Origin of the sequence: Nitratireductor sp. ZSWI3, assembly GCF_024655565.1 — a bacterium.
Classification (GTDB): Bacteria; Pseudomonadota; Alphaproteobacteria; order Rhizobiales; family Rhizobiaceae; genus Nitratireductor.
This window is the reverse complement of the sequence record NZ_JANKOF010000036.1, coordinates 1-41,003: the sequence shown is the minus strand read 5'-3', so window position 1 is coordinate 41,003 and position 41,003 is coordinate 1. Positions and strand designations below refer to the sequence as shown.

Here is a 41,003-nt window from a genome sequence, read left to right as displayed (position 1 = left end):
CGGCGGAGCTGCCGTTTCCGCTGCGCCGCTTCTCGTCGTCCGAGGGCGGTCGTGCGCCCGGCGCGCCGACCGAGCCGGCGCCGGAGATCGTCTTTCCGCCGTCGGGGGCGCGCATCGATCTCGGCCTTCGCGGCGGCGACGCCAGGATGCCGCTGGCCCTCAAGATCAACGGAGGGCGGGCGCCGTTCCGATGGCTCGCCAATGGCGAGCCGCTGCCGGAGGCCTTTCGCCGCCGCACAGCCTCCTGGACGCCGGATGGCGGCGGCGCCTCGACGCTCACGGTCATCGACGCCGCCGGGCGCACGGCGAGCGTCCGCGTGTTCCTAGAGTGATCGGCCTACCCGCCTGAACGCAGCAGCGCCTCGAGCACCTTCTCGCGCCATGGCATCGGTGCCACCGCACCATAGCCGCAGGTCGACAGGGCGGCGGCGGCATTGGCATAGCGCGCCGCCTCGAACGGGTCGCCATGGCGATGGAACTCGGCGAGGAAATTGCCGTCGAACGTATCGCCCGCTCCAGTGGCGTCCACCGCGTCGACCGTGATGCCCGGCACCCGGCGGCGCTCGTCCGCGGTCGCCACCAGGCAGCCTTCCTTGCCGAGGGTGAGCGCGACGACGCCGGCGCCGAGGCCGAGATAGTGGTCGGCGATGGCGTCGGGATCGCTGATGCCGACCAGCTGTTCGGCGTCCTCCAGCCCGGGCAGGGCAATGTCGGCCTTGCGCATCGCCGCCTCGGTCAGCGCACGGGCGCGCTCTATCGGCCACAGCTTCAAGCGCAGATTGGTGTCGAAGGAGACCTTCGTGCCGGCCGCCCGCGCGATGTCGATCGCTTCCAGCACGGCATCGCAGGCATCCACGCCGATCGCCATCGAGATGCCGGAGACATGCAGGATGTCCGCCTGCTCGATATAGGCGCGCGGCACGTCTCTCGGCGTCACGCGGCTCGCCGCCGAACCCTTGCGCAGATAGGAGAAGACATGGCCGTTTTCGCCATGCGTGACGAAGTAGACGCCGGTGTGCGCGTCGGCGTTGCGGATCACCTGCGAGGCGTCGACGCCGTTCTCGGTCCATAGCCGAACGAAGCTGTCGCCGAACTCATCCGCCCCCAGCGCGGTGAAATAGCCGACGGAAGCGCCGGCGCGGGCGGCGGCGATCGCCGTGTTCGACGTATCGCCGCCATGGCCGAAGAGATAGCGACCGCTGTCGTCGACCTGGTTGAACTCGACCATCGGTTCGCCCATGCAGATGATCTTCGGATCGGACATGACTGTGCTTCTCTCCCTTGCTCGGCCGCGTCGGCTTCTGTTTAGGCGATCCCGCGCCATTGGTGAATGGCGATCGTGCGGGCACTTCCGCCCGCCGCGTTCAGCGCGCGCCGCGGCCGAACAGGACGGTGCTGATCGTCGAGAGGATGATCAGGATGTCCAGGTCGATCGAAAGATGCTTGATGTAGTAGAGGTCGTAGGAGAGCTTGTCGATCTCCTCGCGGGTGGTCTCGGCATAGCCGGAATTGACCTGCGCCCAGCCGGTGATCCCTGGAACGACCAGCGAGCGGTGGATGAATTTGGGCTCCGCCGCCTCGCTTGCCTGCGCCACATATTCGGCCACGGGCCGCGGGCCGACAAGACTCATCTCGCCACGCCAGATGTTGAGAAGCTGCGGCAGTTCGTCGAGGCGAAGGCGCCGCAGGAAGCCGCATCCCCTGATGATCCGATCGTCGTTCTCGCGCGTCGTGCCCGTGTGGCGGCCGTGGTGCATGGTGCGGAACTTCAACATGTTGAAAGACCGGCCGGCATAGCCGCGGCGCGACTGCACGAACAGGGCGGGGCCTCCGTCGAGTGCCCGGATGTAGAACCAGATCAGGATCGCCAGAGGCACCGTCAGAGGCGCGGTGACCAGCACGGCGAAGATGTCGAGGACGCGCTTGGCCTTGGAGTAGTAGATCTGGCTCGGGCTGTAGGCCAGATGCGAGACGTCGAACGCCTCGACATCCACCCGCCCGCGCCGCATCTCGAGGAAGCTGATCCATGGCGTGATCTCGGCACCCACCATATAGGCGCGGGTCAGAAAGGCGGACCACTCGGGATGGTGATGGGTCTCGCTGTCGATCAGGATGCGATCGAACAGGCTGAGGTCGGTGTCCTTGTCGCGGATGATGACGACGTTTCCGCCGAGCAGCATGCTGGCCCGCTGCACGTCGGGAAACTGCAGGAGCGCGACGCGGTCTTCAAGGGAGCGCCGCAGCCGCAGATTGGCGAAGACCATCGCGATGGTGATGATCGGGTAGGCGCACAGGAGCCCCTTGTAGCTGATGGGGATGCGCGCCGCCGACAGCATCGCCACGGCGGCGTTGAAGAACACCAGGGTGACGAAGACGGCGACCGTGAAGGGATATTGCTGCCTGCGCAGGCCCAGAAGCGCCAGCGCGATCACCACCGGCAGCAGGAACAGGACCGTGCAGACGATGGCGAGGTTGTCCCAATCGTTCCGGCCGGCATCGAGAATAAATGCGGTATAGGCCAGCGACTGCAGGACGCCGGCGACGAGGATTTCCGGAAGCATCGGCTTGAGATAACGCAACGACCGATAGCGGCGCACCGAAGCCCCCTGACCAAGCAGATCGCCGAGGTTGGGGCTGGATTCGGTGCGGTCGGCGCGTTCGCCGGCGCTCTTTCGAGCGGCCGATCCGCCTTCCTGCTTTTTCCTTGCGTTCCTGGGGGTGTGCTTCAATGCGGTTCGGGTCCTGACCACAAGCAATCCGGGTCTTCACTTAAAGGTTGAGTTCCGGTGTTATCACAACCTTTTAGTTTCCAGATTCATAATTCCTCCGCGTAGTGCAACATGTTTTTCTGGCCCGCAGAGACAAAGTGTTCGAAACCGGATGATGACCGTGATTCGTGATCGTCCAAAGTGATGGAAACCGGAGCTTTCGACAAAAAGCAACAGTCGTGACGTCAATTTAAAGCGGCTGGCATTTACGATTCGTGCAAAAGGCTCTATCGGGCCGGCTCCGGATAGTTTCATTTGGGATCGATGTATCGCAACGCCTACACACTTCTTTGCCTGACCATGCTCTTCTGGGGCGGCAACGCGGTCGCAGGCCGCCTTGCGGTGGGGCATATCTCGCCGATGATGCTGACGACGCTGCGCTGGGTCATCGGCGTTGTGCTGATCTACGGTTTCGCCCATCCGCATCTCAAGCGCGACTGGCCGGCCATCCGGGCGAACCTGCCGCTGCTGGCGGCGCTCGGGGCTCTCGGTTTCACGGGGTTCAACGCGCTGTTCTACAGTTCGGCGCAGTACACATCGGCCATCAACATCGCGATCGAGCAGGGCGCCATCCCGATGGTCATCTTCGTGGCCAATTTCATCCTGTTCCGCGTGCATGTGACGCCGCTGCAGATCCTCGGCTTCATGCTGTCGCTGGTCGGCGTCGCGCTGGTGGCGAGCCATGGCGACATCACCCGGCTCCGGGACCTGGACGTCAATTTCGGCGACGCGCTGATGCTCGTCGCCGTGCTGCTCTATGCGGGCTATACGGTGGGATTGAGGCTCAAGCCGAACATCCACTGGCTCAGCCTGATGTTCATCCTGTCGCTTTCCGCGCTGTTCGCCTCGCTGCCGCTGCTGGCCTGGGAGACGGCGACCGACCGGCTGATCCTGCCGGACCTCCAGGGCTGGCTGGTGCTTTTCTATGCGGCTCTCTTCCCCTCGGTCCTCGCGCAGGCGCTCTACATCCGCAGCAACGAGATGATCGGCGGAAACCGCGCAGGCCTGTTCATCAACCTCGTGCCGATCTTCGGCACGCTGCTGTCGATCGTCATCCTGGGCGAGGCGTTCTACCTCTACCATGCGCTGGCGCTGACGCTGGTCCTCGGCGGCATCTGGATCGCCGAGCACAGCGGGCGCAAGATGGCGGCCCTCAACACGCGTGCCGGCGCGTAGCGCCGGCATCGTCGTTTTCCCGAACGGGGTTTCCGTCAGATCGTGACGTCGAAACGCAGCGGCTTGGCGGACAAGATCGCCTGGTTGGAGCGCAGCTCCTCGAGCACCTGCGGCGGGAACGGAGCATCGAGATAGAGCAGGGCGATCGCGTCGCCGCCCGGCCGGTTGCGGCCGAGCTGGAAGTTGGCGATGTTGACCTCGTGCTTGGCGCATATGCCGCCGAGAATGCCGATGATGCCGGGCACGTCGTAATTGGTGGTGTAGAGCATGTGCTCGCCCACCTCGGCGTCGAGATTGATGCCCTTGATCTGGATGAAGCGCGGCTTGCCGTCGGAGAAGCAGGTGCCGGCGATCGTCCGCGTCTTGGCCGAGGTCTTCACCGTCAGCTTGATGTAGCCGTCGAAGACGCCGGTCTTGTCGCGCTTGATCTCCGACAGGATGATGCCGCGTTCCTTGGCCATGATCGGCGCCGACACCATGTTGACGTCGGAGACCTGCGGGCGGATCAGGCCGGCAAGGGCGGCGCTGATGAGCGCGCGCCGGTTCATGTCGGCGGTGGCGCCGTCGAACAGGATCTCGACTTCCTCGATGGGCTCGTCCGTCACCTGGCCGACGAAAGCGCCGAGCACTTCGGCAAGCTTGATGAACGGCTTCAGGCGCGGCGCTTCCTCGGCCGTGATCGAAGGCATGTTGATGGCGTTGGTGACGGCGCCCTTGACCAGATAATCAGCCATCTGCTCGGCGACCTGCAGGGCGACGTTCTCCTGAGCCTCGGTGGTGGAGGCGCCGAGATGCGGCGTGCAGACCACGTTGGGCAGATCGAACAGCTCGTTCTGCGTCGCCGGCTCGACCTCGAACACGTCGATGCCGGCGCCGGCGACCTTGCCGGCCTTCAGCGCTTCCACAAGGTCGGCCTCGACGATCAGGCCGCCGCGCGCGCAGTTGATGATGCGCACGCCGTCCTTCATCCTGGCGATCGCGTCCTTGTTGATGACGCCGCGCGTCTTGTCGGTCAGCGGCGTGTGCAGGGTGATGAAGTCGGCACGGGCGAAGAGCTCGTCGAGCTCCACCTTCTCGACGCCGAGCTCGCCGGCGCGCTCGACCGAAAGGAACGGGTCGAAGGCGATGACGTGCATCTTCAGCCCGATGGCGCGCATGGCGACGACGGAGCCGATGTTGCCGCAGCCGATCACGCCGAGCGTCTTGCCGGTGATCTCGACGCCCATGAAGCGGTTCTTCTCCCACTTGCCGGCATGCGTGGACGCATTGGCCTCGGGGATCTGGCGCGCCACCGCGAACAGCATGGCGATGGCATGCTCGGCGGTGGTGATGGAATTGCCGAACGGCGTGTTCATGACGATGATGCCGCGCCGCGAGGCGGCCGGGATGTCGACATTGTCGACACCGATGCCGGCGCGGCCGATCACCTTCAGGTTGGTGGCGGCGGCGATCAGCTTCTCGGTGACCTTGGTCGCCGAGCGGATGGCGAGGCCGTCATACTGGTCGATGACGGAAAGCAGCTTTTCCTTGTCCTTGCCGAGGTCGGGCAGATAGTCGACCTCGACGCCGCGGTCCCTGAAGATTTCGACGGCGGTGGGCGACAGTTTGTCGGATACGAGTACGCGGGGCGCCATGGGAGCCTCCTTTGATCGGTGAAATGGGAAAGACGGCGGCTCCGGCGAACGGAGCCGCATGTTGCGTGAAAAAAGCCTAGGCGGCTGCCTTGAGCGCCGATTTCTGCGCCTCGAAGGCCCAGTCGAGCCAAGGCATGAGCGCTTCGAGATCCGCGGCCTCGACCGTGGCGCCGGCCCAGATGCGCAATCCGGGAGGCGCATCGCGGTAGTGGCCGATGTCTTGCGCCACACCCTCCTTGGCGAGCAGCGAGACCATGCCCTTGGCGAAGGCGGCCTGGCCGGCGGCATCGAGCGCCGTCACGTCGGGATCGACGATCGACAGGCAGACGGAGGTGTTGGAGCGGGTCTCGGGCACCTTGGCCAGATGGTCGAGCCACTTGCTCTCGCCGACGAAGTGGTCGATGACGGCGAAATTGGCGTCGGCGCGGCCGATCAGCCCTTGCAGCCCGCCCACGGACCGGGCCCATTCCAGCGCGTCGATGTAATCCTCGACGCACAGCATCGAGGGGGTGTTGATCGTCTCGCCCTTGAAGATGCCCTCGATGAGCTTGCCGCCCTTGGTCATGCGGAAGATCTTCGGCAGCGGCCAGGCCGGCGTGTAGCTCTCGAGGCGCGCAACGGCGCGCGGCGACAGGATGATCATGCCGTGCGCGGCCTCGCCGCCCAGCACCTTCTGCCAGGAGAAGGTGACGACGTCGAGCTTGTCGAAGGCCAGCTTCTGTGCGAATGCCGCCGAGGTGGCGTCGCAGATCGTCAGGCCCTTGCGGTCGGCAGGGATGAAATCGCCGTTCGGGACACGCACGCCGGAGGTGGTGCCGTTCCAGGTGAAGACCACGTCACGGTCGAAATCGACCTGGGCGAGATCCGGAAGATCGCCGTAGCCTGCCTCGAAGCGGCGCATGTCGGCCAGCTTCAGCTGCTTGAGCACGTCGGTCACCCAGCCGGCGCCGAAGGACTCCCAGGCAACCATGTCGACGCCGCGTTCGCCGAGCAGCGACCACAGCGCCATTTCGACGGCGCCGGTGTCGGAAGCCGGCACGATGCCGATGCGGTAATCGGCCGGCACTTCGAGCACTTCACGGGTGAGATCGATGGCCCGGGCAAGCTTTTCCTTGCCGATGGCGGCGCGATGCGAACGGCCGAGTGCGGCGTCGGAAAGCGCTTCGAGCGTCCAGCCGGGACGCTTGGTGCAGGGACCGGATGAGAATTGGGGATTGGCCGGACGCTTGTCCGGCTTCGGCAGTGTGGTCATGATGTTCCTATCCTCTCAGATAGCACGCCTCTCGGTGGGGAGAGGTGGCCCACGGACGGCGTTACGCCTTCGCGGGCCGCCAGTCAAGGCCGCGCGGCGGGAAGACGGGCGGTTTTCGCGCGACCGTGTGCCGCGCATGGTTCCCTCGCGGCGCTTCAGGCTCTATAGAGGCGTTTCGTTTTCACAGTCATCCTGGCGGAGCACCCGCCGGACGTTGTGCCGGGAAGGAAGTTTTCATGGCAAATGTGGTGGTCGTCGGTTCACAGTGGGGCGACGAGGGCAAGGGCAAGATCGTCGACTGGCTGTCGGAGCGGGCCGATGTGGTGGCGCGCTTCCAGGGCGGGCACAATGCCGGTCACACGCTGGTGATCGACGGCGTGAGCTACAAGCTCTCGCTGCTGCCTTCCGGCGTGGTGCGGCCCGGCAAGCTTTCGGTGATCGGCAACGGCGTGGTGTTCGACCCGCATGCCTTCGTCGCCGAGATGGGCCGGCTCGCCGAGCAGGGCATCACCATCACGCCGGATCGCCTGAAAATCGCCGAAAACACGGCGCTTATCCTGTCGCTGCACAGGGAGCTCGACGGGTTCCGCGAAGATGCGGCCTCCAATTCGGGCACCAAGATCGGCACAACGCGGCGCGGCATCGGACCGGCTTACGAGGACAAGGTCGGCCGTCGCGCCATCAGGGTTATGGATCTGGCAAACATCGACACGCTACCGATGAAGGTCGACCGGTTGCTGACGCATCACAATGCGCTGCGCCGCGGGCTCGGCCATGCGGAAGTGACGCATCAGGCGATCATGGACGAGCTGACCTCGGTCGCCGACAGGATCCTGCCCTTCGTCGACCGGGTCTGGAAGATCCTCGAGGAGGCGCGCCGGGCCGGTCAGCGCATCCTGTTCGAGGGCGCCCAGGGCACCATGCTTGACATCGACCACGGCACCTATCCCTTCGTCACCTCCTCCAACACCGTCGCCGGCCAGGCGGCGACCGGCGTCGGCCTCGGACCGGGCTCGGTCGATTACGTGCTCGGCATCACCAAGGCCTACACGACGCGTGTCGGCGAGGGGCCGTTCCCGACGGAGCAGGACAACGAGATCGGCGATTTTCTCGGCACGCGAGGTCATGAATTCGGCACCGTGACAGGGCGCAAGCGCCGCTGCGGCTGGTTCGACGCCGTCCTGGTGCGTCAGGCGGTGGTGACCAACGGCATGAGCGGCATCGCACTGACCAAGCTCGACGTGCTCGATGGCCTGGACGAGATCAAGATCTGCACCGGCTACCGGCTTGACGGCGAGGTGATCGACTATCTGCCCGCCGGGCAGGGCGCCCAGGCGCGGCTCGAGCCGATCTACGGGACGCTGGAAGGCTGGAAGGAAACCACCAGGGGCGCCCGCAAATGGGCGGACCTGCCGGCACAGGCGGTCAAGTATGTCCGCCACGTGGAAGAGCTGATCGGCGCGCCGGTGGCGATCTTGTCGACCAGCCCGGAGCGCGAGGACGCGATACTTGTTACGGACCCGTTTCAAGACTAGTTTCGCGGACTGACTGCTTTGCGTATCCGTCGGGCGGCTGCGCGTAAAATTGAGTGGAACGGGTTAGACAAGGCATGGCGGATTTTTCTGCGGTTCTGAAGAAGACGATCGACGCGCTGAAGGAGAACACGCCCGAAGCGCGCGAGAAGATCTATCAGAAGGCCCGGGCGACGATCGAGGCGAAGCTGGCCGCGATCAATCCGCCGCCGCCGGCCGCCGCAGCCGAGCGCCAGCGTAAGCTGCTCGAAGACGCCATCGCTGCCGTCGAGGCCGACTATGCCGAGCCCGAGGCGGAGGTCGCCCAAGAAGACGAACTCGAGCACATCTTCGCAGAGCTCGATGTCGATCCCGTGACGCCACCGCAGCCCGCGGCTTCGCCCGAGCCGGTCCAGCCCGCTTCCTTCGCGGGCTCCGATCCCGCCGAGACGGGTGACGAGGAGAACGGCGACCGGCAGGACGAGCCGGCATTCGCGACCAACGAGACGTCCTTTGGGCATCTTCCCCATGAGGATGCTCCGGAGGCGGCCGACGACGAAGCGGACCCGGGTGCGGACGCGGCCCCTCCGCCGCGGACGATCCGCCGGCGCAGCACGAAGGCGCCCCGCAGGACCGCGCCCATCATCGTCGTCGCGCTCGTCGCGCTGGCGGCGGCCGGCGTCTGGTTCTTCTGGGACGAGCTCGTCCGCGTCGCCAATTTCGAGAAGCCTCCGCAGACGGCCACGGAAACGGGCAACGGCCAGCCGGCGGAGACACCGGCCGGCGGCACGCCGCCGGATGCCGGCGAAAGCGGTGCCGCGCAGACGGCGACCGAGCCGGAGCCGCAGCGCAAGTTCACCCAGCGCCTGCTGCCGGACGGCCAGGAGGTCGACGAGGGACCGGCGGACGGCGAACCCGGGCTCGGCGAGGGCACATCGGTGGCCCAGGCGACCGTCCCGGGGTCCAATCAGGCGCCGGCGAGCGATACGCCGGCAGCCGGAAACGGCGCGGCTCCGGTGGCAGGCGGCTCGACCGAGCAGGCGCTGCCGGTGGGGCAGAAGGCAATCTATTACGAGGAACGCACCAACGTCTCGCAGGGCTCGGCCGATCCGGGCTCCGTCGTCTGGTCGGTGGTGCAGGAATCGCCCGGCAACGACCTGCCGCCGGAGCCCGCCATCCGGGCCGAGGCTACGGTTCCGGAAAAGAACCTGCAGATGAAGATGACGATCCGCCGCAACGCGGACCAGTCGCTGCCGGCCAGCCACATCGTCGAGATCATCTTCCTGACGCCCGACGATTTCGACGGCGGCGGCATCGACAACGTGCTGCGCGTGTCGATGAAGCGTTCGGAGCAGGACACCGGCAATCCGCTGCTCGGCATTCCGGCGAAGATCGCCGACGGCTTCTTCCTCGTCGCGCTGAGCGACAGCAGGGCCGACACGGAGACCAACACGCTGCTGCTGCGCCGGCAAAGCTGGATCGACATCCCCGTGGTCTACAAATCGGGCCGCCGGGCGCTGATCACCATCGAAAAGGGCATTCCCGGCGACAAGATCTTCAGCGACGTCCTGAGCGCCTGGCAGAACGCTTCCAGCGGCTAGAGCGGGATGAGGAAAAGTGTGAAGCGGTTTTCCGCCCGCATCCCGCTCTAACTCCTTGAAAACGATCGCGTTTATGATTTTGGATTGATTCAATCCAAAATCATCGCGATCTAGAGCGCCGTGCGTCTTTCGGGACGCACTAAGGAGGCTCTATCTCTTTAGTTTCGCATTTATGCGGGCGTCAGGTGTTTCCACCTGACTGCAAAATGCGACAAGCGATGAAAAAAGCCCGCCCCGGGGTTTCCCGCGGCGGGCTTATCGATTGCTGCGGCTTGTCAGCCGTTGAAGCGGCGCATCGTGCCGATGCGCCGACCCCGTGTCAGACGCCGGCCTGCCGATGCGCTTCGGCGGCCATCGCCCTGGCGGCGAGCGCCTGCTCGCGTGCCGAATTCTGCACCGCTTCCTGAACCTTTTCGAAGGCCCGCACCTCGATCTGCCGGACGCGCTCCCGGCTGATGTCGAACTCGCTCGAAAGTTCCTCGAGCGTCAGCGGGTCTTCGGCAAGCCGGCGGGCCTGGAAGATGCGCTTCTCGCGATCGTTGAGGACGGACAGGGCGTCGCCGAGCATGCGGCGGCGGGTTTCCAGCTCGTCCTGCTCGATGAGCATGTCCTCCTGGCTCTCCGAATCGTCGACGAGCCAATCCTGCCATTCGCCCGATTCGCCTTCGGTCGCGCGGATCGGGGCGTTGAGCGAGGCATCGCCCGACAGGCGCCGGTTCATCGACACCACCTCTTCCTCGCTCACGTTGAGCCGGGTGGCGATCTCCGAGACCTGCTCGGGATTGAGGTCGCCGTCGTCGAGCGCCTGGATCTTGCTCTTCACCTTGCGCAGGTTGAAGAACAGCCGCTTCTGGTTGGCCGTCGTGCCCATCTTGACGAGGCTCCACGAGCGCAGGATGTATTCCTGGATCGAGGCCTTGATCCACCACATGGCGTAGGTGGCGAGGCGAAAGCCACGCTCCGGCTCGAATTTCTTGACGGCCTGCATCAGGCCGACATTGCCTTCGGAAATGACTTCGCCGATCGGCAGGCCATAGCCTCGATAGCCCATGGCGATCTTGGCCACGAGCCGCAGATGGCTGGTGACGAGCTTGTGCGCGGCCTCTGTGTCGTCATGCTCCGAATAGCGCTTCGCGAGCATGTACTCCTCTTCAGGCTGCAGCATGGGGAAACGGCGGATTTCCTCCAGATAGCGGGTCAGCCCGCCTTCGCCCGAAGCGATGCTGGGTAATGTCTGGGCCATTAAGCACCCTCCTTTGCCGGATATGCCCTCATGCGGGGACGCCTTGAAACTGGCGTTTGCGCAGATGGAAGACAGTACGGCCAATCCAATGATGCACCGCACCATATCCCATATAGGAACTTTTTCCGACGGTTAAAGCTTCTCTAGAAGGTCAACATATCGTCACGATTGAGTGAACGATATTACTGTACCGATAATTACAAAATATCAAGCGCCCTTGTCAATGCCTTCATATCGGCGGGCGGCGGAGCCTCGAAACGCATCAATTCCCCGCTCACCGGATGGCGGAATGCCAGAAGGCGCGCATGCAGAGCCTGACGGTGAAAAGCGGCCACTGTTGGGCGAACCTCGTCGGGCAGGCGATTGACCTTGGTGCGGAAGGCACGGCCATAGTCCTGGTCGCCGATCAGCGGATGGCCGATATGGGCCATGTGGACGCGAATCTGATGCGTGCGCCCGGTTTCCAGGCGGCACTCGACCAATGCGGCGAACGCGCCGCCCCTGCCGTCGGAGCCGAAGCGCTTCTTCACCTGATAGCGCGTCACCGCGTGCCGGGCATCGCTGCGCCCCTCGGGCACGACGGCCCGCAGCGTGCGGCTCTGCGCGTGCCGGCCGAGAGGGGCGTCGATGGTTCCGGAAAGACGGTCGGGCGCTCCCCACACCAGCGCGTCGTAAGCGCGCTCCAGATCGCCGCTGCGGCCATGGTCGGCAAAGGCTTCCGAGAGGGCACGGTGCGCCAGATCCGTCTTGGCGACCACCATCACGCCGCTGGTGTCGCGGTCGAGCCGGTGCACGATGCCCGGCCGGCGCACGCCGCCGATTCCCGACAGCGTTTCGCCGCAGTGATGCAGCAGCGCGTTGACCAGCGTGCCCGACCAGTTGCCGGGCGCCGGGTGGACCACCAGCCCGGCCGGCTTGTTGACGACCACCAGATCCCGGTCCTCGTAAAGGATGTCGAGCGGGATGGGCTCGGGCAGCGGCTCGGCGGGCGCCGCCTCCGGCACCTCCAGGGCATAGCGTTCGCCGGCGGCGACCTTGTGCTTCGGCTCCGTCACCGGCGCATCGCCGCAGCGGACGGCGCCGGCCCGGATCAGTGCCTGCACGCGGCTGCGCGACACCGCCTCGCCCAGGGCCTGCGACAGCCAGCGGTCGAGCCGCTCGCCGGCGGCGGCCTCGTCGACGGTCAGCTCTTGCCAGCCGCCGGCCTGTTCCCACTGGCCCAAGCCTTCCCTTTGCTCCAGGTCTTCGCTATCAGGATCGCCCATCAGACTGCTTTCAAACGGTGAGACATGGCCAAGCCAATGCAACAGGAAGACGAGCCCCGGGAGGCGCTGGATCCAGCCGCCGAGCGCGTGCGCCGCAAGCTGGTCCGCTTTATGGGCATCAACCTGGCCATATTGTTCGCCGCGGTTATGGCCGTGGTGCTCGCTTTTGTCTACAAATCCGTATCGCCCGCCGGTCAGCCCGAACAGGCGATCCTGCTGCCGGGCGACGGACCGACGGGCACGCTCCACGTGCCGCAGGGCGCGCGCATCGTCTCGCAGGCGCTCGACGGGACGCGCGTCTCGCTGCATCTGCAGCTTGCCGGCGGCCGCGAGGAAATCCACGTCTACGACCTGCGCAACGGGCAACTCGCCGCCCGCTACGCCATTAGCCGATAGCCATGCCAGGCCGGCGCATCGCCCTGACGACGCTCGTCGTCGCCGATTATGACGAGGCGTTCGCCTGGTACCGCGACAAGCTCGGCTTCCGGGTGGTCGAGGACACGCCGCTCGGCGGCGGCAAGCGCTGGGTGGTGGTCGCCCCGCCGGGGGAGGCGGGGCATGGCCTGCTCCTGGCGCGTGCCGACGGCCCGGCGCAGCAGGCGAGCGTCGGCAACCAGACCGGTGGCCGCGTCTTCCTGTTCCTCAACACCGACGATTTCTGGCGCGATCATCGTGCCATGCTGGCCGCAGGCGTCGTTTTTGACGAGGCGCCGCGCGAGGAAAGTTACGGCATCGTCGCCGTGTTCCGCGATCTTTACGGCAACCGCTGGGATCTTTTGCAGCCAATCGCATGATCGGTTGAAAAGGGTTGTTGCAATTGCCCGAGAAGCCGACTATATCGCGGCTCTTGATGCGCTCCCATCGTCTAGCGGTCTAGGACGCCGCCCTCTCACGGCGGAAACAGGGGTTCGAGTCCCCTTGGGAGTGCCAGCGATTTTTATTTTCCATTGGGTTTCAACCTCTTGGCGCGGCGATTGTCCAACCTTGTGACGGGGTTGGACACACCGAGGAGCTTTGCCATGCCGGAGTCGCCGAGCTTGGCCCGGTTGGCGCGCTTCGTGTACGTCTTCGCTTCGGCGGGTGTCCGGTGGCCCAGGAAGGCCATTATCTCAAATTCGGAACACCCGGCATTGGCGAGCCTCGTTGCCCCGGCCTTGCGGAGTCCGTGCGGTGAGCAATGGGTCAGGCCGGCGGCAACGCACATGTCGTGAAACCAGTTGCCGAAGGTCGCGGCGTTGTAGCTTCGACCCTTTCCATGGGTGATGAACAGCATCCGGTCGGCCGGCACGCCAGCCAGAACGGCAGCAAGCTCTGGATGGATAGGTAAGTCAACCTCGCCACCGGTCTTGTGGCGGCGGTACGCGATACGACCGTTCTTGATATTCTGCCGGCCCATGGCGGCTGCGTCCTGTCGCGCCGCGCCAGTGTAGAGCATCAGGCGAAGCGCAAGCACTGCCTTGGAAGCAGTCCCATGGTGCCCCTCGAACTTGGCTATCTCGGCATCGTCCCACGTATGGTAGCCGTCTCCGCTGGCCTTGTAGCCCTTGACACCGTAGGTCGGATCGATGGCGATGTATTCCCGCTTGACGGCAAAGACGCACAGTCGGCGGATGAGTTTCAGGAGCTTGTTTGCGGCTGCCGGCGTTGCGGCCTTTCGGGCGATGAGGCCCTCGACGTGGCGAGGGCGGAGGTTGGCAAGGGTCTTATCGCCATGTTCGCGCCGGAACCGCTCTATCTCACCTTGGAGATTGCGCTTGAAGGGCTGGTTCAGGCGCTCGTATTCCGGCGCGCGCATATATTGCTCGATCAACCAGGAAAAGGTGCCGTGGTCGGCGCGGAGGGAGTGTTCAGGCGCTGGCGTCTCGCCCTTGCGGGCGCTCTCGTAAGCGACATCGAACGCCTTTGAGCCATATTCGCCGGGAATGTAGCAGGATGGCTTGCCCTTCATGCGAAACCGCCAGCGCACCTTTCCATGGCGATCGACGACGCGGGTGAGACCGGGGTAGGGATTGCGGCGCTTCATTCGCACACCTCATCCCATTCATTCTGAGGCTTGCGCGGTTTCTCGTCGCTGCAGATCACGCGCACACCTTGGACCGTCGCGATTACTTCCCGCACCGTCAGGCCGGCCGCCACCGCGCCCTTAACGGCTCGTGTCACGTCAGCCTGGGTATACGGTGCAGGACGGTTCGCCATGGCCTACCCCTGCGCCCACAATGAGGCGCGATGGAGATAGGATCTTGGGCTCGCGGCGAGAATCACCGTGTCCCCAGGACAATGCCGGGCATGAGAGGTGGGGGAAAATTGGGTGTGGAAAATCATTCTTCACCCACGTTCATGTCGGCCAACATCATCGGACTAGAACCTGGTGACGAGAACTGTATTCGCTCCGAAAGGAGCTTCAGCATCTGACCATCAATCACGGTGCGGGTAGTAATCATCGGCACTGGCAGTCCGCTCTCAAGAGTATATCGAATGCTCTTGCCGTCGCGAGTCTCAACAACAACATCCTCAAGGTCTGGTCGAAACTCGATCTTCTTGATTGTCCCGGCCAGGTTAGGAGTGCTGACAAGAACACCGAGCCGATCTTTAAACCGCTCTCCGAAGTCGGAACCAACCAGTGTTGCATACGCAAATCCCTCGCAGGCAGCACGTGGAGTGAGATTGCCTGAAGCTAGGCCAATTAGCAGGTGTGCAATGAGATTCGGGTGCGCCGCCCAGACACTGCGGCCAGAGCTTTTAGGAAGCCAAGGGTGGGGCTCCCCACCCTCCTGAAGTTCCCGATAGACTTTCTGCACTCGTGCCCACGGCAATTGGGCTGCATCAGCAACGATCTTAGCGGCCTGGAGAATTGAGTGTGGCATGACGTCCCTCGTTTTTCAATTTGCATTTCTAAATCAAAATTCCAAGTGACGTCAACCTGCTGCTCAAATGGCTCCATCAGCAACTGTGGGTTTCTCCCTTTCCCTCTCCAGGTTCTCACGGTTTGGATGTGTGAGATCGAAAAGCTCGCCCCTGAGTTCCTCAGCGTCATCGAGGCTATTCAACCCCATCATAGCAAGGCGCTGAACGACCATACCTTGTGTATTCCCCAGCGTCTCCGAGATCATCGATAGGGCCATCAGCAGATCTCGAATGGCGGTCAGCGGTTCCTCCATATCAACGACATGCCGGAACGGGCCAGTCTCGTACAGATTCACGCTCATTCCGCACCGCCTTTCACATCGTTGAGTGATTTCCGTAGATGCTCCAGATCGTCAATCACTCCGTTCAGTGCGCCCCACACAGCCCTGAGAGCTTTATCGTCGTGCCATCCGGTATTATCCGGCGACAGTGCCAGATTAATTGTCCTCAACCTGTCGAGGGCGATATCCAGAAGGTCGGCCGGAAAGACAAGGAGTTCCGGCAGCGTAATCATTGAATAATGTTCAGCGGTCGCCCGCGTGGCGTCGTTCGGCATCGAAGCTTCTCCGTTGTGGTAATGTTGCATTAATGGTATAAGGTCATACCATTTGGCAAGTCAACATTATTAGTGCAAGGTAAGTCAAAAAATGTCACTCTCGCCTGCGCAGTGTCGAGCCGCACGCGCGCTCATCGGTTGGTCACAGGAACGACTGGCAGCTGAATCGAAAGTGGCGAAAGCCACGATCGCTAATTTTGAGGCAAACCGCCGCGCGCCCTATGATAGGACGCTTGCCGATCTCCGCTCCACGCTGGAGAATGCTGGTATCGAATTCATTCCCGAGAACGGTGGCGGTGCAGGCGTCAGGCTCAGAAAATGACTGAAGGCGAAAAAGAAAAAATCAAACTGAGGGCGAATTACCTCAATGGATTATCGCTCATCTTCATGGGACTTGGTGGTCTAGGGCCGGTTTATACGGCGATGCAGACGCTTGAAACACGGAGCTTGGCTATTGCTCTGTTCTTTCTGCTAGCTGGCGGAATGTCGAGCTGGGAGCTGCATTCGATAGCTCGGAAGGAGTTGAACAAACTCGATACGACGAACGAAGACCACCCAACTGCATAGAAGGTCATGCCAGCCACGCCGGGTGGTCAACCCGGCCGCTGGCTCTCGTCGCGCCGGGAGAAAGGAGCTCGGCCACGAGCTGACGGGGTTTTCGGCATGAGCCTACCGGGCACTGTCCGTCCGATCCCAGCCTTTCGGGGTGGCTGAAAAACACCCCTGGGCGGCCAACCCTATGCCGTTCTCGTGCGGAATATCCGCACCCTTATGCGTCGTCCTTCATCTCGCCCTTCTGTTCGCGCTGCATATTAAGCGGGCTCAGATAGGCGTTCGCTTCGGCATCGTCACGCGGATTGAGGTTCTCGAACCGGCGCAGCTCGTTGGCGCTGTAGAGGCCGACCTCGCGGCCGATGCGGTAGCCCTGGAGCCGTTGCAGGAAGTCGGCGCGCACCAGCAGGTCCATGTCGAACTCGGCTTCGTGCGAGCGCCTGCCGGCTTCGGAGAACAGGTCGCGCATGATTGCCTGCTCCCAGCGCACCAGCCACGGCTGTATGGTCCCGGCCGCGAACTGGCGGCGCAGCTCGACCACGTTGGAATAATTCGCGTTGGTGAGTTCGTTGAGCAGTGGGGCCGGAACGTTGAAGATGCGGGCCACCTCGAGCACGGCCAGCCGCCGCGCTTCGCTCAGTTCGGCGTCAACCGGAGACGACGAGATTTCCTTCCAGGTCGAGCCTTCCTCGATGACGGCGATGCGGCCGGCATTCTCCGAACCGCCATAGAGCGCCTGGAGGCTCTCGCGCAGCGTCTTGGCAGCTTCCGGGCCGATCTGCTCGGGATGCTGCACGACGCCGCTCAGACGCGCCCCGTTGCGCCATATCGAGGCGGCAAAGCGCTCCGTCGCCACGGCCCCGCCCAGCGCCTCGCGGGCGCGATCGAGCCGCGAGCGCGGCGTGAAGGGGTCATCGAAGCGATCGCGGATCGTGAAGATTTCGCCCGGCAGAAGGCGACGGCTGCCAACCTCGTCGCTCACCTGGTAGCGGACGCGGCGGGTTCCGAGGATCCTCTCAATGGCGATCTGGCCGGGATGGATCGGCCATAGTGCCGTCGGCCGGCCGTTGCCGTCGCGGACGATCTCCGCATAGGCCGCGCCGTGCATCAGGCAATTCGCCATCATCATGGTGACGAGCTCGGCCGGCGTTTGCAGATCGTTCGGAGCCTCGGCAAAGAGCCTGGCGACAGGATGCGAGGTTTCGGCCTGGCGCACGCCGTCGCCGTCCCGTTTGTAGATCACCAGGGGCAGAGAGCCGACCGCCTCGGAGATGACCGTGATGGCCGCAAAGGCGGCGGCGTTGCCCTCGACCACGGCAGGGCTCACCATCTGACCGGTGAGCGTCGGCAGACCGAAGGTGCCCAGCAAGTCCCAGCTCGTCGGCTGAGACCTGCTTTCGCCCTTCCGGCCAATGAAGCGTGACCAGATACCCATTAAAGGCTCTCCATCCATTTCCGGGCGGCCGCCAGCCGCGGCGGCAGCGCAAGCCCGCGGTGGCGCGCGTGAACGATCGTGCCGTCATAGGCAGGCCAGGCCGACACGACGCTGATTTCGTGGAGCGTGACGCTGCGCAGCTCACGCCGATCGCCGCGCCATTCCTCGCCGGACGGATCGACCGTGAAGGCAAACGACATGCCGCCAACGTCACCGCGTTCGGCCAGGGCCAACACGTCCCGGCCATAGCTCGTGTCCGGAAGATCGAGGTCGAAGGCGAGGCCCCGGCTGTCTTCCGAAAGCCGAAGCGTGCCCGACCTGGTGCGGGCTAGCACGCGCCTGGCGTCGTGATCGACCAGGGCGAGGACATCCCGGCCCCGGTCGATGCTGTCACGGAACGCGCCCGGTGCGATGATCTCGGAAAAATCCTCGATCCGGGCTTCGGTGCCGAAGGTGGCGGCGTAGCCTTCCAGCCGCCGCCCCTTGGCCCGAATTTCCGCGACGAGCGCTCTTTGCTCGCGCGTCATCGCTTACACCGCCAGGTCTTCGGCGACGGCGAACGATTCGGCATGGCGCACCTGCACATCGCAGTCCCGCATGACGCGCACCATGACGCGGCCCTTGGCATACGCGGTTTCCGCGTAGGGGTTCACCAGAATGTCGGTGCCGCTCCAATAGCCGATCAGGAGCTGGGAGAACGCACCGAACAGCACGGTTGCCGGCGTCGGCGTGGCATCGCCAGGGAGAGCCGTCGAGGTGGCGACGGCATAGCCCGCCAGGTTGCCCGGCTCCATCATCAGGAAGCCGTGCTCGGGCTCGCCAGAAACCTTGTTGGTGCTGCGCAGCTTGGCGACGGCATTGGCGTTCATCGCCCAGCCCATCGAACCGATGTCGGCATCGTCCATCTGGATACCGGCAATCATGGCCAAGACTTCCGCCCAAGCCGGCGTTGCCAGCGTGCCGGCAAAGACGCCGGCCGTGTTCGCCACGCCGGTCGGCGTATTGCCGGTGCCATCACCCAGGAGGGCAGCGGCGTCGATCGCATTGGCGATGACGGCGGACAGATCGCGGCGCACGAGCTGTTCGATCGCCGGAACGGCGTTGATCATGGTGCGGCGCGAAAAGCTGGTCATGGCGCCGACCGTCTTCGGCGTCAGCTTCACGTCATCGAACGCCGCGTCGGTCTCGGCGAGCGAGCCATCTTCGGCAACCCATTGCGCGGTGGAGCTGCCCGTCTGGCGTGGAATGTCCACGTCGCCCACCAGATTGTCGAGCACCGTAGCGCCCAGGCGGCCGGTGATCAGCGCGGAGCGCAGGCGATCGATGAACAGGTCGGGACGATGCACGTTCGGAATCAGGTCCGCAGCGCTGGAGCCGGCCAGAAGCGTGCGCCTCTCGGAGAAGAACACCTCGTCGGGCACGGCGATGCCCTCGAACTTGCGGCCCGATCGCTTCGCGACCTCCTGGCTGATTTCCCGCTCGAAGCCCGCATCGACGTCATCGCCCAGGCGGGCCGAAATCGCCTTGGTGATCGAGAAGGATCGCGCCCGTTCCTCGAACTGGCCATCCTTGCCGTTGCCCTGGACGATGGCCGGCGCATGGCGCTCGGCATCCGCCAGGTCGCGGGCGCGCTCGATCTTCGCGTCAAGGTCGGTGATTTCGGCCTTGAGCGTCTTGTGCCGCTTGTTCTCGTCGTCGCTGTAGTCGCGGCTTTCCTTCTCCGCCTTGTCGGCGATGGCGCGCATGGCCGCGACGGCGGTGCTGCGCTGTTCTTGCAGTTCGTGAAGTTTCGGCATTCTCATATTCTCCGTTGGTTGCTTGGGAGGTTGCTGGAGGGTGTGCAAATTTGCAGACCCTCCCGTGCTACGCAGGTACTCATGCGCTTTGCGCCAGATCGAGGCCGAAAACCCCTCTGGTCTGGTAGACGGACGGTTTCTTGGGCGTGGTGCGCGAGGCCAGCCCGAGCGCCATGGAAGCGGCGACCAGGCCATCAATGCGGCCGTTGGCGCGGTCCTTCACCAGCTTGCGGTTGCCGGCCGGGTCGGTGATGGCGACGGCGTTGGCCACGCACATATCCATGACGGGATGACCGGCATGGCGCAGCTTCTTCTGCAGCACGGCCGTCTCGATCGCCGAGAGCGCCGGGGCGGCGTCCTTGAAGCCCTGCCCCCACTCGATCATCTCGATCTTGATGCCGGCGTCGGCGATCAGCCGGCGCACCTCGTGGATTCCCCAGCGGTCATAGGCGCAGCCCTCGACCTTGAAGTCGGCGACGAGCTTGGCGATTCGGTGCACGACAAAGCTCTTGTCGATCGCCCGCCCGGGCGTCGTCTCCAGCAAGCCTTGCCGCGCCCAGAGCTGATAGGGCACGTGGTCGCGGCGTTCGGCTTCCTCCAGCGTCTCGGCCGGCGTCCAGAACCAGGTGAGCAGGTCGCCTGTTTCCGGGAACCAGGCGGCAAGCGCGGTCAGGTCCGTTGTGCTGGACAGGTCAAGGCCGAGAAAGCAGCGATGCCCGGCCAGCATGTAGGGCGTTACGTCGCCGGCGCATGCGCGCCAGTCCGGGCCATTCAGGAAGCGGCTCGCGGGATCGACCGGCTGATTTAGGTAGAGCAGGCGAAAGCTCGGCTCACGCGCCGGCAGGCGTTGCGCCTGAGCTGCGGCCGCGCGCATTTCCTCCAGGCTGCGAAAGTCGCCCAGCGCTGGATTGCAGGCAAACCAGGTCGCCTCGTCCCACGGGTCGGCGTCCTCGGCCGCGCCGTAGATGACCGGCAGGAATGCAGGATCCTCGACAACCCCGTCGCGCACCTTCTCGCCGTAAAGCACCAACTCGGACATCACGTGCGACGAGGCGGCGGATTTCGTGGAAATGATGACGACGAGCGGTTCGGCGCGCGCGCCTGTGCCAGTGATCAGGTTGTCGTAGAGGTCGCGGCCGTGCCATTGCGCGAGCTCGTCGCAGACCACGAATGACGGGCTGAGACCGTGCGCCTTGCGAGCGTCGGAGCTCATAGCCTGGTAGACGCTGCCCGTCTCGTTGTCGGCCAGCGTCTTGTTGTGCTCCCGGATGACGATGCGATCGGCAAGCGCCTGGTCGGCCATGATCATGGCGACCATCTCGCGAAAGATGATTGCGGCCTGGTCGCGGTCGCTGGCGGCACTGTAGACTTGCCCGCGCGCCTCGGCTTCCGGGCCGACGAGGTGCGCCAGCGCCAGGGCGGCGGCGAGAGCCGTCTTGCCGTTCTTGCGAGGAATCGTAATCAGCGCCTGGCGGATCGTCCGCCGGCCGTCCTCGCCGGTCGCATAGATCGCCTCGATGATTTCGCGTTGCCACTGGCGCAGCTTGAACGGCTTGCCGGCATGGACGCCGGCCGTGATTTTCAGGCTCTCGATGAAGGCGATGACGCGCCCGGCCCGCGATAGGCCTTTGCGCTGCCAGCTAGGCCGGCGGCGCGGCTTCTTCACCTCGGCGGTCGCCCGGCTGGCCGCGATCTCGGTATGTCCTTTCGGTCCTCGCTTGCCCATTTCGTCCTAAGCCTTTGAAAATCCTGAAACTAACTGTGAATTGAGAGGGGGCGTCGGTCTGGGAAAAGGGCGTTTTGGTGATTGAACGCCCCCTCCCGTCATCGCTCCCCTGGCGGTGGCCCTGTGAACCATGGGTGATTGGGATCGCGCGGCGAGCCGTCGCTATAGGCGCCCCGATGCTTGGGCGGCGTCCACGATCGCCCTGCCTTCTCGGCGCCCGTCTTCTCGGCGTGGCACTGCCGGCAAAGGGACTGGAGGTTCGCGGCGTCGCGCATCGCACCGCCCTGCCGGATCGGCACGATGTGGTCTGCGAGGGTGGCCGGTGCGGTCTCGCAGCCCTCGCAGATCGGCTTACGTGCGAGCTGGCGCGCTGCAATCCTCTGCCAATTGGCGGTGCCATAGAACCGGTTGCTCATGCCGCCCTCCAGTCTTTCGCCTGGAGGATCAGCGACCGGACATGCATTGGCACGCGTCGGGTGAAGCCCTCGGCGTTGGTCACGCCTTCGCGTTGGTCGTACCAGTGTGCGGCCAGCCCCTTGATCGCGACCTTGATCTTATCCGGGACCGCTGCTGCATCGCCATAGCCGGCCTCGAACGTGATCACGACGGCATCCGGGCGATTGGCGGTTGCAGGCCAGGACGAGACCGGCTCGACCGTCCCGGGCTCGCCCGGCGCGACCAGGTACTCGGAAGGGTCAAGCACCTGCAATGCGCCTGACATATCGCGATAGGCGATGCTCTCAACGGATCGCAGCGGCGGTTTCGGGAGCACGAACGGCCCACGGCCAAGGCTGCGCGTCGTAAGCTCCCACGTCGCCGCGACGAACTGCTTGCCGGTCGCGGTCTCGCAGAACTCACGAGCCGCCGCGCCATTCGCTGCTATCAGCGCATCGTCGTCGTCGAAATCGACGCGGCTCCAATGCTTCAATTCCTCCAACGTCACCGGTTCACCGTCCGGCGGCGTGATCAGTTTCAGGCCCATTGCCTTGCCCTTTCTCCGTTCAGAGCCGCCAATGCGTGCGGCAGCCCGGCACCCCGCTGCGCCAGCTCGGCGTTGATCGCCTTGTCGTAGATCGCCGGTGCATCCATGAGCGCCAGCATCACCGCCTCGCTGTTCAGGGCGGCGTTCAGATCGCGGGTGAAACGTCTCTCAGCTGCGTTGCGCGCAGCCTCCGCATGGGAAATTGCCTTCCCACCTCGTAAGGCGTGGATCAGGAAGCGCTGCGGGTCCGGCTCACGCCCCTTTCCAGAGCCGTTGCGACGGTTCCGTTGCGGGGAGGGTAATGAGTTTTCGCTAGGAGAGACTTTGCCCCCCTCAACCTGCTCCGTCAGTGCTATGGGTTCTTTCGGAGGGTTCCTTCGGAGGGTTTGTGTCTCATCTTTGAGACCGTTTCTGTCGCAGTTCTGAGACTGTTTTTGTCTCACTTCTGAGACCGTTTCCTTCGCTTCACTTGGAGCTGCCCCCGTCTTCATTCGGGCGTTCCAATCGACAACAAGTGCGCGAAAGCGGTCCCAGCGAGGGCGATAGAAATTGCAGTTCGCACGACCGCCGCCGCTCACTATCTCGAAAAGGGCACCGTCGCCTTTGCAGATCTCATCAAGCGCTCGGAAGATGGTCGCGCGGCCGATTCCCAGCAGCCGCGCCAAGCGCTCGACGCTGGGATCGCACCGCCCCGTCTTCTGGTTGAAATGCTCGAGCAGAGCGCCGGCTACACGGCGCGTGTTCCCGGAAAGACCTGGCGCGAGATTGAGCGCGACGTGCGCGTTCATCATGTCGCCTTTGTCAATGACAGCAGACATCAGCGACCCGCTTCCGCTCGAATGGCATCGGCAGCCTGGATCACCTTGATGGTTTCAAGTGTGGTCAGACAGAATTGCTTGCGCAGCGTAGGCACAATTGGGCGGGTACAAACCTCGCGGTTCACTGCATACCAGAGTGCCGCTTCGTCGCAGTTGGACATTGGCGAAGAAACGTCAATGTTTTCAGAGGCCCGATTTTTGGAGGTTGGACGGGCTAAGTGCTTTGATTTTTCAGGATAAGTGGACTTCCCTTGGGAGTGCCATTCTTCCTTTTTCACCGCATCGAACGATCATACGCCGGCCCGGCTTTTTTTGGTGCAGGCTTCGGTGGCATTCATTTTCTTTCATTCTTTGGTTTCAGCCTCCGGCGTAGCCCGAAACAGCGGCCTTACAGCCGCTTTGGCGGCATCCATACGGGCCGTTGCATGACGAATCTGCCGAAAAGGTGATACTGCGCCGGTCCATATGGTGTGATCGCACCATATTTGCTCTGCGACCGTCTCACTAAAGTCATCTATTGTGGTAATCATATCGGCCATGAAACATTTCCGGACGGGCGGAAATCGACTGGTCATGGGGGGTCCCAACGAGCCCCAACAGGACCTATCCGGGTATATGCCCAGCCAGCCGATCGAGCCGTTCCAGATGGCTTTCCCCCGTCCGGCTTTTTGCTTCACCCGCTTTACAGCATCGCATCCGGGCCGCCTCGGGGGGCGGTGCGGCGTTTGAGGCCGCGCAAAATCGTTGAGCCGACGAAATTACCCCAGCGGCCGGCATGCTCCGGCCGGGCCCAAAGCCCTTTCCGGCAAGGCGATGCCGCTCGACGGGTTTCGTAACGGGCCTGACATGAAAGTGTCACGGAACTGTTACACAGAGTTGTTATGCCGCTCCCCGACGCTCTAACGGCGTCTGATCGAATTTGGAACAGGGAGCCGTCTCCAATGAAAAAATTCCTTCTTACCGCTTCGGCGGCCGCGATCGCCCTTACTGGTGCGGCCGGCACGGCTGCCGCCCGTGATCAGATCCAGATCGCCGGCTCGTCGACCGTCCTTCCCTATGCGTCGATCGTCGCCGAGGCCTTTGGCGAGAATACCGAGTTTCCGACGCCGGTCGTCGAATCCGGCGGCTCGGGTGCCGGCCGCAAGAAGCTTTGCGAAGGGGTTGGCGAGAACACCATCGACATCGCCAATTCGTCCTCGCGCATCAAGCAGTCGGACATCGACCTTTGCGCGCAGAACGGCGTGAAGGAAATCCAGGAAGTGCGGATCGGCTACGACGGCATCGTCTTTGCCTCGGACATCAACGGCCCCGAATACGCCTTCACGCCGGCGGACTGGCACAACGCGCTCGCCGCCAAGGTGCTGAAGGACGGCGAGCTGGTCGACAATCCCTACAAGAAGTGGAACGAGATCCGCGCCGACCTGCCGGACCAGGCCATCCTGGCCTTCATTCCGGGCACGAAGCACGGCACGCGCGAAGTGTTCGACGAGAAGGTGCTCGTCGACGGTTGCGAGGAAAACGGTGCCCTTGAGGCCCTCAAGGCCGCCAATGCCGGCGACGGGAAAGCCGCCGAAAAGGCCTGCATGGCGCTGCGCACCGATGGTGTGTCGGTCGACATCGACGGCGACTACACCGAGACGCTGGCCCGGGTCGACGCCAACAAGAACGGCATCGGGGTGTTCGGTCTCTCCTTCTACCAGAACAACACCGACAAGCTGCGCGTCGGCACGATGGGCGGCGTCGTTCCCTCGGTCGAGACGATCGCATCCGGCGAGTATCCGGTCTCCCGCCCGCTTTACTTCTACGTGAAGAACGCGCACCTGGACGTGATCCCGGGCATGCAGGAGTACATCGAGTTCTTCGTCTCCGACGAGATCGCCGGCCCGGACGGCCCGCTGGCGGCCTATGGCCTCGTCTCCGACCCGGAGCTCGCCAAGACCCAGGAAAAGGTCAAGAACCGCGTCCCGATGGGCGCGCTGAACTGATCATTTCATGAGACAGGGGCGGCGCCGCCGGGCGCCGCCTCATTTTCGATCAGGGCGGATGCAGGCATGACCCCAGGCATACTCGCAATCATCGTGCTGGTGCTCACCGTGGCCGGCTATGTTCTCGGCCGGCAACGCGCGCTGGCCCTGGCCAAGCGGGACGGTGTGCGCCTTCACTCCCTGCCCGGCCATTACGGCCAGGCCGTCGCGCTGTTCACGGCGGTTCCCGCCCTGTTGCTGATGGGCGCCTGGCTGTTCCTGCAGCCGCTCCTCATCGAAAGCCAGATCAGGTCGCAGATTCCGGACAGCGTTATTCCGGAAGGCGGCGCGCGAAGCCTCGTCATGGCCGATGTCCGCCGCATCGCCGACGGCCTCGACCGTCTCGTCAAAGCCGGCAGCATCGGCGAGGACGATTTGTCATCGATGCGCGCGGACTTTTCCGACATCCGTGGTCGCCTTGCCGGGGTCGGCGTGGCGCTCGGCTCCAATGTGGCGCCGGCCGTGCTCGAGGCGGCCAAGTCCTACCGCGCCATCGCCGGCACCAGTTCGGTCTTGCGAAACGTCGCGGTTCTCGCCACGGCGCTCGGCCTCGGCTTCCTGGCATGGAGGCGAATCCGGCCGGCGATGCGCGCCCGCAACGTCAGCGAAACATTCATTCGCGCCCTGTTGATCGGATCGTCGCTCGTCGCCATCCTGACGACATTCGGAATCGTCGCCTCCCTCCTGTTCGAGACGATCCACTTCTTCCGGATCTATCCGGCCAGGGAGTTCTTCTTCTCGACGGTGTGGAACCCCCAGTTCCGCGGGGGCTCCGAGCTCGGCATTCTTCCGCTGCTCTGGGGCACGTTCTACGTTTCGTTCGTCGCGTTGCTGCTGGCCGTGCCGATCGGCCTGATGATCGCGATCTATCTGGCCGAATATTCGGGCAAGGCGCTGCGCAGCTTCGCCAAGCCCGCCATCGAGATCCTCGCCGGCATCCCGACCATCGTCTACGGCCTGTTCGCGCTGATCACCGTCGGGCCTTTCCTGCGCGACTGGATTGCGCAGCCTTTCGGGTTGGGAAGCTCGTCGTCATCCGTCCTGACGGCCGGGCTGGTCATGGGAATCATGCTGATCCCGTTCGTCTCCTCACTGTCCGACGACGTCATCAATGCGGTGCCGCAGGCGATGCGCGACGGCTCCTACGGCCTTGGCGCCACGCAGTCGGAGACGATCCGGAAGGTGATCATACCGGCCGCCCTTCCGGGCGTCGTCGGCGCGATCCTGCTCGCCGCGAGCCGTGCCATCGGCGAAACCATGATCGTCGTCATGGGGGCCGGCGCGGCGGCTCGCCTCGGCCTCAATCCCCTGGAAGCGATGACCACGGTGACGGTCAAGATCGTCAGTCAGTTGACGGGCGACACCGAGTTCGCCAGTCCGGAAACGCTGGTCGCCTTTGCGCTCGGCCTGACGCTTTTCGTCTTCACGCTGGGCCTCAACATCCTTGCGCTCTACATCGTGCGCAAATACCGGGAGCAGTATGAATGACCGACCTGACAGCAACGCCTGCGCTCGCCGACGCGCAGAACCGTTCGCTTTTCAAGCGCGGTGAGCGTACGCGGCGGCGCCATGCGACGGAAAGGCGCTTCCGCGCAATCGGCCTGGCGGCGGTCATCTTCGGAATTCTCGCGCTGGTCGGTCTGCTCGGTTCGATTCTTTCGAACGGCGTCTCGTCCTTCCGGCAGACCTATGTGGCGCTCGACGTCTATCTTGATCCCGCAAAGCTGGACAAGACGGGCGATCGCGACCCGGAGGCGTTGCGGAAGCTGACGACCTTCACCTACCAGCCGCTGATCAAGACGGCCCTGGAGACGCTGATCGAAGAAAAGGGCATCAGCGTCGAAGGGCTCGGCGCCAAGGATGCGGAAGGGATCATATCGAAGGAGGCACCGGCGACGCTGCGGCATTTCGTGCTCGCCAATCCTTCGAAGATCGGGGAGGCCGTCAGGTTCGAGCTTCTCGCCGACGGGCGCATCGACGGCTACTACAAGGGCCGGGTGACGATGGAGACGGCGAAGCTGGACCGCAACGTCTCGCCAGAGCAGCTGATGCTGGCCGACAAGCTGAAGACAGCGGGTGCGCTGTCGACCCGGTTCAACTGGGCCTTTCTCACCGCGCCGGATGCATCCGACACGCGGCCGGAAGCGGCGGGCCTCGGTGTCGCCATCCTCGGCTCGGCCTATATGATGCTGATCGTTCTGGTCCTGTCGCTGCCGATCGGCGTCGCAGCCTCGATCTATCTGGAAGAATTCGCGCCGAGGAACAGGCTGACCGACATCATCGAGGTCAACATCGCCAATCTGGCGGCAGTGCCCTCGATCGTGTTCGGCATCCTCGGGCTGGCGGTCTTCATCAATTATGCGGGACTGCCCCAGTCCGCGCCGATCGTGGGCGGGCTGGTGCTGACGCTGATGACGCTGCCCACCATCATCATCGCGACGCGCGCGGCCCTGAAGGCTGTGCCGCCTTCGATCCGCGAGGCGGCGCTGGGTGTCGGCGCGTCGAAGATGCAGTCCATCTTCCACCACGTCCTGCCACTTGCCGCGCCGGGCATCCTCACCGGCACGATCATCGGTCTCGCCCAGGCGCTCGGCGAAACGGCGCCGCTTCTGCTCATCGGCATGGTGGCCTTTGTGCGCGAGTTTCCGGCGGCGCCGCCGGGAGGCTTTTTCGATCCCGCATCCGCCCTGCCGGTTCAGGTGTACAACTGGACACAGCGTGGCGACCCGGCATTCATCGAGCGGGCGTCCGGCGCGATCATTGTGCTGCTGGTCTTTCTGGTGATTATGAACCTGGGTGCCATCTTCCTGCGTCGCCGCTTCGAGCGCCGCTGGTAACGGAGTAGAAGGACCATGAACATGCTTACAGACGCTGCCGTCGAAGAGAAGCTGCAATCCGCGTCGAAGCCGACCGCCAGCAAGATGGTGGGAAAGGCCGTGACCGTTCACTACGGCGAGAAGCAGGCCCTCTTCGGTGTCGATCTGGAGGTGCCGGAGAAGCAGGTGATGGCCCTGATCGGCCCGTCGGGCTGCGGCAAGTCGACCTTCCTGCGGTGCCTCAACCGGATGAACGACACGATTGAGATCTGCCGCGTCGGCGGCTCGATCATGCTCGACGGCGAAGACATCTACGATCCGAGGATCGACGTGGTGGAGCTGCGCGCCAGGGTGGGCATGGTCTTCCAGAAACCCAACCCGTTCCCGAAGTCGATCTACGAGAACGTCGCCTACGGGCCGCGCATTCACGGGCTCGCTTCGAAGAAGTCGGAGTTCGACGAGGTCGTCGAGCAGAGCCTGCAGAAGGCCGGCCTCTTCAACGAGGTGAAGGATCGCCTGCACGAGCCCGGCACCGGCCTCTCCGGCGGCCAGCAGCAGCGCTTATGCATCGCCCGTGCAATTGCGGTCTCGCCCGAGGTGATCCTCATGGACGAGCCTTGCTCGGCGCTCGATCCCATCGCCACCGCCAAGGTGGAGGAGCTGATCGACGAGTTGCGCGAGAACTACACGATCGTCATCGTGACGCATTCGATGCAGCAGGCCGCCCGCGTCTCGCAGCGCACGGCCATGTTCCACCTCGGCAACCTCGTCGAGGAGGGACCGACGGACAAGATGTTCACCAATCCTGACGACAAGCGGACCCAGGATTACATCACAGGGCGCTTCGGCTGACGGCGGCGACGCCGGAGCCCATTCAACGAGGGACAAGACCATGGGCGAGCATACCGTCAGCTCTTTCGACGAGGAACTCGAATACATCGATCGCCTGATCCGTGACATGGGCGATCTGTCCGGCGCGATGACGCGTGCATCCACCAACGCATTGCTCGATTCCGACAATGCCCTGGCGCAGCGGGTGATCTCCGACGATGCCATCATGGACGCCAAGCAGCGCGAGCTCGACGAGCGCGCCATCACGCTGATCGCCAAGCGCCAGCCCATGGCGCAAGACCTGCGCAGCGTCGTCGGCGCCATCCGCATGGCCTCCGACCTAGAGCGCATCGGCGATCTGGCCAAGAACATCGCCAAGCGTGTCGGCGCCGTCGGCGAAAGCGCCACGCCGCGGTCGCTGGCTCATTCCATCGACGCCATGGCGGGGCTTGTCCTGAAGCAGGTCGACGCAGTGGTCGACCGCTACGTGAAGCGCGACGCCGAGGCGCTGGTTCATTTGCGCGACGAAGACGAGAAGATCGACATCCAATACACGGCGGTGTTCCGCGAGCTCCTGACCTACATGATGGAGGATCCGCGCAACATCACCGCCTGCACCCATCTTCTGTTCTGTGCCAAGAACCTCGAGCGCATCGGCGATCACGTGACCAACATCGCCGAGAATGCCTATTATGTGATGACCGGTTCGCAGCTTCCCGTGCAGAGGCCGAAGCTCGACGAAACGCAAATGACGGTCGATGCCGATCAGTGATCGACCGTTGAGACTGCCGTAGGAGAGTGCATGCCATGATTGCTCCCAAGGTCATGGTCGTTGAAGACGACGAACCCCTGTGTGTCCTCCTGAAATACAACCTGGAAGCCGAGGGCTACCAGGTGGAGGTCGTTTCACGCGGCGACGAAGCCGAGGTTCGGCTTCAGGAAAACGTTCCGGACATTCTGGTGCTCGACTGGATGGTCCCGGCCGTGTCCGGCATCGAACTGTGCCGCCGGCTGCGCATGCGCCCGGAGACCGAGCGCCTGCCGATCATCATGCTGACGGCGCGCGGCGAGGAGAGCGACCGGGTGCGCGGCCTGTCGACGGGCGCCGACGATTATCTGGTGAAGCCCTTCTCGACGCCGGAATTCGTCGCCCGCGTGCGGGCCCTGCTGAGGCGTGCCAAGCCGGAGGTGCTGTCGACGGTGCTGTCGGTCGGCGACATCGTCCTCGACCGGGAATCGCACCGCGTCTACCGGCGCAAGAACGAGATCCGCCTCGGGCCGACCGAGTTCCGCCTTCTGGAGTTCATGATGCAGCATCCCGGCCGCGTCTTCTCGCGCAGCCAGTTGCTCGACAATGTCTGGGGCGAGACGATCTACATTGACGAGCGCACGGTCGATGTGCATGTCGGGCGCCTGCGCAAGGCGGTCAATCAGGGCCGCATGCCAGATGTCATCCGCACGATCCGCGGTGCGGGATACGCCATTCGGGAGGCGTGACGGCGCCTTGCGGAAAGAAAAAAGCCCCGGCTCGACCGGGGCTTTGTTTTTTTGCCCTTTATTCTCCGTGCGTGTGACGGTCGCGCTCGACCTGCATGGCGACCGTCAGGTCGTCGGTGACCGGCTCGATGGAAGCGACCAGCTTGCCGTCGGGGGTGACGTCCCATTCGATGGTCGCGTCGTCATATTCCAGGGCGGGATCGACATAGACGCAGGTGGCGACCACATGCGGCGCCTCGCTCGAAAGCTCGCGCAGCGAGACGGGTTTTTCGGCCTCGCATTCCTCGAAGGTCTCGTAAACGGGTGTGGGCGCGGGAAGCTCGCGGCATTCTCCGAGGTTGCCGGAGCAGCCGACGATCAACAGAAGCGCAGCAATGTGTTCCATGGCCTTCTCCTTCCGGCGACCGGGCGACCGATTGCCGGGATTGTTGCTTCATCGGATGTTTGGGCCGGGCCTCGAATGCCGGCTTAACTGCCGCGGCGCAGCAGCCCCATCACCAACGAAACCGCCAGCAGAATGAGGAAGATGTAGAAGAGGATCTGCGCTATGCCTGCAGAGGCGCCGGCGATGCCGCCGAAGCCGAGCGCGCCGGCCACCAACGCGACCACGAGAAAGATCAGAGCCCAATAGAGCATCGATTTCACTCCTCTCGAGAACTGTCAGAGACAAACGCGAAACCCGCGCGGTTGGTTCCGGCGGCGGTGCCTGGCAAAAAGAAAGGCCGCCTCGGGGGCGGCCTTCCGGCAGGATGCGCAACGAGTGGGCTTCAAGCCGCTGCGCGGGCCTGATGATCGAAGAAAAGTGCCTGGCTGATCAGGGCCTTGACCATGTCTGGGCTGAATGGCTTGGTAACCAGGAAGGTCGGTTCGGGGCGCTCGCCGGTGAGCAGGCGCTCGGGGAACGCGGTTATGAAGATCACCGGGACCGGAGAGGTGGTGAGGATCTCGTTGACGGCGTCGAGGCCCGAGCTGCCGTCGGCGAGCTGGATGTCGGCCAGAACCATCTTCGGCTGGGTCCCGGCGAACATGCTGACGGCCTCATCGTGCGTCCGTGCGTTGCCGACGACGCGGTGGCCGAGGCTTTCGACCATCTCCTCGATATCCATGGCGATCAGCGGCTCGTCCTCGATGATGAGGATGTCCGTCGCCACCTGGCGGGAAATCTCCTCGCTGGCTTCGCGCAGCATGGTGCCCAGCGCGTCGAGGTCGGTGTCGAGGATTTCCGCAGCCTCCGGGGGGCTGAAGCCCTCGACGGCGACCAGCAGGAAGGCCTGGCGCGGGCGCCGGGCGAGGGCGGACAGATTGTTCAGCGCATGCCTTTCCCACGCCGACATCGAGGACGTCTCCGGCACCCGGATGTCGAGCGTCTCGAAAAGGGTGGCATAGAGCTTGAACAAGGCGATTTTGTCGGTCGAGGCGGCGGGGAAGATGCCGGTGTCGGCGATCAATGCCTCCAGCACCGCCGCCACCAGCGCATCGCCGCCGGTCTGGGAACCCGAAACGGCCCTAGAGAAGCGCCGCAGATAAGGTAGGTGCGGAGCAATTCGCGCTGACAAATTCATGGAATCCTGTCTCCCTGAGAAGTATGCAATTTCAACAAGCAGTCACATGAGTAGACTTTTTAACGCCCAAGGCCGCAAAATGTTCCACCAATGGAACGAAAACGCCCGGAAGACGTTGGGACACGGATTCTTGGCGGCCGCAGTGCCCCGCAAGGGCGTCTGCGAGCGTGTCGCACAAAGGGGGCTAAAGGCAATCATGGGCGAAGAGCAGGTATGAGTTACGGCAAATCAACCAACCGGCGGACATCGGGCCGGCGCGACGGCGGAGACGATCTGTTGGGCGTCAATTCCGAAATCGGCCGCAAACTCAAGCAATATTACGAGGATCTGGTGACCGAAGAGATTCCGGACCGGTTTGCCGAGCTTCTCAGTCAGTTGGAACAAAGTGACCGGTCAGAAAAGGCCGAACAAGAGGATTGATCCGCATGAGTGTCTACACGGGCTTTCGCGACGACTTGCTCGCGACCGTGCCCAGCCTGCGGGCCTTTGCCGTTTCCCTGGCTAAAAACGCTGACCGCGCCGACGATCTGGTCCAGGAGACCCTGGTCAAGGCGTGGGACAAGCAGAAGAGCTTCCAGCCGGGGACCAACCTGAAGGCATGGCTCTTCACCATCCTGCGCAACGAGTTCTACTCGCAGATGCGCAAGCGCAAGCGTGAGGTCGAGGACGGCGACGGCGTCATCACCGGCCATCTTTCAGTCCATCCGGCGCAAGAGGGCTCCGTCGATCTCAAGGATTTCCGCAAGGCGCTGGAGCAACTGCCCGAGGACCAGCGCGAGGCGATCATACTGATCGGTGCGTCCGGTTTTTCCTACGAGGAGGCGGCCGAGATCTGCGGTTGCGCCGTCGGCACCATCAAGAGCCGCGTCAGCCGTGCCCGGGCCCGGCTGCAGGACATTCTGGGCATCTCCGGCGAGAACGATTTCGGACCCGATCCGATCTCGGCGCAGATCACCAACACCGCATTCCTCGCCTGAGAAGGCTTCTGCTGGATCGCGTTCAAGAATCAGAGCGGGATGAGGAAAACCGCTTCACACTTATCCTCATCCCGCTCTGTCGCGCGCTGTCGGATGCAGCGCCATGGCCTGTGCCAGCGCTTCGATGAGGTCGCGCTCGTCATAGGGCTTCTCGACGACCCTGACGTCCGGGAAGGGCTCGAACACATGATGCGTCGACGGGTAGCCCGTGGCGAAGATGAACGGGATCCGCCGCGCCTGGAGGAGACGTGCGAACGCCTCCGTCGATCGGTCCGATACCTTGATGTCGAGAATCGCGCTCGAGATCTTGTGCGTGTCGAGAATTGTCGGCTCCAGCGCTTCGAAGGAACCGACGGTCACCACCTCGACTGCGCCCTGCTCCCGGCACAGCGCTTCAATGTTCATGGCGATCATGGCTTCGTCTTCGACAAGAAGGACGCGGGCACCCTTTAGCGGCTTGTTCAAACGGCCTCCTTTCGAAGCCTGCGATTTTTTGTTTCTGAATCTCATTGCACGAGACATTTGTCATCCAGAAAACGACAGGCCGCCGCATTTCAGGGCGGTGCGAGCGGGTTCGTCGACAAGGGGGCCTGCAGCGGGAAGAGGGCGGCTCCGCGTCAATCCGGCGGGTTCGGGCGGATCGGCGGGTTGGAACGCCGGGAAAGCGGCGAAGCGGCCGTTTCGATGAGCAGCCGGCGCTGCGGCCGGCGGCGCGACCTGGCGCTCGCCGGAGGCTCGATGCCGGGCAGGATGTTGCCGGCAATCGCATATATGGTCAGCAGGGCGGGAATGGCGATGAAACCGCCGATCGGCCCCCAGAACCAGAGCCAGAAGGCAATCGCCAGAAAAACGATGAACGGGTTGAGCGTCATGCGGCGGCCGATCACCGTCGGCGTCACGAACTGGGCTTCCAGGGCGTTGAGGCACAGATAGACCAGCGGCGGCATGAAGCTCGCCGTGAGCGTGTCGAATGTCGCAAGCCCGACGGCAAGAAGGACGACGGCCATCAGGGCCGGGCCGATGTAGATGACGAAGTTGAGGAGCGCCGCCATCGCGCCCCAGAGCGGGGCGGAGGGCACGCCGAGAAGCCATAGCGCCACCGTCACGGCGACGCCCAGCCCGACATTGATGATGCTGATCGACAGGAGATATTCCGACACGGCGTTTTCGACGTCGCGGAAGATATGGGCCACGCGCCAGCGCAGGCGGCGGTCGAAGCACAGCTTGAGGATTGCGATGCGCGTCTGGTGCCGGGTGGCGACGAAGAAATAGAGGCTGGCGAAGAACACCAGCAACTGCGCCAGCAGCGTCGGCGCGAGCACCGCGACATCCTGAACGGTGGAGCCTTCGTCGACGGAAACCCTGACGTTCGATCCGCCGGTGACGGCGCGGATCTCCTCCTGCAGGTTCCTCACCGTTTCGAGCGGCTGGCGCAGGCTGGAGAGCTGCAGCTGCAGCTCGTTCCAGATCTGCGGAAGCCTTTCGGTCCAGGCGGTGAGCGGCGTCGCGATGGCGATCAGGAACACGCCCACCAGGACGATGAAGACCAGCACGACGGTGATCGCCGAAAGAGACGGCGCTATGCCGCGCGCCTCCAGCCTGGTGGCGAGCGGCCCCAGCATCAGGCCGATGAAGACGGCAAGGCTGATGGGCGCAAGCAGGAACCGGGCATGGTGCAGGGCCGCGATGAAGGCCAACAGGCCGAGGAAGATGATGGAAACGCGCGCTGCCAGCGTGAGCGCCGTCGACAGATCCGTTATGGGCGCCGCGCGAGCTTGTTGCGATTGTTCTGGCGAATCCATTCGGCCGTTCCGGTGAGACAGAAAGAAGAAGACGCCGCCGCAATTTTTGTTCCTCGCAGAGTGGAACTGCATTCGCATTTGCGCGTTGGTTGCGCATTGCAGCAAAGGAGACCTGCCATGGCCACCACGGGGGCGAAGACGACGAATGCGCGCAAAACCGATGAGGTTCGTGGAAGCGATCTCGAGGAGGACATCCGCCAGCTGCGTGCCGACATGGCCCAGCTCGCGAGCCACCTGAAGGCCATGGGCGGCCAGACCGGCGAGGCCGCACGCAAGGCGGCCGGCGAGAGCGTGGACCATCTGTTCGAACAGGGCGAAGCGGCGCTGAGGAATGTCAAGGGCAACGCCCAGGAGGTCGAGCGTGAGCTGGCCCAGGCGATCCGCAACCGCCCGATCACTTCCCTTGCCCTGGCCGTCGGAGCGGGATTCCTGCTGGCCCTGGCCACCCGTCGCTAGAGCGCCATGCGTCCTTCCGGACGCACCAAGGACGCTCTTCCCTTTGGTTTTCCGCATTCATGCGGACGTCGGGTGATGCCACCTGACTGCAAAATGCTATAGGAACCTGAAATGTTGGCAAGGCTGCTTGCCTCCGTGGCGACGGGCGAGGTGTCGGACGTGCTGAAACGCTTGCGAGTCTCGGCGGCGCTTTATCTCCTGGCGGCGGTGCTCGGGCTGTTCGGCATCGGCTTCCTGGTGTTCGCCGCCTTTGTCGTGGCGGTCGACCGCTGGGGCGTCGTGACGGCGGCGCTCGGTTTCGGCATCGCATTTCTCGCGGCGGCGGGCATCGTCATCGCTTCCCTCAGGATATGGAGCAGGGTGGAGGCGCGCCGCGCCCGCCGCAGGCGCATGTCGGATGCCGGCGTTCTGGCGGGCACAGCGGCCCTGACGCTGCTGCCGACCCTGCTCGCCCGCTCGGGCGGGCTCGGCACGCTTCTGCTGCCGCTGCTGGCGGCCGCAGGCTATGCGATCTACCGCGAGAATGCGCGAACCGAGGATCCGGACAAGGACTGATCCCGCCGGCAAGGCGAAGGACGGTCACTTTCCGTTTCAGATGGAACTCCGGCCGGGCTTCACGCTTTCCCGGTAAAACCGGAAACACGAGGAGCAGTCATCATGCCGTTGAAGACGACCCCCAAGAAGGCGCGGCAGGGAAGGCGCGGATTGCCGGTCCTGCTGGTGCTCGTCTTCGGCCTGCTGCTGGCCGCGGTCGTCTGGTGGGGTGTCGAGGTCTACGGGCTGATGCTGGACAACCAGCAGACCGTCGAGACGCAGGCCTCACGCGACACGCCGGGCGGCTGACGCCGGATCAATCCATAGCGAGCCCAAGGAGAAACCCATGAGCAATGCTGCTGAAGTCCTGAAGCCGAAGATCCATGCCGACAAGATGAACATCGGCCTTTCCGATGCCGACCGCAAGGAGATTGCCGCCGGCCTGTCGGAAATCCTCGTCGGAACCTACCGCCTGCTCATCAAGACGCACATCTATCACTGGAATGTGGTCGGGCCGCTGTTCCATTCCATCCACGTGCTCACGGAAGAGCAATACAAGGCGCTGTTCGAGGCAACGGACATCATCGCCGAGCGGGTTCGGGCACTGGGCCACCATGCTCCGATCCTGTCGGGAACGGGCGTCGACACCTCGATCGAGCTCAAGGCTTCCGGTCGTTCGGCGCTCGAGATGGTGCGCGACCTGATCGGCGACCACGAGGAGGCGGTGCGCAAGATGCGCGACGTGGGCACCACCGCTGACGAGAAGGGCGATCTGGTCACCACGGACATGCTGACCGAGCGGCTGACGTTCCATGAGAAGGCCTTGTGGATGCTGCGTGCGATCATCGTCGATTGAGCGGTGATCGCCTGCGGAGGCTGAACCCGCCCCAAATGTGATTGCCTACCCGGGTCACCGGTCGTCCGGCACCAGCACCGCCAGCGCCCCGGGGAGCAGCTCGATCCGCGTCTCGGTGGCGAGCGGGCACAGTTCCCCGTCAATAGCGCAGCGAAACCGGCGCCGCTCGATGCCCACCGTGACCGTGACCTCGGTGGCCTGGTGGATCTCGACCTGGTCGTTCGCCTGCCAACGGCCGATGCCCATGTTCAGGAAATGCCAGATCAGGTCCCGCCGCTTGCGGGCGCGGGTGATGTAGATGCCGAGCTGTCCGCCGTCCGGCCGGTCGGCGAAGGGCAGGGTCCTGCCCTCGCCATAAAGATTGTTGGTGACGGCAAGGTTCGACGTGACGGCCCGCACCTGCGCTTCGCCCATGTCGAGGCGCACGTGCAGCGATGGAGGCCGGATCAGCATCGCAAGTGCGGCGCGTGTCGATGCCACCATCTTGCCGATCCGCGAGTGGAATTCCATGCGGTCGCGCAGGCCGATCAGCTTCGAGTGCATGCCGATCGAAAACTGGTGCACGAAACAGCGGCCGTTGGCGCGGGCGATGTCGACCCGGCGGATCCGTCCAGTGGACAGCGCCGCTATCGCGGCGTCGATCTGCAGCGGAATGTCGAGGCTGCGCGCGAAAAGATTCATCGTTCCGGCAGGCAGCACGCCGAGCGCCTTGTCCGTGCCGGCCACCAGGCCCGCGGCCAGGGAGATCGTGCCGTCCCCGCCGCCGGCAAGCAGCACGTCGGCGGCCGGATCTGCGGCGGCGGCGCGCATCAGGGGAACCAGATCGCCACCGTCGGCCAGTTTGACGTCGATCGAATGTCCCGCGGAACGGAAAACCGCTTCGAGCTGGCCGGCGAGCGCCGCGGTGTCGAGACCGCGCAAAGCGCCACCGTTGCGGTTCAGGACGGCCGCGACGCGCATCGGAAATCCTTTCTGGAGACGGGGTTGCGGTCCGCTCTCAAGAAGGAACGGGCAAAAAGGTTCCCTCAAAACAGCACGCATCAATGTCCGATTGCGCGGAACCACAACCGCAGAGAATCGTTTCATTGGTGCAAGCAGCCGCGCACCGATCCTCTCTGGCAAGTTCGGTTCGGTACGCGGCCTGTACAGAAACACTGCACATGGAGAGCTTATCATGATCCGCAACCTTTTGGCGACCACCGCGATCGCAACGCTCGTGGCCACCGGTGCGGTCGCACAATCGGGCACCGCACCCACTGGCGCACCCGCCGCGGCTCCCGAACAGCCCATGGTCATTCGCGCCGAAGGCCACCTGGCGACCGATCTGATCGGCAAGTCCGTTTATAACGGGACCGGCGAGGACGCCGAGAACATCGGCAAGGTGACCGACCTCGTGCTCGACGAATCGGGCGATGTCGTTGCCCTCGTCGTCGGTGTCGGAGGCTTCCTGGGCGTCGGCCAGAAAGAGGTCGCGCTTGAATACGACCTGGCCGAATGGGCCGAACAGGACGGCGACCGTTGGCTCGTGATCGCGACCACGGCCGATGCCTTGAAGGCACAGCAAGACTTCGACCGCTCGGCCTATCGTCCGATGCCGGCCGATGCCGACGTGACGGAAACCAAGCCGGCGACGAAGGACGACCTCGCCAGTGCTCCAGCTCCGACCGAGAATGGCGATGACACCACCGCCATGGCCCCGGCTCCGGGCGCTGACGGAACGGGCGCTGCAGGCGACACGGCCACCGCACCTGCTCCTGAGACAGATCAGCAGGCCGCAGACGCCGAGACCCCTGCTACGGACGAGCAGAGTGCAGAGACCGCGGCACCGGCACCGTCCGACAGCGAGACCGCTCAGGCTCCCGCCGACGAGGCGCCGATGACGGACGATACCACGACATCGGCCATCGACCGCTCGACCCTCGAAGAGATGCCGGCCGATCAGATCCGTGCCGAGGATATGACGGGAACGACCGTCTACGGCGCCAATGACGAAAACATCGGCGAGATCGGCGACATCATCCTGACGCCTGAAGGCCAGGTCGATGCCGTGCTGGTCGATGTCGGCGGTTTCCTCGGCATCGGCGAGAAAGAGGTCGCGATCGGCATGGACAATCTGGCGTTCATGACCGACGGCGAAGGCTCGCTGTATCTGTACACCAACTTCTCCAAGGAGGAGCTGGAGCAGCAGCCCGCTTATGACGAGGCGACCTACTCCGAGAATCGCGACGAAATGCGGATGCAGGTGGAATAGCTTGTACTGCTGACGTTGTGAGAAGGGCCCCGCGTCTTCGGACGCGGGGTCTTTTATTGTGCATTATTTGTTTACAATATGTCTTCCTTGGCAGACTTTCATTGACGAAGGATCGCTGCCATTTTCCGTGCTAGTGGTGCGATCCCAACAGATGGGTACCATCTGTTGGGAAAAATCGCCCCACCAGAGCAATACCTTGTGGGCTGACTTGTCGAAACAGATGGTACCATCTGTTTCGGTCAGACCACTGGTTTCGGCGGCTGAAAAGTCGCGCAACCGAGAAAGGGGCACGTCATGCTTACCCAGATCGAAGGCATTCATCACGTCACGTCGATGGCGCGCGACGCGCAGGTCACTGACCGATTCATCACCGGCACGCTCGGCTTGAGGCGTGTCAAGAAGACGGTCAATTTCGACGCGCCGGACGTCTACCATCTCTACTATGCCAACGGCATCGGCCAGCCCGGCACGGTGATGACCTATTTTCCCTTCCCTCAGATCGTTCCCGGCAGACGGGGTGCCGGGGAGGTGGGCACGACGGTCTTTTCCGTGCCCGAAGGCAGCCTCGGCTATTGGGCGAAGCGGCTCGAGGATCAGGGCGTCGGCGGGCTGAAGCCGGAGGCGCGTTTCGGCGAGCAGCGCCTGCGTTTCGACGGTGCCGACGGCGACGGTTTCGCGCTGGTGGAAACCAAGGGCGATCCCCGCGCGCCGTGGGATAGCGCGGATGTCGCGCCGGAGGCGGCGATCCGCGGCTTCCATTCGGCTTCGCTGGTGCTGCACGACCGCGGCGGCACCCAGGCGCTTCTCGAGCTGATGGGCTATCGCCCGGATGCCGAGGAAGACGGCGTGCTGCGCCTGTCGCGCGCGGATGCCAACGGCGCCGGTGTCATCGACCTGGAAACGCGGCCCGACGCGCCGATGGCGCGGCAGGGGGCGGGATCCGTTCATCACATCGCCTTCGCGGTGGCGGACGATGCCGCCCAGCTCGCCGTTCGCCAGAGGCTGATCGAGGAAGGGTTCCAGATCACCCCGGTGATCGACCGGGATTACTTCCACTCGATCTATTTCCGCTCTCCCGGCGGCGTGCTGTTCGAGATCGCCACGAACCAGCCCGGCTTTGCCAATGACGAGGACATGGCGCATCTGGGCGAGGCGTTGAAGCTGCCGAGGCAGCACGCGCATCTGCGCGAGCGGCTCGAGCGGACGCTGCCGGAGATCGGAGCATAGGCATGGCGACGGAATCCTATCCCTACCACCTCACCTCCGCCGGTCCCGGCAAGCCGCTGCTCTTCCTGTTTCACGGAACGGGCGGTACGGAGGAGCAGCTCCTGCACCTCGGTGCGGAGCTGGCGCCGGGCGCCGGCCTCGTCGCTCCGCGCGGCGATGTCAGCGAGCACGGCGCGGCGCGCTTCTTCCGCCGCACGGGCGAGGGCGTCTACGACATGGACGACCTGGCGCGCGCCACCGCCAAGATGACGGCGTTCGTCAGGGCGCATGTGGCGGTCGAGAAGCCGAGCGCCGTTCTGGGGCTGGGTTACTCCAACGGTGCCAACATCCTCGCCTCCGTCGTTTTCGACGCACCCTCGCTGTTCGACGCGGCGGTGCTGATGCATCCGCTGATTCCGTTCCAGCCGCGCTGGGGGGACGGGGCGGTGAAGACGCGGCTTCTCGTCACGGCGGGACGGCACGACCCGATCTGCCCTCTGCCGCTTACCAACCGTCTCTTGAGCTATCTCGAGGAGACGGGTGCGGAGAGTGAGATCGAATGGCACGATGGCGGGCACGAGCTGCGCCCGAACGAAGTCACCGCGGCGGCGCGTTTCCTCGCGCCGCTCCTGCAACGCCAGAAAGGGCAATTCATGAGCGACGAAACAGCGATCACCGTGGAGGAAACCGGCAGCAAGGGCCGCTATGTCTACCGGTCCGGCGGGCACGAGGCGGAGATGACCTTCTCCAAGATCGGCACCAGCCAGATCATCATCGATCATACGGACGTGCCGGATGCCTTTCGCGGCCAGGGCGTCGGCGTGGCGCTCGTCTCGCGTGCCGTCGAGGACGCTCGCAAGAGCGGCGTGAAGATCCGTCCGCTCTGCCCGTTCGCCGCCGCCCAGTTCCGCCGTCATCCGGAATGGCACGACGTGCTCGTGGCCCGGTAGCCGCAAGGGCATCTGCCGGCCT

47 protein-coding genes, 1 tRNA gene and 3 pseudogenes are annotated in these 41,003 nt (G+C 64.1%); 25 read left to right on the top strand and 26 right to left on the bottom strand.

Going from position 1 to position 41,003, the window contains the following annotated elements; all coding sequences use genetic code 11:
* A pseudogene (locus tag NUU27_RS13040) lies at positions 1-332 on the top strand (penicillin-binding protein 1C); the annotation flags it as partial.
* A gap of 5 nt (positions 333-337) precedes the next feature.
* On the opposite strand, the gene NUU27_RS13035 reads toward NUU27_RS13040, so the two are convergent.
* Together NUU27_RS13035 and NUU27_RS13030 are read right to left on the bottom strand one after the other, a co-directional pair.
* The gene (locus NUU27_RS13035; protein ID WP_257762543.1) at positions 338-1,264 is read right to left on the bottom strand and encodes a sugar kinase; all 927 of its coding nucleotides are present in this window, start codon (positions 1,262-1,264) and stop codon (positions 338-340) included.
* Between the two features lie 100 nt (positions 1,265-1,364).
* Positions 1,365-2,729, bottom strand: coding sequence for a sugar transferase (locus tag NUU27_RS13030; RefSeq protein ID WP_257762542.1), 1,365 nt, complete (start codon positions 2,727-2,729; stop codon positions 1,365-1,367).
* A gap of 303 nt (positions 2,730-3,032) precedes the next feature.
* Here NUU27_RS13030 and NUU27_RS13025 point away from each other — a divergent pair, with 303 nt between their 5' ends.
* Positions 3,033-3,944, top strand: a complete 912-nt coding sequence (locus NUU27_RS13025; protein WP_257762547.1) for a DMT family transporter — start codon at positions 3,033-3,035, stop codon at positions 3,942-3,944.
* Positions 3,945-3,979: 35 nt separating this feature from the next.
* Here NUU27_RS13025 and serA read toward each other — a convergent pair whose 3' ends face one another.
* Complete coding sequence (serA, locus tag NUU27_RS13020) at positions 3,980-5,578, bottom strand: phosphoglycerate dehydrogenase (protein WP_257762541.1); 1,599 nt, start codon at positions 5,576-5,578, stop codon at positions 3,980-3,982.
* 76 nt (positions 5,579-5,654) lie between these two features.
* The gene (locus tag NUU27_RS13015; protein ID WP_257762540.1) at positions 5,655-6,830 is read right to left on the bottom strand and encodes a phosphoserine transaminase; all 1,176 of its coding nucleotides are present in this window, start codon (positions 6,828-6,830) and stop codon (positions 5,655-5,657) included.
* 236 nt (positions 6,831-7,066) lie between these two features.
* Between NUU27_RS13015 and NUU27_RS13010 the strand changes: the two genes are divergently transcribed.
* A complete protein-coding gene (locus NUU27_RS13010; protein ID WP_257762539.1) occupies positions 7,067-8,365 on the top strand; it encodes an adenylosuccinate synthase in 1,299 nt (432 codons plus the stop codon).
* 74 nt (positions 8,366-8,439) lie between these two features.
* Positions 8,440-9,942: a hypothetical protein gene (locus NUU27_RS13005; protein WP_257762538.1), complete on the top strand. Its 1,503-nt coding sequence runs from the start codon at positions 8,440-8,442 to the stop codon at positions 9,940-9,942.
* A gap of 319 nt (positions 9,943-10,261) precedes the next feature.
* Here NUU27_RS13005 and rpoH read toward each other — a convergent pair whose 3' ends face one another.
* Both rpoH and NUU27_RS12995 read right to left on the bottom strand, forming a co-directional pair.
* Positions 10,262-11,185, bottom strand: a complete 924-nt coding sequence (gene rpoH, locus NUU27_RS13000; protein ID WP_257762537.1) for an RNA polymerase sigma factor RpoH — start codon at positions 11,183-11,185, stop codon at positions 10,262-10,264.
* 197 nt (positions 11,186-11,382) lie between these two features.
* Positions 11,383-12,450 carry an RluA family pseudouridine synthase gene (locus tag NUU27_RS12995; protein ID WP_257762536.1) on the bottom strand — a complete coding sequence of 356 codons (1,068 nt, stop codon included), beginning with the start codon at positions 12,448-12,450 and terminating at the stop codon, positions 11,383-11,385.
* A 36-nt stretch (positions 12,451-12,486) separates the two neighbouring features.
* Here NUU27_RS12995 and NUU27_RS12990 point away from each other — a divergent pair, with 36 nt between their 5' ends.
* From NUU27_RS12990 to NUU27_RS12980, 3 genes are all read left to right on the top strand, one after another.
* The gene (locus tag NUU27_RS12990; protein WP_257762535.1) at positions 12,487-12,846 is read left to right on the top strand and encodes a fimbrial protein; all 360 of its coding nucleotides are present in this window, start codon (positions 12,487-12,489) and stop codon (positions 12,844-12,846) included.
* A gap of 2 nt (positions 12,847-12,848) precedes the next feature.
* Complete coding sequence (locus NUU27_RS12985) at positions 12,849-13,244, top strand: VOC family protein (RefSeq protein WP_257762534.1); 396 nt, start codon at positions 12,849-12,851, stop codon at positions 13,242-13,244.
* Positions 13,245-13,304: 60 nt separating this feature from the next.
* Positions 13,305-13,380: transfer RNA gene (locus tag NUU27_RS12980), tRNA-Glu, on the top strand.
* A 7-nt stretch (positions 13,381-13,387) separates the two neighbouring features.
* On the opposite strand, the gene NUU27_RS12975 is transcribed toward NUU27_RS12980, so the two are convergent.
* The 5 genes from NUU27_RS12975 to NUU27_RS12955 form a co-directional block, all read right to left on the bottom strand.
* Positions 13,388-14,473: a tyrosine-type recombinase/integrase gene (locus NUU27_RS12975; RefSeq protein WP_257762533.1), complete on the bottom strand. Its 1,086-nt coding sequence runs from the start codon at positions 14,471-14,473 to the stop codon at positions 13,388-13,390.
* Complete coding sequence (locus NUU27_RS12970) at positions 14,470-14,646, bottom strand: hypothetical protein (protein WP_257762532.1); 177 nt, start codon at positions 14,644-14,646, stop codon at positions 14,470-14,472. Before NUU27_RS12970 ends, NUU27_RS12975 begins: the two co-directional genes overlap by 4 nt.
* Before the next feature lie 122 nt (positions 14,647-14,768).
* Complete coding sequence (locus tag NUU27_RS12965; protein WP_257762531.1) at positions 14,769-15,314, bottom strand: hypothetical protein; 546 nt, start codon at positions 15,312-15,314, stop codon at positions 14,769-14,771.
* A gap of 63 nt (positions 15,315-15,377) precedes the next feature.
* The gene (locus NUU27_RS12960; protein WP_257762530.1) at positions 15,378-15,656 is read right to left on the bottom strand and encodes a hypothetical protein; all 279 of its coding nucleotides are present in this window, start codon (positions 15,654-15,656) and stop codon (positions 15,378-15,380) included.
* Complete coding sequence (locus NUU27_RS12955) at positions 15,653-15,910, bottom strand: hypothetical protein (protein ID WP_257762529.1); 258 nt, start codon at positions 15,908-15,910, stop codon at positions 15,653-15,655. Before NUU27_RS12955 ends, NUU27_RS12960 begins: the two co-directional genes overlap by 4 nt.
* Before the next feature lie 91 nt (positions 15,911-16,001).
* Here NUU27_RS12955 and NUU27_RS12950 point away from each other — a divergent pair.
* Positions 16,002-16,229, top strand: a pseudogene (locus NUU27_RS12950) (multiprotein-bridging factor 1 family protein); the annotation flags it as partial.
* Positions 16,229-16,477, top strand: coding sequence for a hypothetical protein (locus NUU27_RS12945; protein ID WP_257762528.1), 249 nt, complete (start codon positions 16,229-16,231; stop codon positions 16,475-16,477). The pseudogene NUU27_RS12950 and the gene NUU27_RS12945, both read left to right, overlap by 1 nt.
* Before the next feature lie 202 nt (positions 16,478-16,679).
* Here NUU27_RS12945 and NUU27_RS12940 read toward each other — a convergent pair whose 3' ends face one another.
* The 9 genes from NUU27_RS12940 to NUU27_RS12900 all read right to left on the bottom strand — a co-directional run bounded on the left by NUU27_RS12940 (position 16,680) and on the right by NUU27_RS12900 (position 23,758).
* Entirely contained in the window at positions 16,680-17,897 is a 1,218-nt protein-coding gene (locus NUU27_RS12940; RefSeq protein WP_257762527.1) for a phage portal protein, read from the bottom strand.
* Positions 17,897-18,424, bottom strand: a complete 528-nt coding sequence (locus NUU27_RS12935) for an HK97 family phage prohead protease (protein WP_257762526.1) — start codon at positions 18,422-18,424, stop codon at positions 17,897-17,899. Before NUU27_RS12935 ends, NUU27_RS12940 begins: the two co-directional genes overlap by 1 nt.
* 3 nt (positions 18,425-18,427) lie before the next feature.
* Entirely contained in the window at positions 18,428-19,693 is a 1,266-nt protein-coding gene (locus tag NUU27_RS12930; protein ID WP_257762525.1) for a phage major capsid protein, read from the bottom strand.
* 79 nt (positions 19,694-19,772) lie between these two features.
* Positions 19,773-21,419, bottom strand: a complete 1,647-nt coding sequence (locus NUU27_RS12925; protein ID WP_257762524.1) for a terminase large subunit — start codon at positions 21,417-21,419, stop codon at positions 19,773-19,775.
* A 98-nt stretch (positions 21,420-21,517) separates the two neighbouring features.
* Positions 21,518-21,835 carry an HNH endonuclease signature motif containing protein gene (locus NUU27_RS12920; RefSeq protein WP_257762523.1) on the bottom strand — a complete coding sequence of 106 codons (318 nt, stop codon included), beginning with the start codon at positions 21,833-21,835 and terminating at the stop codon, positions 21,518-21,520.
* Positions 21,832-22,401 (bottom strand): head-tail connector protein, encoded by a 570-nt coding sequence (locus NUU27_RS12915; RefSeq protein WP_257762522.1) that lies wholly within the window; start codon positions 22,399-22,401, stop codon positions 21,832-21,834. Before NUU27_RS12915 ends, NUU27_RS12920 begins: the two co-directional genes overlap by 4 nt.
* Entirely contained in the window at positions 22,392-23,219 is an 828-nt protein-coding gene (locus NUU27_RS12910) for a helix-turn-helix domain-containing protein (RefSeq protein WP_257762521.1), read from the bottom strand. The genes NUU27_RS12915 and NUU27_RS12910 overlap by 10 nt, the downstream gene beginning before the upstream one ends.
* Positions 23,219-23,497 (bottom strand): hypothetical protein, encoded by a 279-nt coding sequence (locus tag NUU27_RS12905; RefSeq protein ID WP_257762520.1) that lies wholly within the window; start codon positions 23,495-23,497, stop codon positions 23,219-23,221. Before NUU27_RS12905 ends, NUU27_RS12910 begins: the two co-directional genes overlap by 1 nt.
* Positions 23,498-23,563: 66 nt before the next feature.
* Positions 23,564-23,758 (bottom strand): hypothetical protein, encoded by a 195-nt coding sequence (locus NUU27_RS12900; protein WP_257762519.1) that lies wholly within the window; start codon positions 23,756-23,758, stop codon positions 23,564-23,566.
* Positions 23,759-24,160: 402 nt separating this feature from the next.
* Between NUU27_RS12900 and NUU27_RS12895 the strand changes: the two genes are divergently transcribed.
* The 6 genes from NUU27_RS12895 (at position 24,161) to phoB (ending at position 30,387) form a co-directional block, all read left to right on the top strand.
* The gene (locus tag NUU27_RS12895; RefSeq protein WP_257762518.1) at positions 24,161-25,204 is read left to right on the top strand and encodes a substrate-binding domain-containing protein; all 1,044 of its coding nucleotides are present in this window, start codon (positions 24,161-24,163) and stop codon (positions 25,202-25,204) included.
* A 66-nt stretch (positions 25,205-25,270) separates the two neighbouring features.
* Positions 25,271-26,731 carry a phosphate ABC transporter permease subunit PstC gene (gene pstC, locus NUU27_RS12890; protein ID WP_257762517.1) on the top strand — a complete coding sequence of 487 codons (1,461 nt, stop codon included), beginning with the start codon at positions 25,271-25,273 and terminating at the stop codon, positions 26,729-26,731.
* Complete coding sequence (gene pstA, locus NUU27_RS12885; protein ID WP_257762516.1) at positions 26,728-28,080, top strand: phosphate ABC transporter permease PstA; 1,353 nt, start codon at positions 26,728-26,730, stop codon at positions 28,078-28,080. The genes pstC and pstA overlap by 4 nt, the downstream gene beginning before the upstream one ends.
* A 15-nt stretch (positions 28,081-28,095) precedes the next feature.
* The gene (gene pstB, locus NUU27_RS12880; protein WP_257762515.1) at positions 28,096-28,911 is read left to right on the top strand and encodes a phosphate ABC transporter ATP-binding protein PstB; all 816 of its coding nucleotides are present in this window, start codon (positions 28,096-28,098) and stop codon (positions 28,909-28,911) included.
* A 40-nt stretch (positions 28,912-28,951) separates the two neighbouring features.
* Complete coding sequence (gene phoU / locus NUU27_RS12875) at positions 28,952-29,662, top strand: phosphate signaling complex protein PhoU (protein ID WP_257762514.1); 711 nt, start codon at positions 28,952-28,954, stop codon at positions 29,660-29,662.
* A gap of 38 nt (positions 29,663-29,700) precedes the next feature.
* Positions 29,701-30,387, top strand: coding sequence for a phosphate regulon transcriptional regulator PhoB (phoB, locus tag NUU27_RS12870; RefSeq protein WP_257762545.1), 687 nt, complete (start codon positions 29,701-29,703; stop codon positions 30,385-30,387).
* A gap of 58 nt (positions 30,388-30,445) precedes the next feature.
* Here the strand turns inward: phoB and NUU27_RS12865 are convergent, their stop codons facing one another.
* The 3 genes from NUU27_RS12865 to NUU27_RS12855 all read right to left on the bottom strand — a co-directional run bounded on the left by NUU27_RS12865 (position 30,446) and on the right by NUU27_RS12855 (position 31,949).
* Positions 30,446-30,772 carry a hypothetical protein gene (locus NUU27_RS12865; protein ID WP_257762513.1) on the bottom strand — a complete coding sequence of 109 codons (327 nt, stop codon included), beginning with the start codon at positions 30,770-30,772 and terminating at the stop codon, positions 30,446-30,448.
* Between the two features lie 83 nt (positions 30,773-30,855).
* Positions 30,856-31,023, bottom strand: coding sequence for a DUF1328 domain-containing protein (locus tag NUU27_RS12860; RefSeq protein WP_257762512.1), 168 nt, complete (start codon positions 31,021-31,023; stop codon positions 30,856-30,858).
* Positions 31,024-31,154: 131 nt separating this feature from the next.
* Positions 31,155-31,949: a response regulator gene (locus tag NUU27_RS12855; protein ID WP_257762511.1), complete on the bottom strand. Its 795-nt coding sequence runs from the start codon at positions 31,947-31,949 to the stop codon at positions 31,155-31,157.
* A gap of 213 nt (positions 31,950-32,162) precedes the next feature.
* Between NUU27_RS12855 and NUU27_RS12850 the strand changes: the two genes are divergently transcribed.
* Both NUU27_RS12850 and NUU27_RS12845 read left to right on the top strand, forming a co-directional pair.
* Positions 32,163-32,369: a NepR family anti-sigma factor gene (locus tag NUU27_RS12850; RefSeq protein WP_257762510.1), complete on the top strand. Its 207-nt coding sequence runs from the start codon at positions 32,163-32,165 to the stop codon at positions 32,367-32,369.
* Positions 32,370-32,374: 5 nt separating this feature from the next.
* Positions 32,375-32,926, top strand: a complete 552-nt coding sequence (locus NUU27_RS12845; RefSeq protein WP_257762509.1) for a sigma-70 family RNA polymerase sigma factor — start codon at positions 32,375-32,377, stop codon at positions 32,924-32,926.
* Positions 32,927-32,992: 66 nt separating this feature from the next.
* Here NUU27_RS12845 and NUU27_RS12840 read toward each other — a convergent pair whose 3' ends face one another.
* Together NUU27_RS12840 and NUU27_RS12835 are read right to left on the bottom strand one after the other, a co-directional pair.
* On the bottom strand, positions 32,993-33,391 hold the full coding sequence (locus NUU27_RS12840; RefSeq protein WP_257762508.1) for a response regulator: 399 nt from the start codon (positions 33,389-33,391) through the stop codon (positions 32,993-32,995).
* 152 nt (positions 33,392-33,543) lie between these two features.
* On the bottom strand, positions 33,544-34,728 hold the full coding sequence (locus NUU27_RS12835) for an AI-2E family transporter (protein WP_257762507.1): 1,185 nt from the start codon (positions 34,726-34,728) through the stop codon (positions 33,544-33,546).
* A gap of 117 nt (positions 34,729-34,845) precedes the next feature.
* On the opposite strand from NUU27_RS12835, the gene NUU27_RS12830 reads away from it, so the two are divergent.
* The 4 genes from NUU27_RS12830 to NUU27_RS12815 all read left to right on the top strand — a co-directional run bounded on the left by NUU27_RS12830 (position 34,846) and on the right by NUU27_RS12815 (position 36,574).
* Positions 34,846-35,184 carry a YqjD family protein gene (locus NUU27_RS12830; RefSeq protein ID WP_257762506.1) on the top strand — a complete coding sequence of 113 codons (339 nt, stop codon included), beginning with the start codon at positions 34,846-34,848 and terminating at the stop codon, positions 35,182-35,184.
* A gap of 111 nt (positions 35,185-35,295) precedes the next feature.
* On the top strand, positions 35,296-35,739 hold the full coding sequence (locus tag NUU27_RS12825; RefSeq protein WP_257762505.1) for a hypothetical protein: 444 nt from the start codon (positions 35,296-35,298) through the stop codon (positions 35,737-35,739).
* A 102-nt stretch (positions 35,740-35,841) separates the two neighbouring features.
* Positions 35,842-36,027, top strand: a complete 186-nt coding sequence (locus tag NUU27_RS12820) for a hypothetical protein (RefSeq protein WP_257762504.1) — start codon at positions 35,842-35,844, stop codon at positions 36,025-36,027.
* A 37-nt stretch (positions 36,028-36,064) separates the two neighbouring features.
* Positions 36,065-36,574: a Dps family protein gene (locus NUU27_RS12815; protein WP_257762503.1), complete on the top strand. Its 510-nt coding sequence runs from the start codon at positions 36,065-36,067 to the stop codon at positions 36,572-36,574.
* Between the two features lie 54 nt (positions 36,575-36,628).
* Here the strand turns inward: NUU27_RS12815 and NUU27_RS12810 are convergent, their stop codons facing one another.
* The gene (locus NUU27_RS12810; RefSeq protein ID WP_257762502.1) at positions 36,629-37,534 is read right to left on the bottom strand and encodes a diacylglycerol kinase family protein; all 906 of its coding nucleotides are present in this window, start codon (positions 37,532-37,534) and stop codon (positions 36,629-36,631) included.
* Between the two features lie 214 nt (positions 37,535-37,748).
* Here NUU27_RS12810 and NUU27_RS12805 point away from each other — a divergent pair, with 214 nt between their 5' ends.
* The 4 genes and pseudogenes from NUU27_RS12805 (at position 37,749) to NUU27_RS12790 (ending at position 40,981) form a co-directional block, all read left to right on the top strand.
* On the top strand, positions 37,749-38,825 hold the full coding sequence (locus tag NUU27_RS12805; RefSeq protein ID WP_257762501.1) for a PRC-barrel domain-containing protein: 1,077 nt from the start codon (positions 37,749-37,751) through the stop codon (positions 38,823-38,825).
* Between the two features lie 294 nt (positions 38,826-39,119).
* On the top strand, positions 39,120-40,052 hold the full coding sequence (locus NUU27_RS12800) for a ring-cleaving dioxygenase (protein WP_257762500.1): 933 nt from the start codon (positions 39,120-39,122) through the stop codon (positions 40,050-40,052).
* Between the two features lie 2 nt (positions 40,053-40,054).
* A pseudogene (locus NUU27_RS12795) lies at positions 40,055-40,666 on the top strand (alpha/beta hydrolase); the annotation flags it as partial.
* Between the two features lie 18 nt (positions 40,667-40,684).
* Positions 40,685-40,981, top strand: coding sequence for a GNAT family N-acetyltransferase (locus NUU27_RS12790; RefSeq protein ID WP_257762544.1), 297 nt, complete (start codon positions 40,685-40,687; stop codon positions 40,979-40,981).
* The last annotated feature ends 22 nt before the right edge of the window (positions 40,982-41,003 follow it).

Excerpts from the sequence above, each read along its gene's own strand:
- NUU27_RS12855 (WP_257762511.1), bottom strand. The coding sequence starts at position 31,949 with ATGAATTTGTCAGCGCGAATTGCTCCGCACCTACCTTATCTGCGGCGC.
- NUU27_RS12985 (WP_257762534.1), top strand. The coding sequence starts at position 12,849 with ATGCCAGGCCGGCGCATCGCCCTGACGACGCTCGTCGTCGCCGATTAT.
- NUU27_RS12995 (WP_257762536.1), bottom strand. The coding sequence starts at position 12,450 with ATGGGCGATCCTGATAGCGAAGACCTGGAGCAAAGGGAAGGCTTGGGC.
- NUU27_RS12915 (WP_257762522.1), bottom strand. The coding sequence starts at position 22,401 with ATGGGCCTGAAACTGATCACGCCGCCGGACGGTGAACCGGTGACGTTG.
- NUU27_RS12805 (WP_257762501.1), top strand. The coding sequence starts at position 37,749 with ATGATCCGCAACCTTTTGGCGACCACCGCGATCGCAACGCTCGTGGCC.
- NUU27_RS12910 (WP_257762521.1), bottom strand. The coding sequence starts at position 23,219 with ATGTCTGCTGTCATTGACAAAGGCGACATGATGAACGCGCACGTCGCG.
- NUU27_RS12810 (WP_257762502.1), bottom strand. The coding sequence starts at position 37,534 with ATGCGCGTCGCGGCCGTCCTGAACCGCAACGGTGGCGCTTTGCGCGGT.
- NUU27_RS12850 (WP_257762510.1), top strand. The coding sequence starts at position 32,163 with ATGAGTTACGGCAAATCAACCAACCGGCGGACATCGGGCCGGCGCGAC.
- NUU27_RS13015 (WP_257762540.1), bottom strand. The coding sequence starts at position 6,830 with ATGACCACACTGCCGAAGCCGGACAAGCGTCCGGCCAATCCCCAATTC.
- pstB (WP_257762515.1), top strand. The coding sequence starts at position 28,096 with ATGAACATGCTTACAGACGCTGCCGTCGAAGAGAAGCTGCAATCCGCG.
- NUU27_RS12815 (WP_257762503.1), top strand. The coding sequence starts at position 36,065 with ATGAGCAATGCTGCTGAAGTCCTGAAGCCGAAGATCCATGCCGACAAG.
- NUU27_RS13005 (WP_257762538.1), top strand. The coding sequence starts at position 8,440 with ATGGCGGATTTTTCTGCGGTTCTGAAGAAGACGATCGACGCGCTGAAG.
- NUU27_RS12920 (WP_257762523.1), bottom strand. The coding sequence starts at position 21,835 with ATGAGCAACCGGTTCTATGGCACCGCCAATTGGCAGAGGATTGCAGCG.
- serA (WP_257762541.1), bottom strand. The coding sequence starts at position 5,578 with ATGGCGCCCCGCGTACTCGTATCCGACAAACTGTCGCCCACCGCCGTC.
- NUU27_RS12960 (WP_257762530.1), bottom strand. The coding sequence starts at position 15,656 with ATGAGCGTGAATCTGTACGAGACTGGCCCGTTCCGGCATGTCGTTGAT.
- NUU27_RS12830 (WP_257762506.1), top strand. The coding sequence starts at position 34,846 with ATGGCCACCACGGGGGCGAAGACGACGAATGCGCGCAAAACCGATGAG.
- pstC (WP_257762517.1), top strand. The coding sequence starts at position 25,271 with ATGACCCCAGGCATACTCGCAATCATCGTGCTGGTGCTCACCGTGGCC.
- NUU27_RS12825 (WP_257762505.1), top strand. The coding sequence starts at position 35,296 with ATGTTGGCAAGGCTGCTTGCCTCCGTGGCGACGGGCGAGGTGTCGGAC.
- NUU27_RS12945 (WP_257762528.1), top strand. The coding sequence starts at position 16,229 with ATGACTGAAGGCGAAAAAGAAAAAATCAAACTGAGGGCGAATTACCTC.
- NUU27_RS12790 (WP_257762544.1), top strand. The coding sequence starts at position 40,685 with ATGAGCGACGAAACAGCGATCACCGTGGAGGAAACCGGCAGCAAGGGC.
- NUU27_RS12835 (WP_257762507.1), bottom strand. The coding sequence starts at position 34,728 with ATGGATTCGCCAGAACAATCGCAACAAGCTCGCGCGGCGCCCATAACG.
- NUU27_RS13035 (WP_257762543.1), bottom strand. The coding sequence starts at position 1,264 with ATGTCCGATCCGAAGATCATCTGCATGGGCGAACCGATGGTCGAGTTC.
- NUU27_RS12970 (WP_257762532.1), bottom strand. The coding sequence starts at position 14,646 with ATGGCGAACCGTCCTGCACCGTATACCCAGGCTGACGTGACACGAGCC.
- NUU27_RS12865 (WP_257762513.1), bottom strand. The coding sequence starts at position 30,772 with ATGGAACACATTGCTGCGCTTCTGTTGATCGTCGGCTGCTCCGGCAAC.
- NUU27_RS13025 (WP_257762547.1), top strand. The coding sequence starts at position 3,033 with ATGTATCGCAACGCCTACACACTTCTTTGCCTGACCATGCTCTTCTGG.
- NUU27_RS12935 (WP_257762526.1), bottom strand. The coding sequence starts at position 18,424 with ATGACGCGCGAGCAAAGAGCGCTCGTCGCGGAAATTCGGGCCAAGGGG.
- NUU27_RS12975 (WP_257762533.1), bottom strand. The coding sequence starts at position 14,473 with ATGAAGCGCCGCAATCCCTACCCCGGTCTCACCCGCGTCGTCGATCGC.
- NUU27_RS12820 (WP_257762504.1), top strand. The coding sequence starts at position 35,842 with ATGCCGTTGAAGACGACCCCCAAGAAGGCGCGGCAGGGAAGGCGCGGA.
- pstA (WP_257762516.1), top strand. The coding sequence starts at position 26,728 with ATGACCGACCTGACAGCAACGCCTGCGCTCGCCGACGCGCAGAACCGT.
- NUU27_RS12940 (WP_257762527.1), bottom strand. The coding sequence starts at position 17,897 with ATGGGTATCTGGTCACGCTTCATTGGCCGGAAGGGCGAAAGCAGGTCT.
- NUU27_RS12955 (WP_257762529.1), bottom strand. The coding sequence starts at position 15,910 with ATGCCGAACGACGCCACGCGGGCGACCGCTGAACATTATTCAATGATT.
- phoU (WP_257762514.1), top strand. The coding sequence starts at position 28,952 with ATGGGCGAGCATACCGTCAGCTCTTTCGACGAGGAACTCGAATACATC.
- NUU27_RS12990 (WP_257762535.1), top strand. The coding sequence starts at position 12,487 with ATGCAACAGGAAGACGAGCCCCGGGAGGCGCTGGATCCAGCCGCCGAG.
- NUU27_RS12895 (WP_257762518.1), top strand. The coding sequence starts at position 24,161 with ATGAAAAAATTCCTTCTTACCGCTTCGGCGGCCGCGATCGCCCTTACT.
- NUU27_RS12925 (WP_257762524.1), bottom strand. The coding sequence starts at position 21,419 with ATGGGCAAGCGAGGACCGAAAGGACATACCGAGATCGCGGCCAGCCGG.
- NUU27_RS12930 (WP_257762525.1), bottom strand. The coding sequence starts at position 19,693 with ATGCCGAAACTTCACGAACTGCAAGAACAGCGCAGCACCGCCGTCGCG.
- rpoH (WP_257762537.1), bottom strand. The coding sequence starts at position 11,185 with ATGGCCCAGACATTACCCAGCATCGCTTCGGGCGAAGGCGGGCTGACC.
- NUU27_RS12965 (WP_257762531.1), bottom strand. The coding sequence starts at position 15,314 with ATGCCACACTCAATTCTCCAGGCCGCTAAGATCGTTGCTGATGCAGCC.
- NUU27_RS12860 (WP_257762512.1), bottom strand. The coding sequence starts at position 31,023 with ATGCTCTATTGGGCTCTGATCTTTCTCGTGGTCGCGTTGGTGGCCGGC.
- NUU27_RS13010 (WP_257762539.1), top strand. The coding sequence starts at position 7,067 with ATGGCAAATGTGGTGGTCGTCGGTTCACAGTGGGGCGACGAGGGCAAG.
- NUU27_RS12800 (WP_257762500.1), top strand. The coding sequence starts at position 39,120 with ATGCTTACCCAGATCGAAGGCATTCATCACGTCACGTCGATGGCGCGC.
- NUU27_RS12900 (WP_257762519.1), bottom strand. The coding sequence starts at position 23,758 with ATGGCCGATATGATTACCACAATAGATGACTTTAGTGAGACGGTCGCA.
- NUU27_RS12845 (WP_257762509.1), top strand. The coding sequence starts at position 32,375 with ATGAGTGTCTACACGGGCTTTCGCGACGACTTGCTCGCGACCGTGCCC.